Annotated in this window: 54 protein-coding genes and 1 pseudogene (1 of these 55 cut by a window edge); 38 read left to right on the forward strand and 17 right to left on the reverse strand. The window is 58.1% G+C overall.

The genetic code is table 11. The features are described 5' to 3' along the window. Window positions 1-476: 476 nt before the first annotated feature. Window positions 477-2,348, forward strand: coding sequence for an HAD-IIIC family phosphatase (locus tag D1Y85_RS04620; RefSeq protein WP_124149876.1), 1,872 nt, complete (start codon window positions 477-479; stop codon window positions 2,346-2,348). A 340-nt stretch (window positions 2,349-2,688) separates the two neighbouring features. After that, window positions 2,689-3,504 carry a glycosyltransferase family 25 protein gene (locus D1Y85_RS04625; RefSeq protein ID WP_124149877.1) on the forward strand — a complete coding sequence of 272 codons (816 nt, stop codon included), beginning with the start codon at window positions 2,689-2,691 and terminating at the stop codon, window positions 3,502-3,504. Between the two features lie 223 nt (window positions 3,505-3,727). On the opposite strand, the gene D1Y85_RS04630 is transcribed toward D1Y85_RS04625, so the two are convergent. From D1Y85_RS04630 to ubiU, 5 genes are all read right to left on the reverse strand, one after another. After that, entirely contained in the window at window positions 3,728-5,200 is a 1,473-nt protein-coding gene (locus tag D1Y85_RS04630) for a flippase (protein ID WP_185218907.1), read from the reverse strand. 784 nt (window positions 5,201-5,984) lie between these two features. Next, a complete protein-coding gene (locus D1Y85_RS04635; protein ID WP_124150188.1) occupies window positions 5,985-6,425 on the reverse strand; it encodes a putative zinc-binding protein in 441 nt (146 codons plus the stop codon). 64 nt (window positions 6,426-6,489) lie between these two features. Beyond that, on the reverse strand, window positions 6,490-6,945 hold the full coding sequence (ubiT, locus tag D1Y85_RS04640) for a ubiquinone anaerobic biosynthesis accessory factor UbiT (RefSeq protein ID WP_124149879.1): 456 nt from the start codon (window positions 6,943-6,945) through the stop codon (window positions 6,490-6,492). Window positions 6,946-7,111: 166 nt separating this feature from the next. After that, the gene (gene ubiV, locus D1Y85_RS04645; RefSeq protein ID WP_124149880.1) at window positions 7,112-7,999 is read right to left on the reverse strand and encodes a ubiquinone anaerobic biosynthesis protein UbiV; all 888 of its coding nucleotides are present in this window, start codon (window positions 7,997-7,999) and stop codon (window positions 7,112-7,114) included. A 40-nt stretch (window positions 8,000-8,039) separates the two neighbouring features. Next, window positions 8,040-9,074, reverse strand: coding sequence for a ubiquinone anaerobic biosynthesis protein UbiU (gene ubiU, locus D1Y85_RS04650; RefSeq protein ID WP_124150189.1), 1,035 nt, complete (start codon window positions 9,072-9,074; stop codon window positions 8,040-8,042). 966 nt (window positions 9,075-10,040) lie between these two features. On the opposite strand from ubiU, the gene D1Y85_RS04655 reads away from it, so the two are divergent. Continuing rightward, window positions 10,041-10,415, forward strand: coding sequence for an immunity protein Imm33 domain-containing protein (locus D1Y85_RS04655; protein ID WP_124149881.1), 375 nt, complete (start codon window positions 10,041-10,043; stop codon window positions 10,413-10,415). A 76-nt stretch (window positions 10,416-10,491) separates the two neighbouring features. On the opposite strand, the gene D1Y85_RS04660 is transcribed toward D1Y85_RS04655, so the two are convergent. Further along, window positions 10,492-11,574 carry an epoxide hydrolase family protein gene (locus D1Y85_RS04660; protein WP_124149882.1) on the reverse strand — a complete coding sequence of 361 codons (1,083 nt, stop codon included), beginning with the start codon at window positions 11,572-11,574 and terminating at the stop codon, window positions 10,492-10,494. Between the two features lie 62 nt (window positions 11,575-11,636). Between D1Y85_RS04660 and D1Y85_RS04665 the strand changes: the two genes are divergently transcribed. Continuing rightward, a complete protein-coding gene (locus D1Y85_RS04665; RefSeq protein WP_221410268.1) occupies window positions 11,637-12,242 on the forward strand; it encodes a TetR/AcrR family transcriptional regulator in 606 nt (201 codons plus the stop codon). 109 nt (window positions 12,243-12,351) lie between these two features. Here D1Y85_RS04665 and D1Y85_RS04670 read toward each other — a convergent pair whose 3' ends face one another. Continuing rightward, window positions 12,352-12,726 (reverse strand): VOC family protein, encoded by a 375-nt coding sequence (locus tag D1Y85_RS04670; protein WP_124149883.1) that lies wholly within the window; start codon window positions 12,724-12,726, stop codon window positions 12,352-12,354. 32 nt (window positions 12,727-12,758) lie between these two features. Further along, the gene (locus tag D1Y85_RS04675) at window positions 12,759-13,481 is read right to left on the reverse strand and encodes a helix-turn-helix transcriptional regulator (protein ID WP_124149884.1); all 723 of its coding nucleotides are present in this window, start codon (window positions 13,479-13,481) and stop codon (window positions 12,759-12,761) included. A gap of 876 nt (window positions 13,482-14,357) precedes the next feature. Here D1Y85_RS04675 and D1Y85_RS04680 point away from each other — a divergent pair. The 4 genes from D1Y85_RS04680 (at window position 14,358) to D1Y85_RS04690 (ending at window position 18,074) form a co-directional block, all read left to right on the forward strand. Continuing rightward, window positions 14,358-14,591, forward strand: a complete 234-nt coding sequence (locus D1Y85_RS04680; protein ID WP_124149885.1) for a type II toxin-antitoxin system Phd/YefM family antitoxin — start codon at window positions 14,358-14,360, stop codon at window positions 14,589-14,591. Window positions 14,592-15,062: 471 nt separating this feature from the next. After that, window positions 15,063-16,715 carry a methyl-accepting chemotaxis protein gene (locus D1Y85_RS04685; RefSeq protein WP_124149886.1) on the forward strand — a complete coding sequence of 551 codons (1,653 nt, stop codon included), beginning with the start codon at window positions 15,063-15,065 and terminating at the stop codon, window positions 16,713-16,715. A gap of 46 nt (window positions 16,716-16,761) precedes the next feature. Continuing rightward, window positions 16,762-16,884 (forward strand): hypothetical protein, encoded by a 123-nt coding sequence (locus tag D1Y85_RS27875; RefSeq protein WP_281278264.1) that lies wholly within the window; start codon window positions 16,762-16,764, stop codon window positions 16,882-16,884. A gap of 227 nt (window positions 16,885-17,111) precedes the next feature. Beyond that, window positions 17,112-18,074, forward strand: a complete 963-nt coding sequence (locus tag D1Y85_RS04690) for an IS481 family transposase (protein WP_124149887.1) — start codon at window positions 17,112-17,114, stop codon at window positions 18,072-18,074. A 39-nt stretch (window positions 18,075-18,113) separates the two neighbouring features. Here the strand turns inward: D1Y85_RS04690 and D1Y85_RS04695 are convergent, their stop codons facing one another. Beyond that, the gene (locus tag D1Y85_RS04695) at window positions 18,114-18,527 is read right to left on the reverse strand and encodes a winged helix-turn-helix transcriptional regulator (protein WP_124149888.1); all 414 of its coding nucleotides are present in this window, start codon (window positions 18,525-18,527) and stop codon (window positions 18,114-18,116) included. 101 nt (window positions 18,528-18,628) lie between these two features. Between D1Y85_RS04695 and D1Y85_RS04700 the strand changes: the two genes are divergently transcribed. From D1Y85_RS04700 to groL, 3 genes are all read left to right on the forward strand, one after another. Beyond that, complete coding sequence (locus tag D1Y85_RS04700) at window positions 18,629-19,744, forward strand: NADH:flavin oxidoreductase (RefSeq protein ID WP_124149889.1); 1,116 nt, start codon at window positions 18,629-18,631, stop codon at window positions 19,742-19,744. A gap of 751 nt (window positions 19,745-20,495) precedes the next feature. Further along, entirely contained in the window at window positions 20,496-20,786 is a 291-nt protein-coding gene (groES, locus tag D1Y85_RS04705; protein WP_091996917.1) for a co-chaperone GroES, read from the forward strand. 44 nt (window positions 20,787-20,830) lie between these two features. Beyond that, window positions 20,831-22,477: a chaperonin GroEL gene (gene groL, locus D1Y85_RS04710; protein ID WP_124149890.1), complete on the forward strand. Its 1,647-nt coding sequence runs from the start codon at window positions 20,831-20,833 to the stop codon at window positions 22,475-22,477. 148 nt (window positions 22,478-22,625) lie between these two features. On the opposite strand, the gene D1Y85_RS04715 is transcribed toward groL, so the two are convergent. Continuing rightward, window positions 22,626-23,489, reverse strand: coding sequence for a hydroxymethylpyrimidine/phosphomethylpyrimidine kinase (locus tag D1Y85_RS04715; RefSeq protein WP_124149891.1), 864 nt, complete (start codon window positions 23,487-23,489; stop codon window positions 22,626-22,628). Window positions 23,490-23,771: 282 nt separating this feature from the next. Between D1Y85_RS04715 and D1Y85_RS04720 the strand changes: the two genes are divergently transcribed. From D1Y85_RS04720 to D1Y85_RS04755, 8 genes are all read left to right on the forward strand, one after another. After that, window positions 23,772-23,942, forward strand: coding sequence for a rubredoxin (locus D1Y85_RS04720; RefSeq protein WP_025527884.1), 171 nt, complete (start codon window positions 23,772-23,774; stop codon window positions 23,940-23,942). A 262-nt stretch (window positions 23,943-24,204) separates the two neighbouring features. Beyond that, window positions 24,205-25,719, forward strand: a complete 1,515-nt coding sequence (locus D1Y85_RS04725) for a hypothetical protein (protein ID WP_124149892.1) — start codon at window positions 24,205-24,207, stop codon at window positions 25,717-25,719. A gap of 328 nt (window positions 25,720-26,047) precedes the next feature. Next, the gene (locus tag D1Y85_RS04730) at window positions 26,048-26,626 is read left to right on the forward strand and encodes a YqgE/AlgH family protein (protein WP_124149893.1); all 579 of its coding nucleotides are present in this window, start codon (window positions 26,048-26,050) and stop codon (window positions 26,624-26,626) included. After that, window positions 26,623-27,066: a Holliday junction resolvase RuvX gene (ruvX, locus tag D1Y85_RS04735; protein WP_124149894.1), complete on the forward strand. Its 444-nt coding sequence runs from the start codon at window positions 26,623-26,625 to the stop codon at window positions 27,064-27,066. Before D1Y85_RS04730 ends, ruvX begins: the two co-directional genes overlap by 4 nt. After that, window positions 27,063-27,593: a bifunctional pyr operon transcriptional regulator/uracil phosphoribosyltransferase PyrR gene (gene pyrR / locus D1Y85_RS04740; RefSeq protein ID WP_124149895.1), complete on the forward strand. Its 531-nt coding sequence runs from the start codon at window positions 27,063-27,065 to the stop codon at window positions 27,591-27,593. The genes ruvX and pyrR overlap by 4 nt, the downstream gene beginning before the upstream one ends. Window positions 27,594-27,682: 89 nt before the next feature. Further along, the gene (locus D1Y85_RS04745) at window positions 27,683-28,696 is read left to right on the forward strand and encodes an aspartate carbamoyltransferase catalytic subunit (RefSeq protein WP_124149896.1); all 1,014 of its coding nucleotides are present in this window, start codon (window positions 27,683-27,685) and stop codon (window positions 28,694-28,696) included. Window positions 28,697-28,731: 35 nt separating this feature from the next. Next, a complete protein-coding gene (locus D1Y85_RS04750) occupies window positions 28,732-30,009 on the forward strand; it encodes a dihydroorotase (RefSeq protein ID WP_124149897.1) in 1,278 nt (425 codons plus the stop codon). A gap of 57 nt (window positions 30,010-30,066) precedes the next feature. Next, entirely contained in the window at window positions 30,067-30,840 is a 774-nt protein-coding gene (locus D1Y85_RS04755; protein ID WP_124149898.1) for a lysophospholipid acyltransferase family protein, read from the forward strand. A gap of 82 nt (window positions 30,841-30,922) precedes the next feature. Here the strand turns inward: D1Y85_RS04755 and D1Y85_RS04760 are convergent, their stop codons facing one another. Both D1Y85_RS04760 and D1Y85_RS04765 read right to left on the reverse strand, forming a co-directional pair. Then, window positions 30,923-31,774, reverse strand: a complete 852-nt coding sequence (locus tag D1Y85_RS04760) for a symmetrical bis(5'-nucleosyl)-tetraphosphatase (RefSeq protein WP_124149899.1) — start codon at window positions 31,772-31,774, stop codon at window positions 30,923-30,925. 137 nt (window positions 31,775-31,911) lie between these two features. Next, on the reverse strand, window positions 31,912-32,118 hold the full coding sequence (locus D1Y85_RS04765) for a hypothetical protein (RefSeq protein WP_124149900.1): 207 nt from the start codon (window positions 32,116-32,118) through the stop codon (window positions 31,912-31,914). Between D1Y85_RS04765 and rfbB the strand changes: the two genes are divergently transcribed. From rfbB to rfbD, 4 genes are read left to right on the forward strand one after another with little or no spacing between them, the layout of a single operon-like run. Continuing rightward, window positions 32,117-33,178, forward strand: coding sequence for a dTDP-glucose 4,6-dehydratase (gene rfbB, locus D1Y85_RS04770; protein WP_124149901.1), 1,062 nt, complete (start codon window positions 32,117-32,119; stop codon window positions 33,176-33,178). The two genes, D1Y85_RS04765 and rfbB, sit on opposite strands and share 2 nt — an antisense overlap. An 11-nt stretch (window positions 33,179-33,189) precedes the next feature. Further along, complete coding sequence (gene rfbA / locus D1Y85_RS04775; protein WP_124149902.1) at window positions 33,190-34,071, forward strand: glucose-1-phosphate thymidylyltransferase RfbA; 882 nt, start codon at window positions 33,190-33,192, stop codon at window positions 34,069-34,071. Continuing rightward, window positions 34,068-34,619 (forward strand): dTDP-4-dehydrorhamnose 3,5-epimerase, encoded by a 552-nt coding sequence (gene rfbC, locus D1Y85_RS04780; protein ID WP_124149903.1) that lies wholly within the window; start codon window positions 34,068-34,070, stop codon window positions 34,617-34,619. The genes rfbA and rfbC overlap by 4 nt, the downstream gene beginning before the upstream one ends. Before the next feature lie 21 nt (window positions 34,620-34,640). Continuing rightward, window positions 34,641-35,534 carry a dTDP-4-dehydrorhamnose reductase gene (gene rfbD, locus D1Y85_RS04785; RefSeq protein ID WP_124149904.1) on the forward strand — a complete coding sequence of 298 codons (894 nt, stop codon included), beginning with the start codon at window positions 34,641-34,643 and terminating at the stop codon, window positions 35,532-35,534. A gap of 29 nt (window positions 35,535-35,563) precedes the next feature. On the opposite strand, the gene D1Y85_RS04790 is transcribed toward rfbD, so the two are convergent. Then, complete coding sequence (locus tag D1Y85_RS04790; protein ID WP_124149905.1) at window positions 35,564-36,673, reverse strand: glycosyltransferase family 4 protein; 1,110 nt, start codon at window positions 36,671-36,673, stop codon at window positions 35,564-35,566. A gap of 1 nt (window position 36,674) precedes the next feature. Continuing rightward, window positions 36,675-37,424, reverse strand: a complete 750-nt coding sequence (locus tag D1Y85_RS04795) for a glycosyltransferase family 2 protein (RefSeq protein WP_124149906.1) — start codon at window positions 37,422-37,424, stop codon at window positions 36,675-36,677. Between the two features lie 567 nt (window positions 37,425-37,991). On the opposite strand from D1Y85_RS04795, the gene D1Y85_RS04800 reads away from it, so the two are divergent. From D1Y85_RS04800 to D1Y85_RS04865, 14 genes and pseudogenes are all read left to right on the forward strand, one after another. Further along, window positions 37,992-38,933 (forward strand): glycosyltransferase family 2 protein, encoded by a 942-nt coding sequence (locus tag D1Y85_RS04800; protein WP_124149907.1) that lies wholly within the window; start codon window positions 37,992-37,994, stop codon window positions 38,931-38,933. Then, window positions 38,930-39,487, forward strand: a complete 558-nt coding sequence (locus D1Y85_RS04805; protein ID WP_124149908.1) for a class I SAM-dependent methyltransferase — start codon at window positions 38,930-38,932, stop codon at window positions 39,485-39,487. Before D1Y85_RS04800 ends, D1Y85_RS04805 begins: the two co-directional genes overlap by 4 nt. A 108-nt stretch (window positions 39,488-39,595) precedes the next feature. Further along, entirely contained in the window at window positions 39,596-39,919 is a 324-nt protein-coding gene (locus D1Y85_RS28055) for a GtrA family protein (RefSeq protein WP_425466882.1), read from the forward strand. Then, window positions 39,916-40,881 carry an NAD-dependent epimerase/dehydratase family protein gene (locus D1Y85_RS04815; protein WP_124149910.1) on the forward strand — a complete coding sequence of 322 codons (966 nt, stop codon included), beginning with the start codon at window positions 39,916-39,918 and terminating at the stop codon, window positions 40,879-40,881. Before D1Y85_RS28055 ends, D1Y85_RS04815 begins: the two co-directional genes overlap by 4 nt. Then, entirely contained in the window at window positions 40,878-42,182 is a 1,305-nt protein-coding gene (locus D1Y85_RS04820) for a UDP-glucose dehydrogenase family protein (RefSeq protein WP_185218908.1), read from the forward strand. The genes D1Y85_RS04815 and D1Y85_RS04820 overlap by 4 nt, the downstream gene beginning before the upstream one ends. Window position 42,183: 1 nt before the next feature. Further along, window positions 42,184-43,059 carry an SDR family NAD(P)-dependent oxidoreductase gene (locus tag D1Y85_RS04825; RefSeq protein WP_124149912.1) on the forward strand — a complete coding sequence of 292 codons (876 nt, stop codon included), beginning with the start codon at window positions 42,184-42,186 and terminating at the stop codon, window positions 43,057-43,059. Next, the gene (locus tag D1Y85_RS04830; protein ID WP_124149913.1) at window positions 43,056-44,063 is read left to right on the forward strand and encodes a Gfo/Idh/MocA family protein; all 1,008 of its coding nucleotides are present in this window, start codon (window positions 43,056-43,058) and stop codon (window positions 44,061-44,063) included. Before D1Y85_RS04825 ends, D1Y85_RS04830 begins: the two co-directional genes overlap by 4 nt. After that, on the forward strand, window positions 44,047-45,030 hold the full coding sequence (locus D1Y85_RS04835) for a GHMP family kinase ATP-binding protein (RefSeq protein WP_124149914.1): 984 nt from the start codon (window positions 44,047-44,049) through the stop codon (window positions 45,028-45,030). The genes D1Y85_RS04830 and D1Y85_RS04835 overlap by 17 nt, the downstream gene beginning before the upstream one ends. Then, window positions 45,027-45,731, forward strand: coding sequence for a nucleotidyltransferase family protein (locus D1Y85_RS04840; RefSeq protein ID WP_124149915.1), 705 nt, complete (start codon window positions 45,027-45,029; stop codon window positions 45,729-45,731). The genes D1Y85_RS04835 and D1Y85_RS04840 overlap by 4 nt, the downstream gene beginning before the upstream one ends. Next, window positions 45,731-46,339, forward strand: a complete 609-nt coding sequence (locus D1Y85_RS04845; protein WP_124149916.1) for an SIS domain-containing protein — start codon at window positions 45,731-45,733, stop codon at window positions 46,337-46,339. Before D1Y85_RS04840 ends, D1Y85_RS04845 begins: the two co-directional genes overlap by 1 nt. Next, window positions 46,340-46,870 carry a D-glycero-alpha-D-manno-heptose-1,7-bisphosphate 7-phosphatase gene (locus tag D1Y85_RS04850; RefSeq protein WP_124149917.1) on the forward strand — a complete coding sequence of 177 codons (531 nt, stop codon included), beginning with the start codon at window positions 46,340-46,342 and terminating at the stop codon, window positions 46,868-46,870. Continuing rightward, window positions 46,867-47,583, forward strand: coding sequence for a transaldolase (locus D1Y85_RS04855; RefSeq protein WP_124149918.1), 717 nt, complete (start codon window positions 46,867-46,869; stop codon window positions 47,581-47,583). Before D1Y85_RS04850 ends, D1Y85_RS04855 begins: the two co-directional genes overlap by 4 nt. 601 nt (window positions 47,584-48,184) lie before the next feature. Then, the gene (locus tag D1Y85_RS04860) at window positions 48,185-50,149 is read left to right on the forward strand and encodes a hypothetical protein (RefSeq protein ID WP_124149919.1); all 1,965 of its coding nucleotides are present in this window, start codon (window positions 48,185-48,187) and stop codon (window positions 50,147-50,149) included. A gap of 290 nt (window positions 50,150-50,439) precedes the next feature. Further along, a pseudogene (locus tag D1Y85_RS04865) lies at window positions 50,440-51,575 on the forward strand (IS3 family transposase). Window positions 51,576-51,641: 66 nt separating this feature from the next. Here the strand turns inward: D1Y85_RS04865 and D1Y85_RS04870 are convergent. After that, entirely contained in the window at window positions 51,642-53,912 is a 2,271-nt protein-coding gene (locus tag D1Y85_RS04870) for a hypothetical protein (protein WP_124149920.1), read from the reverse strand. Window positions 53,913-54,412: 500 nt separating this feature from the next. Here D1Y85_RS04870 and D1Y85_RS04875 point away from each other — a divergent pair, with 500 nt between their 5' ends. Further along, on the forward strand, window positions 54,413-55,162 hold the full coding sequence (locus tag D1Y85_RS04875; RefSeq protein WP_124149921.1) for a class I SAM-dependent methyltransferase: 750 nt from the start codon (window positions 54,413-54,415) through the stop codon (window positions 55,160-55,162). A 268-nt stretch (window positions 55,163-55,430) separates the two neighbouring features. On the opposite strand, the gene D1Y85_RS04880 is transcribed toward D1Y85_RS04875, so the two are convergent. Continuing rightward, window positions 55,431-56,285, reverse strand: a complete 855-nt coding sequence (locus D1Y85_RS04880) for a glycosyltransferase family 2 protein (RefSeq protein WP_124149922.1) — start codon at window positions 56,283-56,285, stop codon at window positions 55,431-55,433. Further along, on the reverse strand, window positions 56,282-56,551 hold the final stretch of the coding sequence (locus tag D1Y85_RS04885; protein ID WP_246024783.1) for a glycosyltransferase family 4 protein. Its footprint extends 1,380 nt past the window's final position; 270 of the gene's 1,650 nt are visible here — the last part of the coding sequence; its start codon lies beyond the right edge, outside the window; its stop codon occupies window positions 56,282-56,284. Before D1Y85_RS04885 ends, D1Y85_RS04880 begins: the two co-directional genes overlap by 4 nt.

Consider the following 56,551-nt stretch of genomic DNA (forward strand, 5'->3'; position numbering starts at 1 on the left):
CATCGCTTGATGTCTTCTTCCATCTTCACGCTCATCGCCACGTTCCTTCAATTATGACTTGAGCAGGTTTTCACTGGGTCAATACAGTCCTGACTTCCCGATCAGCCTCATACGCGCTTCTTGTCAAACCCCGGGTGTGGGCAAGTTATGTATGTCGGCGCACAGATGGCGGCGTGTCCCAATGTTTTAATCGCAAGGCACATCCCGGCGGTGTGCTGATAACGCGCGCCCGCGTCACAAAAAGTGCGTGCCAGGTCAGCCATGCAATGAGTCAAGCCATAACTGGCTGGAGCGCCGATAGCACGCACAACGTCGACGTTATGCGTGGAAGCGCTGCGATGATCGTCGCATGTCTCCATTACTGTGAGTGGGTGCCGCCTGGCATTCGGGTGTTCGCAGCGTGCGCGTCGCGCAGCGTGTCGGCGTCGAGCACGTGATTGGCTGCGGTTCAGAACGTTTCGAATCCTGGGGCCCAAATGCGTCAATTTTTTCGCGAATTGTTTTACAGTTCCGTCGTCACCCAACAGGCTAAGTCGCCGCCGTCGCTGACGCCGCTCGCGATCGGCTCGCGCAAGCTCAACATACTTCTGCTCGGTACGTGTGCGGTAGACATGATCGCCAGTCGAAGCGTAAATTCCGGGCACAACGTCAGGCATGTATTGATGGGAGCAAGGCGCCACTCGCCTGTCCCGGATGTCGACCCGTCAGATGATGTGGCCGTCGTGAGCCTCACCCTTCGGGATATTCTGAGCGAAGTGACGCAAACGCAACAGCCCGCGGCCGACATGACCTTTTCGAGGATCCAGTCAGGCGACGATGCTCGAGCCTTTCTGGAAAGTGCGGGTGAATATCTCTCCTGGAAGGTGGCGCAGATTGCCGGGGAGATAACGACGGTTCCGGTTTTATTCATGTCGTTTTTCGAGCCAAGCTTCAATTACCTTGGCGACGTCGTTGATCCATTCAGTCCAACATCGCCTGGATATCTCGTTCGTGAAATGAATCGGCTTTTCAACGAGGCGATCAGGAAGACGAATAATTGCTATTTTCTCGAGTCCAACGAGATATTGAATTTCGTCGGACGCCGGCACTTGCAGGATGATGCCCTCGCGAGCAGTTCGCATGCCTCGTTGATCAACGATTGGGATTTCAAGCTTGACGCTGGTCGGCTGAATGCACCGAAAGCGCTCGGGAATATTCTCACCTATGAAGTTGCATCTCGGGAATTCATCCTTGCGCTCCTCTCCCGGATTGAAGCGATACTAAGGATAATCGAGCAGCGAAACCCGGTGAAGCTGATCATCGTTGATCTCGACGACACCCTGTGGCGTGGAGTTGCTGCGGAAGGTGAGAGCCTGAGCGTGCATGATCGCATCGAAGGTTGGCCTATTGGCCTCGCGGAAGCCCTGATGTTCTTCAAAAGACGCGGCGGACTGTTGGCTATCTGTAGTAAGAATGAGGAAGCGCCTACCATCGAAAGGTTCAACGCGATCTGGCGTGGCGCCATCACCCTGGATGATTTTGCTTGTGCGCGCATAAACTGGAACCCCAAGTCGCAGAACATCCGTGAAATCATCAAGGAGGTGAATCTGCTCCCGGGAAACTGTGTCTTCATCGACGACAATGACCGTGAGTTGTCCGAGGTGAAGGCTGCGATCCCCGACATTCGCTGTCTGGGCGGAAACCACTACGACTGGCGGCGAATCATCCTTCGATCGGCTGAAACACAGGTGCCCATCGTTACTGAAGAGTCCTCGCGACGTACAGAGCTCGTGCGCGCAATCTCGCAGCGCGAAGCCGGTTCCGACGTCGCCAGCGGTGTTTCGCGCGAAGAGTGGCTAGCTTCATTGCAGTTACGTCAGTCGTTCTTTTTGATCAAAAGCCCGACGTCCAGGCACTTCGAACGTGCGTTCGAGCTAATCAACAAGACAAATCAATTCAACACGACGGGGAAAAGGTGGGAAAAGTCGGAGTTTGAGAAATTTCTAAGCGTAGGCGGCTACTGTGTCGTCTCGTCTCTGCGAGACAAGCTGATAGATAATGGCATCATCTCGGTCTGCCTGGTCAAATGCGCGAATATCGTGCAAGTTGTTCTCTCGTGCCGCGTATTTGGACTTGGGGCGGAACTGGTCGTCGGTGCCATCGCGACCCGATTGGCGCTTAAATCGCATCCTGAGATTCGCGCGGAACTGATCGATACAGGAAAGAACGCGACCTGTCACGATTATTTCAGGCGGATCGGCTTTTCCCAAACGAAGACAGGTTTGTACTCGAGCGCTGCGAATGAGCCGCCGTCCTACATCAAGATCGAAAATCTGGGCACTACCGAGTTCCCACCTGTCCAGATCTAAAAGGCTCTTCGGGGATTGGCGGGTGTGCCGGTCACGGCGGGTACGCGTGACACAAGCATGTGCCTTCGGAGCGTATGCGGCAGACGACAGGCTCTCTACTTGATCGACGCCTGCTGTCGGCCCCCATCCGACGATTCCGTCTGAGTCAGAACGTTGTTCGCCTCCGCCGCCGTTCACCGATCCGCCCAGCCGCAGTTTGGCGACATGTGCGTTGCGTCCGGAGCTATGCGGTCAACCCCTCATTTGTGGTGCCATTTCATTGGATTTTTCCCGCCAAACTGCAAAAATTCAGAATATATCGGACAAATGTCCATAATGATCTTGTATTTTGAGGTGGTTTATGCGGGCTTTTATTATATCTTTAAAAGATAGTCAGTGTGAAAGTAATAAAGAAATCGCTTCAATTCTTGAGCAGGGGCGATTCGAGGCTAACTTCATCGATGCAGTATATGGACCGGGCCTGAGTGCAAAAGAGTATTTCGTAGCGGTTAGGAAATATTTTAATGCGGGAAATTCGCTGGTCACGCCTTCCGAATTGGGCTGCGCCCTGAGCCACAAGAAGGCGTATGAGGCTTTCCTGCGTACGGGTGACTCGCATGCTCTGATCCTCGAGGATGACGTTATTCTCGAAGCGAATGCTTGCGAAAAAATTCAGCGGATCATGGGGCAATTTGGCAATTTCGAAGGTTACTTGCATCTGGGAGGAATAGAAGGGTTGCTGGAAAGTTTTGGGCGCGTGGGTGGCACGATTTGCTGTGAAGTCCCGCCCGTTTTCAAAGTAAATCGTTCGGACTTGCGGTATCTCTACCGGACAGTCGGGTACGTGATTTCGTCGGCATTCGCGAAGAAAATCGTAAACCTGATGGATCAGGATATGTTCGTGATTGATGATTTTTCGCATATCCGGCAAAGCGTGCAGATTGGCGAATTCTATTTTGCAAATATTGTCAAACATCCTGTCGACCCACGCGCATCCAGCATCCAGAGCGAGAGGGACCTCAAGGGATCGCGCCGCGCGAGCTCAAAACTGGCGGCGCGGATCTACCGCAAACTAGCGATGCGGATCGAGCGTGAAATTGACATCGCATTGCGCAGCAGAGAAAAAATCATTAATCAACTTCGCGCCATTGATGCGGGGAGCCTGCCTCTCGAGTGAGCGTCAGTGGCACATCGCTATCTTGTCGACTGCCAGTCACGGGGCGACATATCACAGTACCCCGGTTTGCCAGAGGGTTTGAATTGCTCCTGGACGGCATGGCCAATCTTTAACTCTGTGTACTGGATCGCGTTCCCACGGGTTCTTGGCGCGTCAACTTTCCGGTCTATGCACTCGATGACCGGCAACAAGTCACATCGTGCCCGTCTATGTTGTGCAGGGATCAGTGACTTTGTACCCAGCGGCTACGCATCGATGCGAACAGGCCGAGCACGCGTGCTGAGAGCAAAGGTTCCGCGTGCGCAGCCCACGCGAGCGCGACGCCAGTGGCGCCAATCCACATCGCGATGCTTGGCCACGTGAGCGGCGTGAGAGTGAGCGTGCCAACATACGCCACGCCGATGATCAGCGTCGGTGCGGCCAGCATACGCAATGGGCGCGTGTCGAGACGTGCAGCATGGAATATCAGCACGCCGTCCACGACGCACCGTGCACTCCACGCCAGAGCGGCACCCAGCACGCCGAAGGTATGCATCGCCCACCACAGAAACGCGAGGAACGGCACAAGCTCGTACACCAGAAGGCGTGCGGGGACGCCAGGCCGGCCTATCGCTTGCAGGTGGCAGCCCGCAATCAACGCGAGACAATTAAACCAGGCGCCTACGAGGATCGTTTCGCCTACCGAGACTGAGCGTGCGGCGAATTCCTGGCCCACCCACAGCGAGAGAAATGGATGCATGAGAAACATGCCGAACACAATCATCGGCGTAAGCACTGCCGCGAAACCTCGTACGGTGATTGCGGAAAGCGATGTGGCATGAGTGGCTTCGAGCGACGAGAGGCGAGGAAACAGCGTGCGCGAGATTACGTTTGGAAGAAGTCGCACGCGCACGGCAAGGTTGAAGGGGACCTGGTAATAAGCGACCGCTTGAGGCCCGAGCGCGTGACCGATCATGATGCGGTCAGCGGTTTCATGTAGCGCAGCCGTAAGGTTTTGGGCGCTCATCCAGGCGCCGTAGGAGAACAACTTGCTAATCAGGTCCGGGCGCGGGCCGCTGGTAAATCGAAGCGGAAAGACACGCCAAACCACTAACGCATACAACAACACTGTGCAAACGCTGGGCACCAGCGTTCCAAACACGACATAGCGCAGGCTTGGCCCGAAGAAAAACGCCGCGGCCAGTGGGGAGAGTTGATACATGAGTGTGATTGGCAACTGCACCAGCGTGAGTACACCGAAGCGCTCACGCCCGGAAAGTGCGCCGGTGAGTACGCCAATGAGATTCGAGAGCGGCATGAGACTGGCCACGTAGGGTAGCGCGGGCAACAATTCGGCCTGGAGCTTCGGCCCGAGGTTGAAGTACGGAAGCAGCAAGTGCATGGCGATGTAAAGCACTATGCCGCAAACCAGACCGAGCGCTATATTTAGAATCAGCGCCGTCCATAGGACTGCCTCGCGCTCGCTGTGTTGCGCATTAGTGAGTTGCGCGATGCGGTTGGCCGTTGCAGCGGACAGCCCCATGTCCAGGAAGCCGAAATAACCCTGAATCATCCAGACGATAGCTAATACACCGTAGCGTGCCGTGCCGATGTAATGGAGGTAGATGGGTGTCGTCACGAGCGCAACGCAAATCGGCAGAATGCTGCTGATAAAGTTCAACGTGGCGTTGCGCGTTAGACTGGGCTTTGCGGTCATGATGTGGTCCGGTGCGTGCATTCGCTGCGCGACTTTGTCTTGTGTAATGCGACCCGTGACGGATTCGTGATTGGTGTGAGCGCATGTGGCACTATCGCTGTTTTCCTCTGTCGGGCACAGGCGAGGATGCGTTCGAACGGGTACCGCTTATTCTGCGCTGAGGCAAGCTCGTACGTTTGTGCGTCGGCGCACGGAGCAGGGAGTGCCTGCGCCTTATCGCGAGGTTAAGTTTCGAGTCCGTCGGCTTTTCGAGCAGGTGTTCACTTCTTTGTTTGTTCGCTCGACAGGAAACGATGCCGAAAGTGCTTGTAAGCAATGGCTGCGTTCAATCATTGAACCATTGCTGCAGCCGGTATCCACTTCAGTGCGCACTCATTTTTTTCATGCCAGAATTCGCCCGCCGTGGCGGGGAAACAGGGCCAGAACTTTCGACGTGCCGCGCCTAAGCCCGTGCGCCAGTTGCCGCAACTTATTGTGTGCGGATTTGCGATTGTGGGCCGGACGTTGCGCTGGTGCGGAAGATTGCTGGAGCGACCGTGCTGGGTCGTGCGCGCACGAGCCTTGCGTGGCCCGTGGTGAAATGGGTTGTGGCGGCTGTGCAGCTGGAGAGTGGGGCGTAGGCCGTGGCGGGTGGGGGGCGGCATGGCGCCGACGAATCGCGCTGCACTGGAAAAACCGTCGCCTCGCCGCGCAGAAGTTCATCCCGCAGTTCCAGAACCGGCGTCACACTAAGTGAGACAGCCGTGTCGGCGAGCTTTTGCTTTCGGCGAGCGGTTGGTGAACTCTACAGACCCGGCTGAACCCTTTCGCCGTAGCCGCGCTCAGACTGTGCCCTCGCGCTTCTTTTTTCCCCGCGCTCAAGACTCGCTGCTGTTTCCTTCGCCATCGCCAGGACCTGCTCGGCCTCGACCGGATCGAAATCCGCATGCAGTCGTTTCTTTACCCCACACTCGGCAAGTTGCATGTGCTTGTCGGGCGTGATGCCGTGCCGTTCGAGCGACCGTTTTGCACAGACGAGCGGGCAACCGTCGATCACCAGAATGGGGCGGCCCGCGCGCGCGACTTTCAACAAAGCAGGAACATCCCCACCCACACCGGCGATGCACGACATTTCCGCCGAGCCCTGACGGTCGAGCCGCACAGCCACGTGGTTGGCGAGCTGAGCCGCGCTCGAGCATCCGGAACAAGCGTAGACAAGCGGCAACGACTTATATTCACTGTTCATTCTGGAACCTCCCACTTTGGCGGCTTTCCTGCGGGCTTATCGAACGGACCGGACCTTGCTTCTCCTATTCACCACGCCGAAACATGCGGGGCGGTTCGAAGCGGTCAAGCGAAAAGACCGAGAAGTCGATGGCGTCGAGCGAATTCTTCACCAGCAAGCCCAGTTCCGTATCGCCCTCCATCGTCAGTCGCCGACTGAAAAACAGCGTATCCGGATCTTCCGCCCGCCGCGCGAGCAAAAAGAAATCATAGGCGTCGGCGCTGATAGTCAGCGCGATTTCGCCCTGATGTCGCGCTGCCGCGAACGTGCCATTGCGGCACACAAAATCGAAAGCGATGCAGGCATCTTTCACTTGAATGCGCAGCGGCCGGCCATTTAGCAGCTCAAGCGCATCGGCGGGCAGATGCCTGGTCAGCGCGAGATTGAGGCCCCGGACGAACAGTACGGACCCCGGCCACGCGGGCAATATCGACAGTGCTTTCCCAACCAGCGAAGGGAGCTTGTACGAAGCGGTGCTCATCGGAAACAACTCCTCAAAAAACCATGCTATGGGAAGTCTGCTATGCCGACTTCCCCGGGGCGCCTGATTCGGTAACCAGGCAGGGTCGAGCGTGTGACGCGTCACAAACAAACGCACCGACGATGCGGATCGCACGCGTCCGTGATTGCCGCGTCGGTCGCCGCCGTTAACCCGCTCGACGCGAAAGACCGGCCATACCGTGCCAGAAGCCATCGCAGTGCGCTTCCGGCATCAGGGAATGCATCTGCGACAGCGCTTGCGCCCCGTCCTGCCGTCCATCGATGACGTCGTCAAAAAGCTTGACGATCTCGGTCATGTGTTGCGACTGCGGGCTCAGGCGCAGCACATCGACCTTCAATGCCTTCAGTGCATCGATTTCGCCGATCAGGTTGTACACGCGCGCCGATTGAGTCGAGATGCCGTTCAGGACCAGAAATGGCTCACCGTCGCGCGTATTGAGCATCAGACCATCGGGATGATCGATGCAAACGTACTGGCAATTGTCGCGCGGAAGGTTCCGGTTACGCGCAGTAAAACATCGCGCGGAAAACGCCAGCGGCATGCGTCCGTACGCAAACACTTCGGTTTGCAGTTGAGGTGGTCGGTCCGCCTGCATTTGCGCGAGCGCGTCTCTTCCCAATTCAAGCGGCATCACCCATCGCTGCGCGCCCAGGCCCGCGAGCATGCCAAGCGTCGGCGCGTTGTAGACGTTCAACCATGGCCCGGCGACAAACGGAGTGTTTTCGACGCAATGCACCGCGCCCATATCGTTGGCTTCGACCATATAGCGGCCATTGCCCGTGACCTGCCGGAGTGTCGTGATGTCTTTGCCCGATTCGAGCAGCACTTGCGTGGACAAGACGACTTCCTTGCCGGCCTGCGCGAGCATATCGGCGATTTCAAGCCAGTCGGGAAGGCGCAATTCGTGACGTCTCGAACAGACCGTCTCGCCCAGATAGACAATGTCCACCGGCGCGTCAGTCATGGCCTCATAGAATTGCATCGTCGCGACGCGCGACCAGTAATACTGAAGGGGACCTAATGCGATTTTCATAGTTGCGGTTCCTGCATGCGGCACGAAGGCGTCGCGCACATCATTTCCATGGCCGGTGGTAGGCGCCCAGCGTGTGCTGCTGCCCCTCGGCAACCTTGTGGAGTTCGTCCATCCACGCGGGTTTGACGGCATACCGCGGCAAATTTGCACGGCACTGGTCGATGGCTTCTCGCCACACTCGCGTGACCTGTGCCACGTACGCGGGGCTGCGCTGCCGTCCTTCGATCTTCACGGCGCGCACGCCGATCTGCATCAGGCGCGGCAGGAGTTCCAGGGTGTTCAGGCTGGTCGGCTCCTCGATCGCATAGTAGTTTTCGCCTTCAACGTCAAAGCGTCCTTTACACAGCGTCGGATAACCCGCGTTTTCATCGTCGGCGTAACGATCGATAAGCACGCCGTTCAGCCGCGACTCCATGCCTTGCGGCGTTTGCTGCCAGCGGACCGACTTCGCCGGGGAACACACCCCATAGGTATTCGGCGACTGGCCGGTGACATAGGACGACAACGCGCAGCGTCCTTCGACCATGACGCACAAGCTGCCGAATCCGAACACCTCGATCTCGATGGGCGTTTTTTCGATGACCTGTTCGACTTGCGTGATCGAAAGCACGCGCGGCAAAACGGCGCGCACCACACCGAAGTGCTCGCGATAGAAATTGAGCGCCTCGTAGTTCGTTGCCGATCCCTGCACGGACAAATGCAGGCGAAGATCCGGATAGCGCTCACTGGCGTACTGAATCAATCCCGCATCGGCGACGATGACGGCATCGACGCCGGACTGAGCCGCGCGGTCGACTGCCTCGCGCCAGGTCTTCCACGCCGTTGGCTGCGGATAGGTATTCAGCGCGAGGAAGACCTTGCGTTTCCTGTCGTGGGCGTACTGAATGCCGGTGCGGATGGCGGCTTCGTCAAAATTGAGGCCGGCGAAATTTCTGGCATTGGTCGCATCGCGAAAGCCGAGATACACGCAATCGGCGCCATTGTCCACCGCAGCCTTGAGCGCAGGCAGACTCCCTGCTGGGCACACCAGCTCCATCTGTGGCGAACCATCGTTTCCTGTACTGCCGTGTGTCATAGAAGATGACCGCTCCAAGAGATTTGAGAGAAATTGCTCGCGTTCAATCGCCAAAGCACCGTGGCAAGTACCGCGACAAACACCCTGATGGGCATCATTGAGAATGTCGGTTTCGAGCCCAATGCAAGCTGCGCGACGCAGATCCGGACAGGAAGGGCGTCAGGGGGAGAGCACCAGGGAAAAGGGGAACATTGCAAGTGACGGAATAGAACGTCTGCGTCTGCGCCGATGTCGATGAGCGGATGCGGAACCCGTCGCCGGCAGTAAAACGCAATTTGCCGTTGATTCCGGCGCGCTCGCCGGCGGTCTTCGACCAACATGCGGTTGAACCATAGCGACGATGGCGGTGAGGCGTGCGCCAAAGTCGACAGTCTGCAACGTCGGCGCATGCTTGACATTAATGTGCATCAATTTTTTAAATTGGTATGCCTGTTCTCAAGGACTAGGCAATCGGGATTATTGCGGGGGGGATCGACCCGGTTTATTGTCTTTGAACGCCGTGTTGCCGCCCATGCATTACCAGCGAATCACCACGAATCCACCAGAACGCGAAATAACCCTCGATGTATGAGGGATTTTGAAAATCTGGCTTGTCCCGCGACGAACACCGTCTTCCGCGAATCGCTTCGCGCCTGGCGCTCAGGCGTGGTCCGATGGACGATCGGAGTGGTTTGCTCAGGGGCGCCGCGAGCAGTGCGGGGCGACTGTCGGGCAGAGCGTTCCGATGCGGAACTGGCGAGGGTTGATGACTTGACACGCGCAGTCGCCAGCACGGTCTTTCACTGATGAGCGACCACGTAAGCGGATGAGCTGTAATTGTCTCGACCGGAGACAGTCCGAATCGGACTTATAAACATATATCACCTCTAAATCAGACCTCGGTAGTCGATGCGAACTCGGCAAACGGGAAAGTATGGCTCTGTGTGGAGCGTCGGTGTCTTTTGACTTTATGAATAGAGTTCAGTGATGAAAAATAAATCAGACACATTGGAAGATCTGCAGAAGGAAACGTGTCGCAAGTATGATCTGTCGGCGATTGCGCCCGAAGGAACGGTGGCGGTTGCGCTCGACACGATCGGCAAATTCCCGATCTATGGTGAGCGCGTGGCGCTAAAGGACGGGGAAGAAGTGAGCTGGTTCTTCCACTGCAAGAGTTTCTTCAGCAAGGTTGATTCTTACAAGTCCGTGCAGACGGAGCAGCTGAAGGATATTCTTCCTGCTGCTTCGAAATTTCTCGGGCTGCCTCACGGCTCCGGTTTTGTTCTGGATGCCGAAGGAAATGAACAGGTTTGGGCGATTCAAAATGGTGCGATGGGGGTGAGGGTGCAATCGCACATCTGAATCACCTCGAGCGACGTGGTGGCCACGCACGCGACGAACGACGCCACGCCAGACGTCTTCGCGAAATTGACGATGCTCACGCGAGCGACCGATGCGCCAGCGCAATCGCCCGGCGCAGGTCTTCCACATACCGCTCCGGCTGCTCCCACGCTGCGAAGTGCCCGCCGTTGTCGTGCTCGATGAATTCCTGAACGTTGACGAACCGCGAAGCGAACCCGCGCGGTGCGAGCTTGATGTCGTGCGCAAACGCGCTGAGTACAGTGGCCGTCTGCACGTACGGCGCCGGCAGCGCGAACTCGACGTACGGTGCGAAGGACGTCCCGATCGTCCCCGTGAACCAGTAGGCGCTAATCCAGGTTAGCAGATCGTCCTCGGAGAATGGAGTGTCCGACCAGCTCCGCAGCTTCTCGACGAGCCACGCGGCAAGACCTGCCGGCGAATCCGCGAGAGCAGGCGCGATGGTATGTGGTTTCGTCGACTGCTGCGCGATGTACGCACCCTCCGTCCGTTGCCAGACCGCTACTGAATCGAGGTAGCGGAGCGCCTCCTGGTCCAGTGTCGACCGGTCCGCGAACACCGCGTGCAATGGTGAGATGTTCGTCAGATGCAGTGCCCCGATCCGGTCCGGATGCATTACAGCGAGCTGTTCTGCGACGTCCGCCCCGAAGTCGCCGGCCGAGACCACGTAACGGTCGTGCCCGAGCGATTGCATCGCGTCGGCGACGAGCGATGCCATGACAACACTCGTCATCCCCGGCTTCGTCAGCTCGTAGGCGAACGGGAACCCAGGCAGAGCCGGTACGACGACATGTACATCATCGAGCCGGGATAGCACGCGCTCAAACCGAAGCACCGAATCGGGCCACCCGTGTAACAGGACCACGACCGGAGCGTCGGCAAGCACCGCGCGTTGATGCACGACGCGAAGCGCACGATCACCGGCGCCAACCGACTCCCACGGCAAGTTGAGGATGCGGGCCTCGTGAGTTCGCCAGTTGTAACGATGACGCCAAAACTCGAGCAGATCGGCGAGAAAGTCAGCATCGGTCCCGCGTTCCCAACCGACACCTCGCGGAAGTCCTGGCCGTCGCGTTGCCGCGAGCCGTCTGTGCAGATCGCCAAGAGCGGCATCGGAAATGGGGCGAAGAGGAAGTGACATGTGTACGACGATACACATAAATCATGTGTACAGCAATACACATTTTTGTATTCGCGTGTACCATGGCCGAAAAAGGCGATATGGCTAGCGTGAAAACGAAAACTGCACGACCGAAGGACGCTGTGCGAACCCGCGAGCGCATTCTTGCTGCGGCACGGCGCGAGTTCGCCCGAGTCGGATTCGCGGGGGCCAAGGTCCGCGACATCGCAGTATCGGCGAATGTGTCACCCAATCTCATCACCCGATATTTCGGCGGCAAGGACGGGCTTTTTGTGGCTGCGGCCGAGGTCCATCTGAAGCTCGAGACGCTGTCCGACGGCCCGCGCGAGTCAATCGGGCGTCGGATGGCAGAGGGCATCGTCACCCGGTGGACGACGATGGAAGGACAAGATCCGCTCCTCGTACTGCTGCGCGCCGCAGGCGAACGCCGCGAAGCTGCTGAGACCCTGGCGAAGTTCCTCGACGAAGAGTCGCTCGAACCGTTCCGGCAGCAGTTGCTCCGCTATGGCATGACGGACAACGAGGCCACTGCTCGTGCTCGTGCCGTCGACATTTTCGTCCTCGGGATTTCCGCGCGGCTTCGTGTGCTCCGCGACGACCTCGGCGACACCGACGCATTGAAGCAGTGGATCGGAGCCACTATCCAGCGGTTGGTGGACGGAACGTAGAGCACGGTCGCCCTGGCCGACATCGTTAAGGGTTATTCGATGTCCGCCCTCATTCACATTGCTATGAGCGTGCAGCGACGCGTGCGGGCAGCCGTGACGGTCGGCTTACTCAACGCTTGGGGCGAGAAAATATGTTGACGAGATTCCCGTCGGGGTCGCGCAGCAAGAGCGAGCGATTGCCCCACGGCATTAACGTCGCCGGCATCACGATGTTTGTCCCGGACGCATTCATCCGTTCGAACACCGCGTCAACGTCCTCCACTTCGAACTCCAGAATCGCCGATTGATTTGCAGCCGCAGTGGCCGCACCGACATTGAAAAGCTCGATCAGACGCTCAGACGAAATCGCAAGCGTCGCTCCTTCGAGCCGCATTTCGGCGAATCCATCGGCCGGACGTACAGCCTCGATACCGAAAAGCCTTTGATAGAACTCCACCAACCCATCGATATCCCGGGTAACAACACGAACCGATGCGAACTTCATTTTGAGCTCCTCGCCAAGAAAGGAAGCTCAGTCTAATGGTCGATGCTGTCAGATTCTGGCAGTATTGTGCGGCTGGCGACGCGATTGAGCCTACGCCACTCACGAAGCAGCGTTGACCGCCTTTTGGGGTAGCGCTCCTCCAACTGCTCGACGTTCGAGATCCGGTCCGAACGGAAATTCCGAAAATCGGCTCGAAGCTCGCACCAACACATCAGGACTCGCGCCTGGTCGAAATACACCAATGCAAAGGGCCAAACGACACGCTGCGAGCGAATACCACTGGCGTCCACGTATGTAATATTGAGCTTCTGCTCTTCTCGGACTGCGGCACGCAGGAGGTCAGGCGAGACTTTGTGGGCAGCTCTCTCCAACGGCGCGCCGACTAGCAGCGAAGACTCCTCCAGTTCGCGCCGCAGTTCAATGGGCAGTATGGCGGCTATCTTCGCAAGCGCGCTCAGCGCACCGGACGATAGCGTCTTGTCGCAGCGATCGGCCACCCAGCGCATGCCAAGAACCAGGGCGTCGAGTTCCTCTGAGCGAAACATCATGGGCGGCAGCATGAAACCCGGTTTCATAACGTAACCAACGCCCGGTTCCCCCTCGATCATTGCTCCTTGCGCCTGCAAACTGGCGATGTCCCGGTATAGCGTGCGGATGCTCACGCCGAGCTCCTCGGCCAGGGCTTGGCCACGCACGGGACGTCGATAACGACGTAACACTTGCAGGAGATGAAGGAGACGTTCGGAGCGCGACATACGTGAATCCTGATATCAACACTGAAGCAAATCGACGACGCTATCGGTTACTTCAAGTCGAATGCAATAGGTCGCGTCCAGAGAGGCATTGCATTGTTGACGATCTATGCGGCTCTGTCGAACGTCTCAATCTGGCCGACAGCGCACCGCGACCGAGCACGACGATCATCCCGGGGTGTGCGCCTCATGCAGAACTTCAAGTCAAAGAGCGCCTGCGCCCTTTCAGTACTGCCACTATGCCTCGCTGCCCACGTTACCTTGAGGCCAGTTCAAAAGGCTGCTCAGGACGGCCGAAGCTGTTCCAGCAGGCCGGCGCGCAGGCTAGTCCGACGAGTGCTTTACGAATGTCGGCTCGATTTCTTACGAACACTGACGCTCGATACTCATGCCGGAAACGGCCGCTCATGTCGGTAGCGGCTATGGTTCCTTTAACGCTAGCGCTACCAATTCGGTGTTGGCTGAATGTTGCCGGGCTTGTATGAGCAGTTTTGCTCCGCGGCAGCGCGATATCCTGCCATTGGCAGCCCGCAGAGGCGTGCCAAAAAAGACTAGGTAAACCCCGCATGGCGGCTTTTTCACCAGCAAATTAACATTTGATAACGTTAAGGTTAACGTTCGTCGGCTGCTTCGAGTTCAAAGTCGCAACAGGGGCAAATACCGACTAGATCAGAGCACCGCGGTGAATGCATGCCGCATCGGCGAATCGCTTGCTAACGACGGTGAAAGCGTCATGTCACCGTCGCTGCAGTGTCTGGACGTGCGAAGTCGAAGACAGCGTAGTTCGACGGTCGATAACGAAGCTCCGGCCGTGAACCGCAAAACGTGTCCGCCCCAAAGAAAAAATAGCCCATTTGAACTGTCTGGGTAACGACCGCAATGCAAAAGAGAGTATCGAAGGCCATTTTCAAGTCCAAAGCATGCGAACTGTTCCGGCAGGTGGAGATGCAGGGAGAGAGCATCGTCGTCACGGACCGGGGGCAGCCCACCATCGAAATCAGGCCTTACCGCCACAAGCAGAAGGACCCGCTTAAGCTGCTGCGTGCTTCGATCGTGCGTTTCGACATGAGGCGCTCGTCTGTTCCGGTGGCGTTGGAGCAGGACTACCGATGATCACACCTGCGCCAGTGTGCTGGTTGAGCAGGCAGAAGGCGTTAGCCGAGGCCGCACGCGATGCGATAGATCGGGAACCCGATGGCGGTGAGGTCCTGATCTCGACGATCGGCGGGTTCGAAATCGCGGTGCTGGTCAATGACGGCGGACTCGCACCGTCTGGACGCGCGGAACCGGGGCTCTCGGCGGTCGTGTCAATGGAGGGCGCACGGATCTCGGTTGGACGCCGCGATCGCGTTTGCGCGCGATCACCCCGTCGCTCGAGCGGACATCGCATCAGAGGATGATCGTCACCACTGTCCGCACCTTTGACTTCACCGATTCGCTTCAATCCACGATCGGGTAGGCACCGTATCCATGCACTGCCGCCGTCACACGAACACGTCACCGAAGCGAGGCGTGAACGACAAACCTCGATGCCTGGAAGAACCACGCGCCGCCAAAGGCTGATTCCGACATTCCGGAGACCCAATGCTTGACAACTTCACCATTCGCGGTGGCCTGACGCTGGTCATCAGCGTTTTCGTTGCGTTTCTGCTGACCGTGATCGGCGTCGGCTACGGTGCGCTCAAGCTCACGAGTAGCGGGCTGGAGGACATCCGGCACCGCGCGTCCATGCTGGAGCAACTGAGGGGCAGCTCTGAACAGCTTCTTCAGGTGCGGCTGGCGCTCAGCAGTTACGAGACGCTCTTCAGCGCCGGCAAGCAGAGCGACGGGCTTCTTCCGGCGGCGCACGCGGTGCTGGAACAATCCACGGCTGCGTTCCGCAGTTACGCAAATGGACCTTTTGCCAGCGACGAGGAAGGGCGGCTTGTTCAGGCCGTAGAGCAGGCACGCGCCGCGCTCGTCGACCGCGCGATCGAGCCGGAATTCAAGGCGCTCAAGGACTACGACTTCAACACCTTCCACACTATCCAGGGCGAAACGGCGAGCACCTACTACGCGGACTACGCCAAGGCGTTCGACGCGCTCAAGCAGTTGCAGACCGTCGAAAGTCAACGCGAGGCCGAAACATCGGAGCAGCGTTTGCGCATCTCGACGCTGCTGTTCGGTGCGATCGGCGCAATTGGCGTCGTGGTCGGGATGATGGCGCGAGTGGGCCTGTCAGCGGCGGTGGTCAATCCAGTGAACCGGACGATCTCCCACTTTCGCAGCATCGCTGCGGGTGACCTGACGATCTCAGTCGGGTCACGCTCGCGCAATGAAATGGGCCAGCTGCTGTCGGCGCTCACGCAGATGCGCGATGGTCTGGTCGATACGGTGTCGAAGGTGCGCGGCAGCACGGACGCGATCACCATTGGCGCGAATGAGATTGCCTCGGGCAATGCCGACCTCTCAAGCCGTACCGAGCAGCAAGCCGCGGCGCTTCAGCAGACGGCGGCGAGTATGGAACAGCTATCCGCGACCGTGAAGCAGAACACCGACAACGCGAAACAGGCGAGCCGCCTCGCGCAGGGCGCGCTGGAGACGGTGACGCGCGGCGGCAACGTCGTGACTCGCGTGACGGAGACGATGGACGGCATCACGGACTCGTCGCGCAAGGTCACGGAGATCATCGGCATGATCGAAGGCATCGCTTTCCAGACCAACATCCTCGCCTTGAACGCCGCGGTCGAGGCGGCCCGTGCGGGTGAGCAGGGGCGCGGCTTCGCGGTGGTCGCATCGGAAGTGCGCAGCCTCGCGCAGCGCTCGGGCGCGGCTGCGAAGGAAATCAAGGAACTGATCGGCGACTCGGCCGCGAAGGTGGAAGAGGGTGCGTCGCTCGTTGGAGAAGCGCGCAGGACGATGCAGGAGGCGATGGAGTCGGTGGGCCGGGTGAGCGGCATCATGAGCGAGATCGAAGCCGCCGCGCTGGAACAAAGCGTCGGCATCGATGAGGTCAACAAGGCGATCACCCAGATCGATGAAGTCACCCAGCACAATGCCGCGCTCGTCGAAGAAGCCGCGATGGCAGCGAAATCGCTGCAAGCGCAGGCGGATGTTCTGCGGGGTGCGGTGGCGGTGTTCCGCATCGATCAGGAGGGTTCATCAACGGACGCAGCGCAAAACGGAAGTTCGGCTGCGGGTGGGACTCAATATGGCCGTCCGAAAGCGGGCGGCCGCCTCGCGCTGGCAATCCGCTAGTTCCGTTCCGTTTTCCACAGCGCGTTCGGTTTCGACCGCGCTGGTCATGCGTGCGCGCATCATGCTGGCGATGGCGGACCAGGAACTCAACAGTTCGATCGCGCGTTATCTGCAGGCGGCGCATGCCAGTGGGCTCGTGGATATCTTCGACTCGGCGCGCATCGAGTGATAACCGGAATGTTGACCTGCGTTTCTACGCAATACAAAGCTTTTGTCTTTCAGGGCCCGGCGTGCCTCGGGTTTCACTGGGACTAGCAGCCGTAAAGCAGGCATCCGCGGGCGGCGGCAATCGGCCGACTTCCGCCCCACGCAATCGGCCGTAGCCGACCCAGTTGCGATATGTATGGTCCCAGTGAGTCATGGTGCATTCTTCAGTCTTGAACAAGAGAACGCACTATGGCAATCCGCATACATGGCAGCGCCCGAACAACGCCGCGCATTCGCGCAGAACTGCAAATAGCCACTGGCTCCAATCGGGCTTTGGCAAAGCGCTACGGAATCAATGTCAAGACAGTCGCCAAATGGCGTAGCCGAAGTTCAGTTCAGGATCAGCCGATGGGGCCACGCGACAGAGGTAGCCGGAATCTGCATCCTGACCAGGAGCGGCAGGTCGTCGAACTGCGCCGGCGGGGCCGCTTACCTTTGGATGACCTGATGGGCCACCTGCTGGAGCAAGCGCCGACGCTCAGCCGCAGTGCGCTGTACCGGTGCCTGCAGCGTCACGGAATCAGTCGTTTGCCGACAACGCAGAATCGCCCCACGCGAGGCAAGTTTGAAGACACGCCAATTGGCTTTGTGCATATCGACAGTGCCGAGATGAAGATCGCAGGCGGCAAACAGCACATGTTTGTCGCCGTCGACCGGGTCGCCAAATTCACCCATGTCGCCTTCTTTGACCGGGCGACCAAAGCCAATGGTGCCCAGTTTATGAGGCAGGTGATTAACGCATTCCCCTACCGGATCCATACCGTGCTCACAGACAACGGCGTGGCCTTCACGGAGCAGGAGCGCTATCGAGGCGGCGTGACCCATGCAGGGATTGGTCACATCTTCGAGCGTGTTTGCTTTGCCAACGGAATCAAGCAAAAACGTACCAAGCCCTACCATGCGTGGACCAATGGCATGGTTGAGCGCATGAATCGCACGATCAAGGACGCAACCATCAAGGCGTACGAATACAGCAGCATGGAGCAACTACGCACACACGTGCTGGCCTTCGTGCAGAGCTACAACTTCGGCAAACATCTGAAGGCATTGCGGTGGAAAACGCCATTCAGAGCTATATGTGACGCGTGGTCGAAAGACCCGAATCGCTTTAAACTTCATCCGCACCATCTCACTGCGGGACTGAACACCTAGATAGGTAACTATCTCGATAGCAATTCGGCGCTCGTCGCTTCACCGATGTATAGCAGAGCGGTACACCCCCTTCGAGTTCGATATGGTCGATTGCGCCAGATCATAGGCGTGTCGAGCATTTTCGACCTCGTTGAGATATTCGACCGTCCAGGCATAGAGCGCTTTGAACGGTCGCTGAAGTTTGCGGCCCAGCGCACTGATCTCATACTCCACCGACACGGGTGAGGTGGGTAGCACATGGCGTGTGAGCAGTCCGTTACGCTCCAGCCGGCGCAGACATTCCGTCAAGGCCTTCTGCGAGACACCTTCCAGCCTCCTCTTGATTTCATTGAAGCGCAGCGGCCCGGAATCGAGAACTGTCAGAACCATCATCGACCATTTGTCCGCAATCTGGTCGAACAGAATCCGGCTCGGGCAATCAACCGCAAATCGTTGTGGTGCGTTCTTGGACATCGTGGTTACCTCCAATATACCTGGTCGATTATAAGTGCGTAATTGAAATTAAGTATAAAAAATATACTATGGTCAGCGTCAACCTAACTGGAAATCTGGTCATGACTCAAATTTCACTTGATGCACTGTTCGAGCCGTTCGAGTTCAAATCCCTGAAACTGAAGGGCCGCGTGGTGATGTCGCCGATGACGCGCTCGTTTTCCCCCGGCGGTGTGCCCGGGTCCGACGTTGCGGCCTACTATCGGCGTCGCGCTGAAAACGGCGTGGGTCTGATTCTTTCAGAGGGTACGGTGATCGATCGTCCGGCGTCCCGCAATGATCAGAACATCCCGCTATTCCATGGCGATGCTGCATTGGCGGGCTGGCAGCGAGTGATTGACGATGTTCATGCGGCGGGTGGTGCAATGGGGCCTCAGCTTTGGCACGTTGGCTCGGTCAAGAGTCCGATGACCCCGTGGGAACCGGCAAGCGGCATCGAGAGTCCGTCCGGCCTGGTCGACGCCAATGAAGCGCGGGGCATCGCCATGAGCGAGGAAGCGATTGCCGATACCATCGAGGCCTTTGCCCGTGCCGCAGCGGACGCCCGCCGGCTGGGTTTCGACGTCATCGAGATTCATGGCGCGCATGGGTATCTGATTGATCAGTTTTTCTGGGCGGCGACCAATCGTCGTTCAGACCAATATGGCGGCGCCACGCTCAAGCAGCGTTCACGCTTTGCGGTGGACGTGATCCGGGCGATCCGGCGCGCTCTCGGTCCCGAGTTCCCGATCATTCTGCGACTCAGCCAGTGGAAGCAGCAGGATTATGCGGTGCGACTGGCCGAGACGCCGGCGGCCATGGCCGACTGGCTGATGCCGCTGGTCGAGGCGGGAGCGGACATCCTGCATTGTTCCCAGCGGCGCTTCTGGGAGCCGGAATTCCCCGAAGTTGATGGTCTGGACGGGCTGAATTTCGCCGGCTGGGCCAAGAAGCTGACCGGCGCGGCCACCATCACGGTGGGATCGGTGGGACTCTCGGGTGATTTCCTGAGCGCATTCGGTGGAGAAGCTTCGCAGTCGGCGAGCCTTGCAAATCTTGTTCAGCGGCTGGAGCGCGAGGAATTCGATCTGGTGGCAGTGGGACGCGCGCTGCTTAGCGATTTCGCCTGGACTGAAAAACTGCGTCGCGGCGAACCGCTTGGAGGATTCAATCCCAGTGATATGGCGGCACTGAACTGAGCTATGACAATCTGACGGACGCTTAGGCATCCGTCAGATTTCTGGCAAAACCTACGGTATCAAAATGTAGCGGCAGGCAGGTCAGACGGAAATCGGCCGAAACGGACGTTGGCCCTCGCTGTTACTCGGACATTCGAATGTCTCCTCCACCTAGTATCTGTGCGGGGCCTTTTCGGCAGCTGCTGCGCGGATCTTGTTCGCAAACGAAAAGACATATGTTGGCCTCGCAGCTGCGAATTTGACGTCGTCAGTTCATGTGGCCTGGGGCGAGAATTGAATAAATAGGGTCTTATGAATGCGCCGCTCGCGCGTCATTTGGGCGCGCCCTGGTCACAGCAGTGGGGGCAGGTCAGGCGCGGAGATTGGGAATTTCCCCAGGCGATTCCAGTATTCATGCCGCTCGGGACAGTTCTCGCATGGTGAGGCAACAGCTTGCGTGCCCATGTCGATCTGTTGTTCGAGACAGCAGCTCAATGCGCCTATCGCATTGTTTTAATTGATAAATTTAAAACCATGCGCCTGCCGTACGCTAGTCGCGAGTTCCAGGTTAAGTGAACAAGGTTCCAACCTAAGTGAACCTCGACACGAACCGCGACACTGGCCCCGTTCTTGTAATTGTCATCCCCCGTCCATATAATTAGCACTCACTGCACGAGAGTGCTAACAATTCGCTGGCGGGCCCGCTTCGGCTTGAGGCCCGCCAGGTTTTCCTGAGTATCTCCAAGTCTCAATCAAGAGAGAGGATCTATCCATGAACCTTCGTCCTTTGCATGATCGCGTGATCGTCAAACGCCTCGATCAAGAAACCAAGACCGCATCGGGCATCGTGATCCCGGACGCAGCGGCAGAAAAGCCGGATCAGGGTGAAGTCCTGGCCATCGGCCCGGGCAAGCGCGATGACAAGGGCGCGCTGATCGCGCTCGACGTGAAGGTCGGCGATCGCGTCCTGTTCGGCAAGTACGCTGGTCAGACCGTCAAGGTCGACGGCCAGGAACTGCTGGTGATGCGTGAAGAAGACATCATGGCCGTGGTGAACAAGTAAGTTCATTCCACCGCTAATTCTTAGAGAATTCAAGGAGTTAAAAGATGGCAGCTAAAGACGTCGTGTTCGGCGATTCCGCCCGTGCCAAGATGGTTGAAGGCGTGAACATTCTCGCCAACGCAGTGAAGGTCACGCTGGGTCCGAAGGGCCGCAACGTGGTCCTCGAGCGCTCGTTCGGCGGCCCGACGGTCACCAAGGACGGTGTCTCGGTCGCGAAGGAAATCGAGCTGAAGGACAAGCTCCAGAACATGGGCGCGCAGATGGTCAAGGAAGTCGCTTCCAAGACCAGCGACAACGCCGGTGACGGCACCACGACCGCTACGGTCCTGGCCCAGTCGATCGTTCGCGAAGGCATGAAGTACGTTGCATCGGGCATGAACCCGATGGACCTGAAGCGCGGTATCGACAAGGCCGTCGCAGCAGCGATCGAAGAACTGCGCAAGATCAGCAAGCCCTGCACGACCAACAAGGAAATCGCGCAAGTCGGCTCGATCTCGGCGAACAGCGATTCGTCGATCGGCGACCGTATTGCTGAAGCGATGGACAAGGTCGGCAAGGAAGGCGTCATCACCGTCGAAGACGGCAAGTCGCTGCAAGACGAGCTGGAAGTCGTCGAAGGTATGCAGTTCGACCGCGGCTACCTCTCGCCGTACTTCATCAACAATCCGGACAAGCAAGTCGCCGTTCTGGAGAGCCCGTTCGTCCTGCTGTTCGACAAGAAGATCTCGAACATCCGTGACCTGCTGCCGGTTCTGGAACAAGTCGCGAAGGCTGGCCGTCCGCTGCTGATCATCGCTGAAGACGTCGAAGGCGAAGCGCTCGCAACGCTGGTCGTCAACAACATCCGCGGCATCCTGAAGACCGTCGCCGTCAAGGCTCCGGGCTTCGGCGACCGTCGCAAGGCGATGCTGGAAGACATCGCGATCCTGACCGGCGGTCAGGTTATCGCGGAAGAAACCGGCCTGACGCTCGAAAAGGCATCGCTGAACGAACTCGGTCAAGCGAAGCGCATCGAAGTGGGCAAGGAAAACACGACGATCATCGACGGTGCTGGCGTTGCCGCGAACATCGAAGCGCGCGTCAAGCAGATCCGCACGCAGATCGAAGAAGCGACCTCGGACTACGACCGTGAAAAGCTGCAAGAGCGCGTGGCCAAGCTGGCCGGCGGCGTTGCAGTGATCAAGGTCGGCGCTGCGACCGAAGTCGAAATGAAGGAAAAGAAGGCACGCGTCGAAGACGCGCTGCACGCAACCCGCGCTGCCGTTGAAGAAGGCATCGTCCCGGGCGGCGGCGTCGCACTGATCCGCGCTCGTGCTGCGGTTACGGGCCTGAAGGGCATCAACGCCGATCAGGACGCCGGTATCAAGATCGTCCTGCGCGCAATGGAAGAGCCGCTGCGCCAGATCGTCACGAACGGCGGCGAAGAAGCCAGCGTGGTCGTGGCAGCTGTTGCGGCTGGTCAGGGCAACTACGGCTACAACGCAGCGACCGGCGAGTACGGCGACCTGGTTGAAGCCGGCGTCGTCGACCCGACGAAGGTCACGCGCACCGCGCTGCAAAATGCAGCTTCGGTTGCTGGCCTGCTGCTGACGACGGATGCAGCCGTTGCTGAAGTGGCGAAGGAAGATGCCCCGATGCCCGGCGGTATGGGTGGCATGGGCGGCATGGGCGGTATGGGCATGGACATGTAACTCCGGTTCGTCCGGCGTTATATCGAAGTGCAGGGAATGCGCCTTGCGGCGCGTTCCCGCCCAAAAGAAAAAACCCGCAGCGATGCGGGTTTTTTTATATGCGCACGGTTTTGCCGGGCTTAGGCGACTCGTGCCTTCGATTACGTCTTCATTGGTGCGCTTCGTCGGACGGCGGTGCGTCACCGGCGCCATCCTGGGACGTCTCGCTGTCGTTGCTCCGTGCCCAGAAAAAACGGTCCGGCAACCAGGCGCCCATTCCGGGCCGAAACGCGCTTTGCACCGCCTGATACAGATATTCCTGCGCTTCGCGCACCGCTTCGGGCGGCTCCTGGCCGTTCGCGAGCAGTGCCGCGATCGCCGCTCCGAGCGTGTCGGTCAGGCCCATCATCGGCTGCGTGGCGCGCTCCCACAGGTCCTGGCGCAGCTGGCCATCCTCGGAAAATAGCGTGTTGACCATGCGATGCGTGCCCGTCTCCATCGAAAGGATGTACTCGCAACCGGTCGACAGCAGATGCGCGATCGCCGCGTCGATGCTCGGCGCTTCCGCGTCGCCATCGGGCTGCGCGAGTGCGAGCAGCGTCGTGGCGTCCGCGATGAGCAGCGTGGTCTGCGGCGCCAGCAGATCGGCGATCGCTTCGCGTAATTCGTCGGCGGCCAGCACGTGTTCGTCGTCGAGTGTGAAGTCGGGCGCGAGGATGAGGGGGATGTCGTCGTAGTCAGCGACTACTTCGGCAATTGCGCTCACCACTTCGGCGCGCGTCGCCGCGCCGACCTTGAAGGCCGCCACGGGCATGTCTTCCAGCAGCATCCGGGCCTGGGTCGCGACGACTTCGGGATCGAGTCCGGTGACTTCGTCGCAGCCCGCCGAATCCCGCACGGTGTAGCCGGTCAGCACGCTGACGCCGTGGCAGCCCATGCTGGCGAGGGTCAGCAGGTCGGCCTGGAGGCCGCTGCCGCCTGTCGGATCGGAAAGGCCGAAAGTGAGGACGATGGGAGGCGTGTCGCTGGGCATGGATGTGGCGAATGTGGGGTGTGGGGCGCAGTTGGCGGCCTGGAGCGGTGCCGCGGCTCCAATTATGCGGCTTATCGGCGCGCCCGGGGACGGATGACGATTGCGGCGCGCGGATTTATGTGCGACGCGGCGCCGCGCCACCGATCTCCTCTGTTCTTCTCGCCGGATCTGATACGGGACGAGTCCATCGTTAGGTTTGCTAGGCACAAAATCGGCAACACGGTACCATCATGGCTCTTGTTTCCCGACTGTTTTTTCTGGACTTTTCGACGCGGTATAAGAATGGAATATAGAAGCTGGATGTGCCTGATCTGCGGCTGGATCTACGACGAGGAAGCCGGTTTGCCAGAGGAAGGCATCGCGCCCGGCACGCGCTGGGAAGATGTTCCGATCAACTGGACCTGTCCTGAGTGCGGCGCACGCAAGGAAGACTTCGAGATGGTCCAGATCTGACGCCGTGTGCAGGCGGGGTGCGCTTTTTGCTCACCGCTTTTTGCCTGCTTAGTGCTTTTCTCATGCGCGGGGTTCGTACGCATGGTTCGCGTTCGCCGAGGCGGCCGCACGCCGGCCTTCGCGATGTCGTGAAATCTGCCTTCATTGGGTTGCGCGCCGTACTGCCTGGCAGTGACGGCGTGCCGAGCCGGAGCGCGGCACACAGGCCGCTTGCGCCGCTGCTTGGCTCCGCAATCGTTTTCGGCGCTGTCTCATCTAACTCATGAGTCTTCGTTCAACGTCCGTCGTCCGTTTCGAAGCGTTGCCCAATCCGCGCGGCGGTCGCGTGCCGCATGCCCGCGACGCGCTCGCCGAGGCGCTGTACGCGCTTGACACGGATGGCGGGCACGTCGCCACGCCGCTGCGCCATGCGGCAAACGCGTTGCGCGAGGCGGGCTGGCTCGGTGCGGCGCGTTTCGCCGACACGCTGCTGCTCGCGTCGCCGTTCGCGCTATCCGTGATCGGGAGTGCGGCCGTGCACAGCGCGCAGCCATCGCGCCACGCGCCTGAGGGTGACAGCGATCAAGCCGTGCGCGCGCTCTTTCGCGACGCGCTCGCCGATCTCGCTGCCGCGCTCGATCGGCACAATCTGCGCGAGCTTTCGTGCTCGCCGGCGCTCTACGCGCGGCAGCATTCGCTGGTTGTTGTGCTCGGGCGCCACATGCCGGGTATTTCGCTGGCCTACGAGGATGTCGCGCTGCAGGGCCGGCCCATCGCGCCCGCGACCCTGCATGCGCTGCCCGCGCACAAACTCGCGCAGATTCGCGCGCGTTACGAGTCGGCGCTGCTGCCCGCGCTCAAGGCGCGACACTCGAGCGGCAGCCGTGCGGCGGCGGCATTGGCGGACGCGGCGTTCGACGAGATGGACGTCTGCCTCGCCGAACTCGCGAGCCCCGACCCTTACGATTACTGGCGCCTTGCGGCGGCGTGCGGCCGCGCGTTGCGGCGCGGTGCGGTGTCGTGGGGCGACGAGGACGTGCGGCGGTTCTACGCCCGCTGTAATCTGCTGCTCGCCGATCACGCGCACGGGCTGCGCGTCGCGCCGCAATCGCTGGTGCGCGCGACGCTCGCGCTGTTGTGGCGCGACTACGCGCTCTTTGGCGCGGCGGCCGAAGATACCGATGACGTCGAACTGCTGCGCGACCACGGCCTGACTGTGGACTGGCACATCGCGGGCACACAGGCGTCCGAGGTGCTCTGGGAGGCGGGGGCCGCGCAGGCGGACGCCACGGCGTCGGGCGTCGCGCCCACGCGCGAACTCGGCGCGCTCGCGGTCAACGCGAATGCGTATGAGGATTTCCTGCAGACCGCCGATGCGTCGATGGCTGCACTCTCAGCGCACGCTGAGGCGTGGTCCGCGCGCACGCAACGCGACGCCGCGCAGGCCGTGCTCGCGGCCGATGCGTCATACGGGCTCGGCGCGGCGGCGTGGGCCATTGGCCTCGGCCACGTCGGGCTGCTCGCCGATGCGCTTGGGCTCGCGTGGCGGCGCACCGCTCATGCCGCGGGGCAGTCCGGGCCGCTCGATCTGCCGCTGGCGGCCAACGTGACTTCCGCCCTGGATGCCGCCGCAGTCGAGCGCGCCGGCGAATCACTGCGCGCGATGCTGCACAAGATCGCGGCAGGCGTCGCGCAGCCCGATGCGGCGAGCGCAGTGCGCGCGCTCGCCGCGTCGATCGCGGGCGCGGCGGCGTTGCCTGAGCGTCCTGACGGCGCGCAGTCCGATTTACTCCGTTAGGACCCGCTGGCGCGTGTGTTCGGGCATCGTGCTTGCGTTCGCTTCGGCATTCGTCCGCGTTTTTCCATACGCAGCTTCGCTGGCCGTGTCATGGCACAACTTTCGACGCCGAGCCAACCGAGTTCGCCGGCCGGCGTCGTTACCGCCTTGTGCATTGCAGAAGAGGCGCGCACGCGTGTTAGAGTGACTCATTCCCGTTTGTAAGCATCGCGGCGAGAGGAAGCCGCGATGCGCGCGCCTTCTTGGCGCGCCGCGGCCCCGAAGACGGCGGCGCCGGCGTACCGGCGCGAAGCCGCCATTCCGCATCGTCTTTGCTAGAATTCAAACCATGTCCAAGAGTAACGATCGCATCAATCTGACCAACCAGTTCCTGATTGCCATGCCCAACATGGCAGACCCCACGTTTTCAGGAACTGTGGTCTACCTTTGCGATCATTCCGAGCGCGGCGCGCTCGGCCTCGTCATCAATCGTCCCACCGACATCGACCTGCAGGCCCTCTTTTCCCGCATCGACCTCAAGCTCGAAATCGAACCGCTCCTGCACGTGCCTGTCTATTTCGGCGGCCCCGTCCAGACCGAGCGGGGCTTCGTATTGCATGCACCTGAAGAGGGCACGAGCTATACATCGTCGATGTCCGTGCCGGGCGGCCTCGACATGACCACGTCGAAGGATGTGCTCGAAGCCGTCGCGAACGGCAAGGGCCCCGAGCGCTTCCTGCTCACGCTCGGTCACGCAGGCTGGGGTGCGGGCCAGCTCGAAGACGAAATCTCGCGCAACGGCTGGCTCACGGTCGAAGCCGATCCGAAGATCGTCTTCGACGTGCCCGCCGAAGAGCGCTTCGAAGCGGCGCTCGCGCTGCTCGGCATCTCGTCGTCGATGCTTTCGGGCGAAGCGGGCCACGCATGAGCGTGGCGCCCGGGCGGGGCGCGAGCGAGGCCACCCTGCTTGCGTTCGACTACGGCGAAAAGCGCATCGGCGTTGCGCTCGGCAACGTGCTCACGCGCAGCGCCCGCCCGCTTACCGTGATCCAGAACCGCAGTACCGGCTATCGTTTTGAAGCCATCGGCGTACTGCTGCGCGAGTGGCAGCCCGATCTGCTCGTGGTCGGCCTGCCGACGCACCCGGACGGCACGCCGCACATCATGACGCAGTTGGCGAAGCGCTTCGGCAACCAGCTTAACGGGCGCTTCAATGTACCGGTGGTATGGGTGGACGAGCGCTACTCGTCCGTCGATGCAGAAGCGCGCATGCGCGAACGCGGCGACGACATGGATCAGCTCGACGCCGAAGCGGCCTGCGTGATCCTCCAGCAATACCTCGACGAACGCTCCGCGCCCACGCCATGAGTCCCAGCGACACGCTCGACGCCGAGGCGCTGTATTGCGCCGTCCTCGATCAGATCCGCGCTGCGTATTCCGTCGATGCGTTTAGCGCGCCCGATGGCGTCGCGATCGCCGGCATTTACAGCGGCGGCGCATGGATTGCCGCGCGGCTCGCACACGATCTCGGCGCGAGTGGATGGGGCGTCATCAATGTCGCGCTCCATCGCGACGATTACGCGAAAAAAGGCCTGCACAGCGAAGCGAGTCCGACCTCGTTGCCGTTCGACGTGCAGGGCCGCCGCATCGTGCTGGTCGACGACGTGCTGTACACGGGCCGCACGGTGCGCGCGGCCATCAATGAGTTGTACGACTTTGGCCGCCCTGCGTCGGTGGAACTGGCGGTGCTCGTCGACCGCGGCGGCCGTGAGCTGCCGGTGGCGGCGCGTTTTGCCGGCGGTACCGCGGCCGTGGCCGCCGACGCATCGCTCGTGCTCGAACGCAATGCCGACGGACGTTTCGCGTTTCACGTCGAGCCGCGCGGCGGCAACTGACTGACCCGCATGCAACGTGTGCCTCGCGACAGAACCGGCTTCATGCGCGCTCTGTTCAAACCTGGCCCTGCGTGCAAAGGAACCTTGCAATGAACACACAGCCCACCGCAGCACCCGCCGATAACGGACGCTTTCGTTACGGCTTCCTGAAGGGCAATCCGCAACTCACGAAGAACGGCGAACTCAAGCACCTGCTGACGATCGAGGGCCTGCCGCGTGCGATCGTCACGCACATTCTCGACACCGCTGCGCAATTCGTGAGCGTGACCGACCGCGACGTGAAGAAGGTGCCGCTCCTGCGCGGCAAGTCGGTATTCAATCTGTTCTTCGAGAACTCGACGCGCACGCGCACGACCTTCGAAATCGCGGCCAAGCGTCTTTCGGCGGACGTGCTCAACCTGAACATCAACGCGTCCTCGACGAGCAAAGGCGAAACGCTCCTCGACACGATCGGCAATCTGTCCGCGATGCACGCCGACATGTTCGTCGTGCGCCACGCGTCGAGTGGCGCGCCGTATCTGATCGCCGAGCATTGCGCGCCGCACGTCCACGTGATCAACGCGGGCGACGGACGTCACGCGCATCCCACGCAGGGTCTGCTCGACATGTACACGATCCGCCACTACAAGCGCGATTTCACGAATCTGCGCGTAGCGATCGTCGGCGATATTCTGCACTCACGCGTCGCGCGCTCGGACATTCACGCGCTCACCACGCTCGGCGTGCCCGAAGTACGCGCGATCGGGCCGCGCACGCTTCTGCCAGGCGGGCTCGAACAGATGGGCGTGCGCGTCTTCCACAACCTCGACGAAGGCTTGAAGGACGTTGACGTCATTATCATGCTGCGTCTGCAGAACGAGCGCATGAGCGGCGCGCTGCTGCCTTCGGCGCAGGAATACTTCAAGAGCTGGGGCCTCACGCCCGAGCGCCTCGCGCTCGCACAATCCGATGCGATCGTGATGCATCCGGGGCCGATGAACCGTGGCGTCGAAATCGACTCGCAGGTCGCGGACGGCCCGCAGTCGGTGATTCTCAACCAGGTGAGTTTCGGCATCGCGGTGCGCATGGCTGTGATGGGCATCGTCGCGGGAAATAACGAGTGAACCCGAGGAAATCCGAGGGAACAACAGGGCAGCGCATGAAGATTCATATTCAAGGCGGCACGCTGATCGACCCGGCGGCCGGCATCGAACAGCAGCAGGATGTGTACATCGCGGGCGGCACGATCGTCGCGCTGGGTGCGGCGCCTGCCGGCTTCCAGGCAGATAAAACGATCGACGCGAAGGGGCTTTGCGTGGCGCCCGGACTCGTCGACCTGAGCGCGCGGCTGCGCGAGCCGGGCTATGAGCATAAGGCCACGCTCGATTCGGAAATGGCCGCGGCACTCGCCGGCGGTGTGACGAGCCTCGTGTGCCCGCCCGACACCGATCCCGTGCTCGATGAAGCGGGCCTGATCGAGATGCTCAAGTACCGCGTCAGCAAACTCGATCGCGCGCGCGTCTATCCGCTCGGCGCGCTCACGGTGGGCCTGAAGGGCGAGGTGATCACGGAGATGGTGTCGCTTACGGAAGCCGGCTGCATCGGCTTCACACAGGTGGATAAGCCCATCGCCGATACTCAGGTTCTGCTGCGTGCGCTGCAGTACGCGAGCACGTATGGCTATGCCGCGTGGCTGCGTCCCCAGGATGCGTTCCTTTCGAAGGGCGGCGTGGCGGCGAGCGGCGCGGTGGCGTCGCGGCTCGGCTTGTCTGGCGTGCCGGTGAGCGCGGAGACGATCGCGCTGCATACGCTCTTCGAACTGATGCGCGTAACGGGTGCGCGTGTGCATGTGATGCATCTTTCGTCGGCTGCGGGCGTTGCGCTCGTGCGCGCGGCAAAGGCCGAAGGATTGCCGGTGACGTGCGACGTGAGCGCGAACCATGTGCATCTGATCGACATGGACATCGGCTATTTCGATGCGCAGTTCCGACTCGATCCGCCGCTGCGCCAGCAGCGCGATCGCGACGCGATTCGCGCAGGTCTCACGGACGGCACGATCGACGCGATCTGTTCGGACCACACGCCCGTGGACGACGACGAAAAGCTCTTGCCGTTCGCCGAGGCGAGCCCGGGCTCGACCGGGCTCGAACTCCTTCTTTCGCTCACGTTGAAGTGGGCAGAGGAGGTGGGCGTGCCGCTCGTCAAGGCGCTAGCACGTGTCACGTCGGCGCCGGCTGGCATCGTGAAGCTCGACGCAGGCCGCATTGCGGTCGGCGCGAATGCGGATCTCTGCGTGTTCGACGCGCACGCGCACTGGCGCGTGGAGCCGCGCGCGCTGAAGAGCCAGGGGCACAACACACCGTTTCTCGGCTATGAATTGCCTGGCGTCGTGCGCGCGACGCTCGTCGCGGGGCGCGTCGGCTTCGAGCGCGGTTGAGTCTGCCCGCACGACAGCCGCATTGCATCGATCGCTATCGTTTTCGACTGGTTCGCCATGAGTCTCTTTGTTCGCAAGACCCGTTTGCTTATCCACCTGTTGCGCGGTGCGCTGACCGTTGCGTTGCGCTTTCCGCGCGCGAGCGCCGATCAGCGCCACGCCATGAACCGTGCGTGGTCGCTCAAGATGCTCGAACTGTGCGGCATGAAGCTCGTCGTCCATAACGACGCGGCTCGTCTCGATGCCCGCGCGCTCGTCGTCTGCAACCACATCTCGTGGATCGACATTTATGTGATCAACGCGTGGCGGCCGACGCCGTTCGTGTCGAAGGCCGAGATCCGGAGCTGGCCGCTGATCGGCTGGTTCGCGCAGAATCTCGATACGGTGTTCGTCGAGCGCGAAAAGCGCAGCGACGCGAAGCGCATCATGCACGAACTGGCGGCGCGGCTGGACCGTGGCGAGCTGATGTGCGTGTTCCCCGAGGGCACGACGACGGACGGGCGCGCGCTCAAGACGTTTCATACGAACATGTTTCAGGCGGCTGTCGAGGCAGGCTGTCCCGTGCAGCCGCTGTGCATCCTCTACGAGGACGCAGAGGGGCGGCAGTCCATGGCGCCCGCTTATATCGACGATGTTTCGCTCAAGCAGTCGCTCGATGCGATGCTCAAGGCGGGGCCGTTGACCGCACACGTCTACGTGGGTGAGCCGATCCAGGCCGAGGGCGACCGGCGCAAGCTGGCGGCGCAGGCTGAGGCCGCGGTGGGCGCGGCGCTCGATGAGATGCGGGGGGTGCCACTGCCAGGCAGTGAGGGCGTGATGCAGGCGTCCTGACGGGGGCACCCTCCCGGTCACGCGGCGCGTTGCGGCGGCTCGCGTGTGCCCGCCCGGGCGGGTGTCACGCAGGTATCAAGAATCAGGCACTGATGGCGCGGCAGTCCGTGCACTCGACCTGCGTGAGTGTGCGGCGCGCGGGATCGGCTTCGAGACGCACCGCCGAAAGCTGGTTGCCCCAGACGCAGCCGGAATCGAGCCCGATTACGTTATCGCGCAGCGTGAGCCCGAGCGCCGCCCAATGGCCGAACACCACGATGTCGTCGGCTGTCCTGCGTCCGGGAACGTCGAACCAGGGCATATATCCCGCGGGCGCCGAGGCGAGCCCGCCACTCGAACTGAAATCCATCGCGCCGTCACCGTTGCAGAAACGCATGCGGGTGAGTGCGCTGCACGTAATGCGCAGACGCTCGATGCCCTTCAGATCCTTCGACCAGCGGCTCGGCTCATTTCCGTAGAGGCCCGCCAGGGTCTCCTTCCAGTTGTCGCGGCGCAGGGCCTGTTCGAGTTCGTGCGCGAGTTCGAGCGTGAGATCGACATCCCACTGCGGCAGCACGCCCGCATGCACCATCAACATGCCGTTCTCATAGTGCGCGATGGGGCGATGGCGGACCCAGTGCAGCAGATCGGCAGCGTCCTTCGCGTTCAGGATATCGTCGATCGTGTCGCCATTCTTCGCCCTGCGAATCCCCGCCGAGACGGACAGCAAATGCAGGTCGTGGTTACCGAGAACGGCCACGCCGCGATCGCCGAGCGCGATCACGTCGCGCAGTGTCGCGAGCGAATCGGGGCCACGATTGATCAGATCGCCTGCAAACCACAGTGGTGTTTCGGCGGTGGGCGCGGCCTTGGCAAGGAGTTCGCGGAACGAATTGCGGCACCCCTGAAGGTCGCCGAAGGCGAGAGGGGCCGGGTGCGGCTTGAACGTAGTCATCGAAACAGAAACGGTGGCGGGCGTTGCATGGATGAGCGCAGACGGTAACACAGGAAGCCGACTCTAGTATCGCAATGAAATCGCAGACCGGAAATTGCGCGGGTCGCCTTTGCGAAGCCCCGCCGTGCACGGACGGATTATGTCAGGTTGATTAATAATGGCGATGCTGCAGTTGCCCTGGCGGCAGTCTTATAATCAGGGCCGCGACGTCGTCCGCCGACCTTGCGGCCCGGAAAATCCGGGCCAATTGCCTGAATTGAAACCTTTTTTTTCAGCAGTCTTTCGAATCGCCGTGGTTCGTCATACGGCAGACTTCTGCTGTAATGATTGCAAGGGATTTCCATGATTCTCGTGACGGGCGGTGCCGGATTTATCGGTGCTAACTTTGTGCTGGACTGGTTCCGTCAATCGGACGAGCCTGTCGTCAACGTCGACAAGCTGACCTACGCGGGCAACTACGGCACGCTGAAGCCGCTGCACGACAACCCCAGGCATGTTTTCGCGCGCGTCGACATCTGCGACCGCACAGCACTCGATACGCTCTTCGCCGAACATCGGCCGCGCGCTGTGCTGCATTTTGCAGCGGAGAGCCACGTCGACCGCTCCATACATGGTCCCGCGGACTTTGTTCAGACCAATGTGATTGGCACGTTCACGTTGCTCGAGGCGGCTCGGCAGCATTGGAGCACCCTGGATGCCGCTGGCCAGGCCGCGTTTCGCTTCCTGCACGTCTCCACAGATGAAGTGTTCGGCTCGCTCTCGGCCGCAGACCAGCCTTTTTCAGAGACCACGCCGTACGCGCCGAACAGTCCTTATTCGGCGAGCAAAGCCGGTTCCGATCACCTGGTGCGCGCCTGGCATCACACCTATGGCATGCCGACGCTCACGACAAATTGCTCGAATAACTACGGCCCATATCAGTTCCCCGAAAAGCTCATCCCGCTGATGATCGCGAATGCGCTCGCCGGCGAGCCGCTTCCGGTGTACGGCGATGGGCAAAACGTGCGTGACTGGTTGTATGTGGGCGACCATTGCAGCGCGATCCGCGAAGTACTCGCGCGCGGGCGGGTCGGCGAGACGTACAACGTCGGCGGCTGGAACGAGAAAAAGAACCTCGAAGTCGTGCATACGTTGTGCGACCTGCTGGACCAGTCGCGGCCAAAGGCGGCGGGCTCTTACCGCGACCAGATCACCTATGTGAAGGACCGCCCCGGCCACGACCGGCGTTATGCCATCGACGCACGCAAGCTGGAGCGCGAACTGGGCTGGAAGCCCGCGGAAACGTTCGAGACGGGTCTTGCGAAGACGGTGCGCTGGTATCTCGACAACCAGCACTGGGTTGACGAAGTCGCTTCGGGCGACTATCGCAAATGGGTTGAAACGAATTACGCGCGGCGCGCGTAAGGGCAAAATCGATGGCACGCAAAGGCATCATCCTCGCAGGCGGTTCGGGCACGCGGCTCTATCCGATCACCCATGTGGTGTCGAAACAGCTACTACCCGTCTACGACAAGCCGATGATCTATTACCCGCTGTCGACGCTGATGGTGGCGGGCATTCGGGATGTGATGATCATCTCCACTCCACAGGACACGCCGCGTTTTGAAGCGATGCTCGGCGACGGCAGCCAGTGGGGCATGAATATCCAGTACGCGGTCCAGCCTTCGCCGGATGGACTCGCCCAGGCGTTCATCATCGGGCGCGATTTTGTCGCCAATGATCCCTCCGCGTTGATTCTCGGCGACAACATTTTCTACGGGCACGATTTCGCGAAACAGCTCGCGCGCGCTAACCAGCAAACGCAAGGCGCGACCGTTTTTGCGTACCACGTTCAAGATCCCGAGCGCTATGGCGTCGTGGAGTTCGACAAGCAATACCGCGCCCTGTCGATCGAAGAAAAGCCTGCCGTGCCGCGTTCGAACTACGCCGTGACCGGTCTGTATTTCTACGACAACCAGGTGTGCGATATCGCGGCCGATATAAAGCCTTCGGCTCGCGGCGAACTTGAGATCACGGATGTCAATTCGCGCTATCTCGCCAGCGGCGAGCTGGATGTGGAAATACTGGGGCGTGGATACGCGTGGCTGGATACGGGCACACACGATTCGCTCATCGATGCCGCCACGTTCATCGCAACATTGCAGAAGCGCCAAGGTCTCGTCGTGGCCTGCCCTGAGGAGATTGCATACCGCTTGAACTGGATCGATGCCGGACAACTCGAGCGTTTAGCGTTGCCGCTCGCGAAGAATGGTTATGGCAAATACCTCCTCAAGATACTCTCGGACCCCGTCGCGTGAAAATCACTGTCATTCCGACGTCACTACCAGAAGTGAAGATCGTCGAACCTAAAGTTTTTGCCGATTCGCGCGGTTTCTTCTTTGAGAGTTTCAACGCGACGGAATTCGCCGAGGCGGTAGGCGAGCCCGTGGAGTTTGTACAAGACAATCACTCGCTTTCGTCGAAAGGTGTGCTGCGTGGGCTGCACTACCAGATCGAACATGCGCAGGGCAAGTTGGTGCGTGTCATCGCGGGCGAAGTGTTCGACGTTGCAGTGGACATCCGGGCGAGTTCGCCGAACTTCGGGAAGTGGACTGGTGTGCGGCTGAGCGCTGAGAACAAGCGGCAGTTGTGGATTCCGGGCGGTTTCGCACACGGGTTTGTGGTGCTGTCCGAGACGGCGGAATTCCTGTACAAGACGACCGACTACTGGTTTCCGCAGCACGAGCGAACGCTTTTGTGGAACGACCCGGCAATCGGAATTCAATGGCCGATCGACGCCGAGCCGAGCCTGGCCGAAAAAGACGCCGCGGGAAAAAGGCTGGCAGAAGCCGAGACATTCGCGTGAGGAAGCCAATTGAGTAATGCCATGCAGCCGAAGATTCTTGTTTCCGGCAAGAACGGGCAAGTTGGTTTCGAACTGGAACGAGCGCTTCAGGGTCTCGGGACTATTGTTGCGCTTGACCGTGTTGCCCTCGATCTCGCGGATTTCGATCAGATCCGGCAAGTCTTAAGGGAAATCAAGCCCGCACTCATTGTCAATCCAGCGGCCTATACCGCGGTTGACAGGGCAGAGACTGAACCCGATCTGGCGCAGCGTATCAATGGTGATGCGCCGGGTGTGCTTGCAGAGGAAGCCCGGCGGCTAGGCGTCCCGCTCATTCACTATTCGACCGACTATGTGTTCGATGGAACGAAAGAGGGCGCCTACGACGAGACCGACAAAGCGAATCCGCAAAGTGCCTATGGTCTCAGCAAGCTCGCCGGTGAACGTGCTATTGCCGAGGTCGACTGCGCGCACGTGATACTGCGGACGAGTTGGGTCTATGGTCAGCGAGGCAAGAATTTCCTGCTGACAATGTTGCGTCTGGCGGCGGAGCGGCCGGAGTTGCGAATCGTCGAGGACCAGCGCGGGGCGCCGACCTGGGCAGCGACAATCGCGGCGATGACTTCACACATCGTGGCTCAGGGCCTGGTGACAAACACAGACGGTGCGGATTGGTGGCGCCAGAAGTCAGGCGTTTATCACCTGACTGCATCAGGCTCGACCACATGGTTCGACTTCGCTAACGCGATTTTCGAATTGTCCTCACTGGAGAACAAGCCGGTGGTGACGCCCATTGCATCGTCCGAATATCCCCTGCCTGCAAAGCGCCCAGGGAACTCGTGCTTATCCAATGAAAAGCTGGCTGCGAGCTTTGGCCTGCGTGCACCTGACTGGCGCGACGCGCTGCGGCTTTGCCTTGCGGGTCTGAGTGCTTGATCTCTTCGTTTCGCGCAGAAGTGGGAGTCTCAGGGTTTTGAAGCGATGCGCCGATACAGGTCGGCGTACGCGTCTGCCATTTTGTCAGCGGTAAAGAGCTTCGTGAATCGCTCCCGGGCACCTGCGCCTAGCTCTGACGCCAACTGATCATCGTTCCAGATGCGATCGATCGCACTACGAAGGGATAGCGCATCGCTGGGCGGCACCACCAGTCCGGTCTTGCCCGCGATATTCACGTAGCTTGTCCCCGTACCGATCTCACATGAGATGAGCGGCTTTCCGTACATGGCACCTTCCAGCAACGAAATGCCGAAGGCCTCCGAGCGCAGGTGTGATGGAAACACCAGTCCGCGGCAAAGTGTTAGAAGTGCTACTTTATCTTCGTCCGGGAGAGCCCCTACGAAGTGTACGTGACGCAACCCAAGGCTATCCGCTTGTGCTTTCAGTTCACCCTCCAGCGGACCGCCGCCCAGAATCACTACGTCATAGTCCGTGCCCTTGAGCGCGTCGAGCAGGACGTGGAGCCCTTTATAGTACCGGAGCATTCCAACAAAAAGCAGGAAGCGCGGCCCAATCCGCGCGCGCCATTCCGCAATCTTTGCATCGGTGGCCCGAGGGTAGGCGTGCTCGTTCAATCCAATCGGGATGACTTCGACTTTGCTCGCAAAGCGACGGAGCACGGGGCTTGTCTGCGCATAATTCGGCGACGTCGCGACGATCTTCGTTACGCTGCCGAGAAAGGCCAGCATTAATGGCCGATACAACTGCAGAAGCGCTTTTTGTCTGATGATATCCGAGTGGTAGGTCACCACCGTTGGCTTGTTCAGTCGGGTAAGAAAATGCGCCACGTCCATGAATGGCCATGGGAAGTGGTAGTGAATGACGTCGGCCGTTTTCGCAAGTTCCTTAAGCCGTACCAACGACGATAGCGAGAAATAGGACGACGCGAGCTTGAAGTCGAGTCGCGCACGATAGTGCTTGTGGTCACCGAGGTCGACGGTCGACGTATCTTTGCTGAGGGTCAGTACGTCACTGGGTATCCCGCGGCTTGCCGCCCCGCTGCAGATCTCACCAATCAGTTGTTCGACCCCGCCCATCGAATCGGGCTTGTACGTTTTGTAAAAGTGGAGAACGCGCATGCTATCGAATCAGGGTCTTCCACCAAACCGCATATGGTTGGGCAAGCCACCATTTTAGAGGGACGTGGCCGTGATGGCGTCGTACCGTTTCCATTGCCTCCTTGTAGTGGAGGCGGCGGTGAATGCGTGTTTTGGTGGCGTCGTGGTTGCGGTTGATGGCGATATCCTCGTCGACGAAACCGAGTGGGCCGCCATGACGATAGAGCCTCCACCATAGGTCGTAGTCCAGGGCCATCTTGAGATTCGGATCGAGACCGCCAACAGCAGTCCATGCACTGCGGCGAATCAGCGACGCGGGTTGTGTTATGACGCAGCGCGTTGCCATGCGTCGCACGTTAAACGGTTCGACCCATGCAGGCGTACGGCGACCGCTTGCGTCGTCGAGATGCCAGGCTTTGCCATAGGCGGCTGGCCAGGCAGAATGTCGCTCCATGGCATTCACGAGTTTGTCGAGGCCGCCCGGTAAAAGCAGGTCATCGCTATTAAGCCAACAGACGTACGGGGCAGTTCCGCGGGCGATTCCCTCGTTGATCGCCGCCGCCTGGCCGTCGTCCTTGTGGCTGCGCCAGCCTGCCAGTTTTGATTGCCAGTTCTGGATGATCGAAACCGATTCATCGGTCGAGCCGCCGTCCATGACGAAGATTTCGGTTGAGACCGTCTGAGCGGCGATCGAACGCAGCGCTTCGTCGAGATATCGTCCTTGGTTGTACGATGGCACGACCACCGTAACGACGGGCTTGCGATCATTCATACAGTCATGGCATTTCGCAGTTGAATTAGCTTCGGTAAGCAGGAGGATGCCTTCCGCGAGCGTAATTTTTAATTTGTCAGAGCAACCGCATGGACTTTTCACCGGACCGGGGCAAGTTTGCCATTATCCGGAAAGCATCGAACGACGGCACAGATTGTAGCATCTGCGAATTGCCTTAAATGCTCCAGAAATTACCGACACAATCACGTGGCCTAAAATTTGCTAAAGGTGACATTTACTTACAAATTGTTGCTGATTGGTTACATTGATTTATGTGTCCTGCTAAGGGATCAGGGTATTCACGAAACAATTGTCTGGCTTGGGCGCCAACTGCTTAGCGTGGTGGGCCACAGAGATACACTTGTACTGTCACATCAAAGTTGTATGATTTGGCTGCCATAACGAGTGATTGTAAGAAAACATGGTGTTCGAGCTGATGCCATTTAGTATGGCAAATCGAGGCTCCGTCTAGCGACGTGGCGTACTTGCGAGATTAAAGTCTGATCGTGGTAGTGATCAGACTGCAATCGCTTCTACAATCAACCATTCCTTACGGCAGGAGTCCCGGTGCCAGAAATATCTATAATCGTCCCGGTCTATAAGGAAGAAGCCAATATCCGCCCTTTCCTGATGCGCGCAGAGGCCGTGTGTGAGCGGATGGGCAAGAGCTATGAGATTGTTTTCGCGCTTGATCCGTCGCCGGACAGGACCGAAGAGGTCATTCTCGACGAGATCAATCGCAACGCATCAATCAAGTTGCTCGTCTTTTCGCGCCGGTTCGGACAACCTGCGGCGACCATGGCCGGAATTCTGTCCTGCACCGGAGACACGTGCGTCGTCATCGATGTGGACCTGCAGGACCAGCCTGAACTGATCGAGCAACTCTATTCAAAACTCGCAGACGGTTACGAAGTAGTTTATGCCAAGCGGATTTCCCGCAAAGGAGAAACGCTGGTCAAGCGCGTGATCTCTCACGTCGGTTACTCGGTGATAAACAGGTTCAGTGACGTGGACATCCCGCGGAATACGGGCGACTTCCGGATCATGACGCGACGCGTTGTCGAGGAACTGCGCCGCCTCAATGAAAGCCATGGATTCCTGCGCGGTCTGGTCGCGTACGTCGGCTTCAAGCAGGCCTTCATCGAATATGAGCGCGATGAGCGGTTCGCCGGAAAAGGTAATTACAATCGTCTTACCGGTTCGCTAAAGATTGGTTTGAACGGACTAATCAGCTTCAGTTCGCGTCCGCTTTCCATGATGTCGGTCGTGGGCTTCTTCCTCGCGGGCCTGTCGTTCCTCCTGGCAGCGTGGTACGTGTTTCAAAAGCTGATAGGCGTCAATCTGACGCCAGGGCTTTCCACGAACGTTCTGCTCATCTGCTTCTTCGCTGGGGTGCAACTTCTGGGTCTTGGGCTGATCGGCGAGTACGTAGGGCGTATCTACGATGAGGTGAAACGCCGACCGATGTATATCGTTGACCGGAAGATCAATTTCGGAGAGCAAGAGTGACATTGCCGTTTTCGTTACCGGCTCCGCAGGGCTCTTCATCGGCACCCGAATGGGATGGGATGAGCTTTCGGGTGGGAGATGTTCATACACCCGTGCTCGAGTACCGCGAGAATTTCGCTGGCTGGTCGGACGATTTAACGGCACTTTACGAAGTGGCGGCGGGGGAAAACCATCCGATCGATATCGCGTCCCGTCGCAATGCGATTCAGGAACTGGGAAAATCCATGCGCAGCGGCGACGCGGTCATCACGGAGATCGGATGTTCGTCGGGCTTCCTGATTCGCGATCTCGTTGCCGAATTCCCCTCGGCCCGTGTCATTGGCGCAAACGTCGTGAACGACCCGTTATACCGGCTCGCGACGCGTCTGCCCGGAGTCCCCTTGATACGTTTTGATCTCCTGCAATGTCCGTTACCAGATCAAAGTGTCGACGTGCTAATCATGCTCAATGTCCTCGAGCATATTGAGGACGACGTTGTTGCTCTGCAGCGCGCGTTCAATCCACTGAAGCCGGGCGGAATTCGCGCCTTGGCGACCGCACAGCGCCCACGATAGGCCGTCGGAAATATGCAACGTCTCAACACTCTCGTGTCAGCTCATTTTTTCACGCTTACGAAATTCGGCATTGTTGGAGCAATTACGGCCGGGATCTATTTTCTCGTGATGTGGATCGCGAATTCGCTGATCGGATTGCACTACATCGTCTCGGTCACGGCGGCATACTTGATCTCGACGACGTTTCATTTCCTTGCCAATCGTCACTTCACGTTTGGCGCCGTCGATGAGTCGCACGCAAACCAGTTACTCCGCTATCTGGTCATGTGGGTTGTGAACTATGCAATCACGATAATCATAGTCAGCCGTTGTGTGAAGGACTTCGGACTATCGCCTTATATGGGAGCTTTCATTTCTATTGTCGCGACAGTCATAACAGGCTATCTATTCTCAAGGTTCTGGATTTTCAGGGGTAGGGGGATTAGAACATGAGTCGATATGTGGTAACTGGATGCGCTGGTTTCATCGGGAGTAATCTCGTCGATCGACTGTTGGCAGATGGTCATTCTGTCTTCGGTATCGACAATTTCAGTACTGGCCAGCGCCGGTTCCTCGACTTGGCACTTAAGAACCCCAGTTTCAAGCTGTTCGAAATCGATATTCTGGATCTTGACGTTTTGAGGCAGGCATTTGCCGGCGCGGAAGCCGTATTTCATCTGGCGGCCAACGCTGACGTCCGCTTCGGGACCGAGCATCCGCGCAAAGACCTCGAGCAGAACACGATCGCTACGTACAACGTGCTGGAGGCGATGCGTCACAGCGGAATCAGGAAGATTGCATTTTCGTCGACGGGCTCGGTGTACGGTGAAGCTCAAGTTGTGCCGACGCCAGAAGATGGACCGTTTCCGGTGCAGACTTCATTGTATGGCGCGTCCAAAGCGGCGGGCGAAGGGCTGATTTCCGCGTATTGCGAGGGTTTCGGATTTCAGGCTTGCATCTTCCGCTTCGTGTCGATACTGGGCGAGCGGTACACGCATGGTCACGTCTTTGATTTCTATCGCAAACTCAAGGACGATCCGTCGCGCTTGCCCGTATTGGGCAACGGCAAGCAACGCAAGTCGTATCTTTACGTTCAGGACTGTATCGATGCTATTTTGCTCGCGATGAACAAGGCACCGGATAAGGTGAACATATTCAATCTCGGCGTGGATGGATACTGCGAGGTGAACGACTCCATCGGGTGGATCTGCGAACAGCTCAACGTCAAGCCTCGACTCGAGTACGCGGGTGGTGATCGGGGCTGGATCGGAGACAATCCGTTCATCTTTCTCGACACGAAGAGAATTCAGTCGCTGGGATGGAGACCCAAATACGGGATTCGCGAGGGCGTGATCAAAACGGTCGAATATCTTCGCGCCAATGAATGGGTCTTCGAGATGAGAGACCGATCATGAAAATTTGCGTGCAAGGACTTTGGCACCTTGGGTCCGTAACTGCGGCGTGCTGCGCATCTGTCGGGCATGACGTGGTCGGTCTCGACGCAGATGAACAGACCATCAATGATCTCCGCTCGGGAAAGGCGCCACTTTTCGAGCCGGGATTGGATGCACTACTGAGCGACGGATTGAACTCCGGTCGGCTACGTTTTACGACAGACATCGAAAGCGCCGTAGGGGATATCGATGTTCTGTGGGTCGCGTTTGATACTCCCGTGGACGACAACGATAAGGCGGATGTCGATTTTGTCCTCGAACAGATCAAGAGCGTGTTGCCCGCCTTGCGCTCAAAAGCTGTCGTGCTGGTGTCGTCGCAAATGCCTGTGGGTTCGATGCGCATCCTGGAGCAGTTTGCCACCGAAACGCAGCACGACAAGCAGTTTGCGTTTGCTTACTCGCCCGAGAACCTGCGCCTTGGCAAGGCAATCGATGTGTTCCTGAAGCCGGATCGCATCGTTGTCGGAACGAACGTTTCCGAGGCACGTGTCGTATTGGAGGGGCTCGTCGCGCCAATTACGGACAAGGTGGAGTGGATGTCCATTGCGTCGGCCGAGATGACCAAGCATGCGATCAACGCATTCCTCGCCATATCGGTGACCTTTGCGAATGAGATCGCATCCATATGCGAAGCGGTGGGCGCGGATGCGACGGAGGTCGCACGTGGGTTGAAGACCGAGGCACGGATCGGCCCCAAGGCGTACGTTTCTCCGGGCGGACCGTTCGCGGGTGGAACACTGGCGCGTGACATCGAGTTTCTCGGTCTGGCTAGCAAGGCATCTGGACTAACGACACCTCTTCTATCGTCGGTGCGCGCAAGCAACGACGAACATAAGAATTGGGTACGGCGAAAATTGCTTGGCCGGTTTCCGAGTCTGGAAGGCATTACCGTTGCCATTTGGGGCCTCACCTATAAGCCGGGCACCGACACGCTGCGTCGCTCACTTGCGGTGGAACTTTGTGACTGGTTGATTGCTCAAGGTGCGGTGGTGCATGTACATGATCCAGTCGTTCGAGAACTGCCGGCCCGCTGGGAAGGCCGCGTCAGCAGTTTCGCCAACGCCGGGGATGCCGTAAAACGTGTCGATGCTCTCGTGGTGGGCACCGAATGGCCAATGTTTCGTGAGGCAGGAGCGAAGCTTCAGGCTTACGCGAAGCCCGAACTGCTCGTGATCGATGCCAACCGACATCTGGAGTCTTCGTTGACGAGTTTAACCACAGTCGAATATGTAGCGGTGGGGACGTCTTCACACGGGCACTGACATGGAAAAAGTACTGTCGGGCAGGATCGCGCTGGTCACGGGCGCAAGCCAGGGATTCGGCCTCGAAGTCGCACGGTCATTTTTGTCGGCGGGTGCCGATTTGATGCTGTGTGCCCGGGATATGGAATTGCTGGAAAGTGCGCGCGCCGAACTGGCAAGTTCGGCTGAAGCGGGGCAACGAATTCTTGCCATGGCGGCCGATGTTTCGAATGCGCAACAGGTTCGAACTCTGGTCGATGCGACCATCAACGAACTCGGTGGCTTGCACATTCTCGTGAATAACGCTGGCATCTACGGTCCGAAAGGTCAGATCGAAGATGTAGACTGGCATTCCTGGACCCAGGCGATCGAGATCAACGTGTACGGCTCGATCTTGATGTGCAAGGCAGCATTGCCGCATCTCAAGGCTCAGGCGTACGGAAAGATTATTCAGTTGTCCGGCGGTGGTGCGACAAGCCCGATGCCTCGCATCAGCGCGTATGCGGTATCGAAGGCCGCGATTGTGAGGTTTGCCGAGACTCTCGCGGAGGAAGTACGAGGCACCGGCATCGATGTCAACTCGATTGCGCCAGGGGCCTTGAATACCCGGATGCTTGACGAAGTGCTTGAAGCGGGACCCGCGAGAGTCGGGAGGGACTTCTATGAACGCGCCATCAAGCAGAAGGACACGGGGGGCGTGCCATTGCACCGTGGCGCTGAACTCGCCGTCTTTCTGGCGTCTGGTGCGAGCGATGGAATTACGGGCAAGCTCATTAGCGCCGTGTGGGATAACTGGGAGCATTGGCCCGACCATCTGGAAAAGCTATCGAGTAGCGATGTCTACACGCTTCGGCGCATCGTCGGGCGCGACCGCGGATTTGAGGTGGGTGACAAATGAGTGCCAACACCACATTCGGTATCGGAATCATTGGTTGCGGTCTAATCGGGCAGAAGCGGGCGAAGGCGCTTGGCCCCAACGGCAAACTGGTTGCCTGTGCCGACGTTGACCTTGCCAGGGCGGAGGGTCTTGCAAAAAGTGCCAATGCGCAGGCCTTTTCCAACTGGCGCGAACTGCTCGCGTCGCGTGATGTTCAGATCGTCGTGATAGCGACTCTTCATGATTCGCTTGCGGAACTGACTTGTGCGGCGATTCAGGCGGGTAAGCACGTGCTTGTCGAAAAGCCAGCTGCGAGATCGTCGATAGAACTCGAACCCGTATTGCACGCCGCGAAGAATAGCGGCGTGAAAGTTCGCGTCGGCTTCAATCATCGCTACCATCGGGCTCTGCTCAAGGCCAGGGAAATTGTCGACTCCGGTGTATTGGGCGACCTCATGTTCATCCGGGCACGGTACGGTCACGGCGCACGGATCGGTTACGACAGGGAATGGCGCGCAGATCCCCGGCTTTCCGGCGGAGGCGAACTGATTGACCAGGGGCCTCACCTCATCGACCTCTCGCGCTGGTTCCTCGGCGACTTCAACGAGGTTCAGGGTTTCGCGCATACGTACTACTGGGACATGCCGGTGGACGACAACGGATTCATGATTCTCAAGACGCCTGCGAAGCAGGTTGCGTTCTTGCACGCCTCGTGTACGGAATGGAAGAATCTGTTTTCGATGGAGATATATGGAAAAGGGGGCAAGCTCGACATTTCCGGCCTCGGTGGAAGCTATGGAGTCGAGCGGCTGACCCACTACAAAATGCTTCCAGAAATGGGGCCGCCCGAGACAACGTCCTGGGAATATCCAATGGCGGACAATTCCTGGCTCGTGGAGATGACGGAGTTTTACGAGGACATTCGCGTTGGCCGTCAGCCGGCAGCGGGGCTCGGCGATGCGCATGCAGCGTTAGAAATCATCGAACGGATCTATAGGGAGTCGGGATATGATCATCGCGCGTAGTCCATTGCGTATATCGTTGGGCGGTGGAGGCACCGACCTTCCGTCGTACTATCGCGAACACGAGGGGTTCCTGGTATCGGCGGCGATCGACAAGTACGTGTACGTGACTGTTATGCGCCCGTTCGCTGAAGGGATCTATCTTAAGTATTCACAGCTCGAGCAAGTCGAGAAGATCGCGGATGTCAAGCATCCCATCATTCGCGAAGCGCTTCAGATCCTGGACTTCAAGACTCCTCAGGTTGAAATCACCACGCTCGCGGATATTCCGGCCGGCACGGGTCTGGGTTCGTCCGGCAGTTTTACGACGGCTTTGCTCAAGGCGCTGTACACCCATCGCAAACGTTGCCTGCATCAGGAAGAGTTGGCCGCGCTCGCGTGCCACATCGAGATTGATCGGCTCGCGCAGCCGATTGGCAAGCAGGATCAATACATTGCCGCGGTTGGCGGCGTTACATGTTTTACCTTTCATCAGGACGACAGAGTTACCGCGACGCCTCTGAAGCTAAGACCCGACTCGATGTTTGATCTCGAGGACAATCTACTGCTGTTCTTCACGGGCTATTCACGAAGCGCTAGCGGCATATTGAAGGATCAGCAGGTTCGCTCGGAAAAAAACGACGCGGAAATGCTCAACAACCTGCACTACGTAAAGGAACTCGGGTATCGCAGCAAGGAGGCGCTGGAGACCGGAAACATGATCCAGTTCGGGGAGTTGATGCATGAGCACTGGGAGCACAAAAAGAAGCGCTCCGGTGGCATGAGCAATCCGAAGATCGACGAATGGTACGACCTTGCGATCAGGAACGGTGCGGTCGGCGGTAAACTCGTCGGCGCTGGAGGTGGCGGATTCCTGATGTTCCTCGCGCATGACCGCAACAAGCTGCGACGTACTATGGCAGCCTCCGGGCTTGAGGAAGTGCGCTTCCGTTTTGATTTCGAGGGCACGAAAGTCGTGCTTTCGTCATGACATTGCCCGTAGCCATTCTCGCCGGCGGTCTTGCGACAAGACTCCGGCCGATTACGGAGAAGATACCCAAGGCGCTGGTCGACGTCGCCGGCGAACCTTTCGTGTTTCGGCAACTGCGGTACTTGCGTGACCAAGGAATCCGTCGCGTGGTGCTGTGTGTCGGTTTCCTCGGGGAATTGGTCCAGGACGCGGTAGGAGACGGCTCGCAGTTTGACATTGACGTTGCGTATTCCACTGATGGGGACATCCTGCTCGGCACGGGCGGTGCGCTGAAACGCGCGCTTCCGTTGCTAGGAGAACACTTCTTCGTTCTTTACGGAGACTCGTTTCTTCCTGTGGATTTCGCCCCCATAGAGATCGCTTTCATGGCCAGTGGAAAGAAGGCGCTCATGACCGTTCTGAAAAATGAAGATCGGTGGGATAAAAGTAATGTTCTGTTTCGCGATGGGAACCTTGTTGAATACAACAAGCGCGATCCGCGGCTCGAGATGGAGTACATTGACTACGGACTAGGCGCTCTGGATGGCGGAGCGCTCGACACCTACCCGGACGATAAGCCGTTCGACCTTGCCGATGTTTATCACACGCTGTCGCTCGAACATCAGTTGGCCGGATACGAAGTACATCAACGTTTCTATGAGATCGGTTCGCACTCTGGTCTTAAGGAGGCCGAAATGTTTTTCTCAAGGAGGGTCGGGTAATGGGCTACGCGCAGCAACACCTGAACGAAGCAATTGAGATCATCCAGAAGATGGATGTGCCGGCAATCGAGAACATGGCGGAACTGCTAGCTACCGTGAAGAAAGATGGCGGACGTATTTTCTTCCTGGGTGTGGGCGGTAGCGCGGGAAATTGCTCTCACGCCGTGAACGATTTCCGGAAGATCGTTGGTATCGAGTCGTACGCTCCGACGGACAACGTATCGGAACTGACCGCACGCACGAATGACGAAGGATGGTCGACGATTTTCGTCGAATGGCTCAAGACGAGTAAGCTGCTTGCGAAAGACGCCGTCTTTATCTTTTCGGTCGGCGGAGGCAATCTCGAGAAGAACATCAGCCCCAACCTCGTCGAAGCCTTGAAGTTCGCGAAGACGGTCGGCGCGAGGATCACTGGCGTGGTTGGGCGCGACGGCGGGTATACGGCGCAGGTAGCGGACGCATGCGTGATCGTTCCGACGGTCAACTCGGAGACGATCACGCCTCACGCCGAAGCGTTTCAGGCTGTTGTGTGGCACCTGCTTGTGTCTCACCCGGCACTCAAGGCCAATCAGACGAAGTGGGAATCCGCTACCGCTGCGGTCAAGTAAATGAGGCGCGCGATCTTTCTGGATCGGGACGGTGTCATCAATCGCTCGGTCGTGCGTGACGGCAAACCGTATCCACCGTCTTCGGTGGCCGAGGTCGTCATTCTGCCGGGTGTTGCGGAGGCACTTGCGGCCCTCCACGACGCAGGTTACCTGTTGATCGTGGTGACGAACCAACCCGATGTGGCGCGTGGCACGACGTCCAAGGCTGCGGTCGAAGCGATCAACCATCATCTGAATGCGCATTTGACACTCGACGAGTTTCGGACCTGCTATCACGACAGCACTGACGGGTGCGACTGCCGAAAACCACAGCCCGGATCGCTGCTGTCGGCCGCTTCGCAGTATTCGATCGATCTGAGTCGAAGCTATATGGTTGGCGACAGGTGGCGAGACATCGAAGCGGGAACTCGCGCCGGCTGCAAAACGATATTCATCGACTACGGCTACGACGAGAAGCGGCCGGAAGCGCCAGATTTCATCGTGACGTCTCTGCTGGAGGCGTCAAAAATTATCTTGAGGGAGACGTTATGAATACGGCTAGCGATCTGAAAATCAAGATCTTCGCAGACGGTGCGGACAAGGGCGGCATGCTTGAGATGTACGCAAAGTCGTTCGTCAAGGGCTTGACCACGAATCCGACGCTGATGAAAAAAGCGGGCATTACTGATTACAGGGCTTTCTGCAAAGACATTCTCGTTTCCATCAAGGACAAGCCACTGTCGTTCGAAGTCTTCTCGGACGATTTCGCGGAAATGGAGCGCCAGGCGTTGGAGATCGCGAGCTGGGGCGACAACGTGTACGTCAAGATTCCGGTGACCAATACCAAGCGCGAAACCTGCTATTCACTTGTCACGAAACTCGCGGCGCAGCAGGTCAAGCTGAACGTGACCGCGTTGATGACGCTGACTCAGGTTCGTGATGTAGCGGCTTCGCTCGACCCGAATGTGCCAAGCTACGTGTCCGTATTTGCAGGCCGTATTGCCGATACTGGGCGCGATCCTGTGCCGTTGATGGCGGCAGCCGTGGAGCAACTGAAGGTGGCACCGGCGGCCGAACTTATCTGGGCTAGTCCGCGGGAACTGATGAATATTTTCCAGGCAGACGCGATTGGTTGTCAGATCATTACGGTTACGAACGACATTCTGAAGAAGTTGTCGTTGGTTGGTTATGATTTGGACGAGTACTCGCTTGATACGGTGAAGATGTTCTATAACGACGCCGTTGCGGCTGGATTCAAGTTGTAGGCGCTAGTAGATTGGTGGAGATACCGGCGTGGCGCCTGCACAAATTATCCCTTCTCCACAATCACTTGCTGATCTGTGGCTAGACGAAAGTCGCACGCTGACGAGTCACTTCGGCGTGCGACGTAGTTTGCGAGGGTACGAGTCGTTGACACAACAAAGGAGGCGCAACGGGCTATCCTTGTAGCATAAGTTTCTGCTGGATTGAGCGTTGTCGCATTACTCCGAAGCGCGAATAAGCGACGAGGCGCCGGATTCGGCAATAGCGGATAGCGAAAATTTAAGAAGTCTAACGCTCCTGAATCGGGCGATACTCACTACAAAGGGCGGCGACGAACACGCAACACCCAGGATGGTCCCGCCTACCCAGAAATTGTTCAACCAACTCGAAATTTGGCGAAAGAAAATCACGAGTAATTCGCTCTTCGTGATGAATATTGAGGATGGGTTAAAGGAACTTAATATTAGTTCTGAGAATTCGCAAATATGAAGGCGGAATGAAGGAACCCCTGTCGGTGATGCTGGTAAATCGAGACGCATCCGCAGTGGAACAGAATGAAATAAGTCTCTAACTTGTTATCTACACAAATGCGATGAGGTTGTGGTGATCGAGTTACTCGTTGGACTTACTTTTCTACTCATGCTTTGGGTATTGGGCCGTAGTCTGATTATTGCTTGCAATGCAAATGGCTACGATTGGCTCGATATGCCAATCGGACTTGGCCTCGCGGGTTTGATTGGCAATTTTTTATATTTTGGAATCGGGCTGGCAGTTCATTGGATTCAACTGTTGTTTTTGTGCGCTTTGTTCCCGTGTTTGGTGACGATTTTCCGCCGTGGCGTTCGACGCAGCGAATGGATGCGCTTGTTGGCCGTGTGTGGGGTCTTTTTTTTGCTCGCCGCTCCCGCATATATAGGGGGTGAGCAATATTATGTATTTCGCGGAAATCACTGGGATCATTTTAACTATATTGACCAGGCGCTCACTTTTAGAGATAACCGGTACATCGTGTATCGGGACGTGCCGGTAGATAAATTCTTGGCTAAAGATGTTTGGGTGCATGGGCTGCGATTAATTAACATGCGACCCGCCGTTGGGTTGATATTTTCCCTGACGTTGCCGGAAAATCGGGGAAATCTTCATTTGCTCGCATTTCTGTATGTCACCGCGCTCTGGGCTCTGGCTTTTCCGGCGGTTTGCTTCGCATGGGAACGCATTCTGACAGCATATAAAATCAGCGAGCACCGGCTCCTACTTTCAATAGTTTTTCCGCTTGCCTATGTTGTCGGTTTTTGGGGGCAGTATATTTTTGACATAAACGCCTGGTCACAAATGGCATCTCTGTCGTTGCAGCTTGCGTTCGTCTTTGCGTACCTTGGATTGCTGCGAAAATTGGCCGATCCGCCTACGCACCACGATCGATCTCTTACTTCCGATTATATTGTGACAGGTCTACTGGCCGCAGGCGCGTTTCTATATTATCCGGAAAATGCGGTGATGCAGGCTGTGTTGCTGTTAGCTTCAACAATCCTGTGGTTCGCAATTACCCGTAAAACTCCGCCCGTCAGGGCTGTCGCATCGTTCGCATTCGTTTTTTCAACACTGTTGCTGATCGCAGTTCTTCCTAACTGGCAGGCTACGGCGGGGTTTGTGATCGGACAGATAAAATTCGGATCCGCTCCGGCTCCCGCGAACTGGGCGACATATTTCGACAGTTATTGGTTGGGCTTGTACGGATCGACAGGTTACTATACTAAAGTAATCAACTTCATTCTCGCATGGGGTGGGATGTTTTTTGCGTGTCCAAACTACTCCGCGCCTCTTTGGCTGAGGGGCGGCTGGATCGCAATTTCTACAGGCGTGGCAGCGTTATTACTTTATAATTTGATAATTTGTCTGCTTGTTCGGTTTAAAGAAAACCGAGAGGCTATGTTTTTGAAAGGGTTTGTGATTTTTGGTGTTGCTATTCTTTTTTATATCGGCATTAGTGGCGCTATATGGTCGATGGGGAGGGCGCTTTCGTACTTGTCGCCATATATATTTTTGGTGATTTGCCTGGGTTGGATTGAGGTTAATAACAAATTGAAAATTACCTCGTCCAGGAAAGATATTTTTAATGGCGTCGCCAGAAGATTGTTTGTGGGATTCTTTGTAATCTCACAGATTGTGTTCGGTGCCAATCGACTATGGGCCGCCCGTGATCGCAATGGCATAGGCTACGATAACGCGACCTATCCATCCATCCAGGATATCTCGTTGAAAATTGAATACCTTTGGACTGTTGGATCTGGCCGGTATTCGGCGTGCAAGGGCGTCCATTTGCTTAACTATCCGGGGGCGATTTATTTTGAATATTTTAAACAGAAGATGACTTATTTAGGTGTTCCCTATTTTTCATCTTTGCCCGTCTTCACAGATATTGGAGGTAGAAAGGAAGTGGGTCGCCAGCAGTCGATTTTTACCGACTGCGACGTCGTGTTTAGGAGAACATCTTCAGGTAAATGGGGCGTGGAATCTACCGAGCCCGCAATCGACGGCGTTATTAAGTTTACTAACCGTTCTCCGTAAGTTGGATTCGAGCGGCTTGCTGAGTCTGAGGCATCGGGGAGTTGGAATAACGGAGAGGCCGATCGGATAATGCTTCCTGAGTTCCTGTGACCTGCCCTGCGATTTTCTGACCAGTTGGAACTTGAGCGAAAGGCTTCCTACGAAAAGAAGGAAGTCGTGGAGAAGAGCCGGTTTACGGACGAGCAGATGGTCACGATGCTGCGAGAGGTGGCCGCGCAAATTCGGACAGCCGGACAAGTGGTTTGACCGGGGCCCGAGCCAGCGATAATGCTGGCAAAGGAACCGAGGAAATGACGAAGAGAACCCGACGGACGCACTCAGCGGCGTTCAAAGCGAAAGTGGCACTGGCGGCGGTCAAGGGCGAGCGGACGCTGGCCGAACTGGCGCAGCAGTTTCATGTGCACCCGAACCAGATCACGGAATGGAAGCGGCAACTGCAGGAGCGCGCGGTGGACGTGTTTGGCGCGGCCAGCGCGCCGTCGAGCGAGCCGCCGGTGGATGTGAAGACGCTGCACGCGAAGATCGGGCAGTTGACGCTGGAGAATGATTTTGTAAGCGTCGCGCTCACCAAGTCGCGATTGCTGAGCGCAAAGCGATGATCGACCGAACGCATGCGCTACCCGTTTCGCAATAGGCGCGGCTGGTTGGCATCGCAAGATCGAGCGCGTATTACCGGCCGCAGCCGGTCAGCAAGGCCGATCAGTTGCTGATGCGACGAATCGACGAACTGCACATGGAGTTTCCGTTTGCCGGAGCACGGATGCTGGCGCGGCTGTTGCGCCGGGAAGGCCATGAAGTGGGTAGTCGTCGCGTGCGCACGCTGATGAAGCGCATGGGCGTGGAGGCGCTGTACTGCAAGCCGAACACGAGCCGCCGCAACGCACAGCACAGGATCTGGCCGTATCTGCTGCGCGGCCTGAAGATCGAGCGGGCCAACCAGGCGTGGGCACTCGACACTACGTACATTACGATGGCGCGCGGTTTCGCGTACCTGACGGCAGTGGTGGACTGGGCGAGCCGCAAGATACTCGCGCACCGGGTCGCCATCACCCTGGAAGCTGTGCACGCCGTCGAGGCGCTGGAAGAAACGTTCGCCCGCTACGGGCTGCCGGACATCGTGAACACCGATCAGGGTAGCCAGTTCACGGCAGGCGCGTTCACCGAGGCCGTGCAGGGCCGGGGCGTCCGGCTGTCGATGGACGGCAAGGGAAGCTGGTGCGACAAAGTGTTCGTTGAACGGGTATGGCGCAGCATCAAGTACGAGGAGGTCTACCTGAGAGCGTACGAGCCGGTCAGCCATGCCCGACCCTCCATTGGCGACTACATTGAGCTGTATAACCGCAAACGGCCCCATTCGAACCTGGCGGATCAGACGCCGGATGAGGCATACTTCAGGACGCTGTCTGCGATCAAATCGGCAGCATGATTGCCCCGGGCGTTCCACTTAAAAATCTCAGAACACTGTCTGAACGAGCGAGGCCACCTCTCAGCTTTACTTTTCTAACGGCGTCTTTGTTACGGAAAGATTGGTAAATCCAACGCCCAGTTCACGCGTGTCTCCGCTCGATGGATCGAGGGACATGGGTGATGTAGCGTTCGGAAGTTGCAACTCAACTAGGAGCTGTCGATTCTCATAGCCCGAAAGATCGCTTTTCCGAAATGGGATGCTGACCCACTGCGGCCCGCGGACAATCATGTTCGACCTTTCTCCTTGCCCCCAAACGGCCGTCACGTTCTGAATTCCCGAGTTAGCCGCAGGATATGGCTGGACATGTAAATTTAAGTACCGCACGCCGTCCGTAGACGCAATTTCATCATCCATTAGCAGTCCAATTTTCAGGCGCTTGCCGTCGCTCCAACGTCCCCACGGTTCAATTCCACTCATGCCGGCGTTGATATAGAGCGCAGGAACATTCTTTTTGAAGGAATAGTCGGCGCCTAATTTCAAGCTTGGGGCGCGGAAGTACAGACAGCCGACGCCTGCAATGCTGACTGAGTCCGCATCCGCTGGGCAGGTGTCGCCTTCAATAAACAACGGAGTGGCCGGAGTGATCTTTTCCGGCGAGAGTGCTTCCTGAGGGTAGTAGCTATGACTTAGCAGATGAAGCGTTTTGGAATGGACAAAATAGACCGGAAAAAACGTAGAAGACATGGTTAACATATCAACGTACAACTCGTTGGTGTTCCCTATCATGTCGAGCGCTCGAAGGTTTGCGTAGCTCGCTGGAAACTCATCCAAAGCACGTTCGGTGCGGTAGTGATACGCGACATTTAATCCCAGCAGCAATAATCCGACGCTGACGGAGATGAAGGGTACACGACGGGCCACGCCACTATTTGCCGCAGCTATGCCCGCTACCGATGCGAGAGCGAACGGTGCGAGAAATAGCGGAATGTATGATGCAAGCTTCCACTGCTGATACGAAGGCCCGGTCCGGAAGAAGTATGCAAAATACAGGAGGAACGAAAAGGCAGACAGCAGCAGGAAGACGTGACGGCTGCCAGATCTCTGTTTGGTGCGTGCTGAAAAGAAGAGGACGGTTGCAAAAAGTACGGTCAGCGCGATTACATTAAGGACCTGCGAGTGACGGGCATGAATTTCGAGGCCGGTCGGCAATCCGAAGATCGCCGCAGGTCCAATAAAATCGAGCGGCCAACCGAACGTGTACTTGTCTGAAATGAAGAAAAGGAGCGTGAACATGTCGCGGGCGTGCCATGGATCGAGAATCATCGGAACGACCGACGACACCACGATGGCAGCCATCCATTTGCTTGCGTCCCTGACTTTCAATAGCAGCGAAGCGCTTATATCCTGTTTATCAACAGAAAAGAGGGAAAGCAGGACAAACACGCCTTGCAGCCCTGTGCCGATTACATAAAGCGGAGGATATGTAAAGAAGAGAAGCAAATGGTATGGCGCGAAGCTGCAGACCACGCTGTTCCATTTACGTTGCTTGTTGTCGAAGAGTAGCTCTGCTGTTTTTCCTAGCAGTAAGATGACAAAGAGTTCAGCAATAATGGTGGAAAGAAAATAATTTCCGACGATGTATCGAAGGAAAGGCCCGCTGACGAACAAAACGCCCACGGCGGCAGCCAACGATCGCGGAATTTCGAAATTTCTCCAGATTACCCAAGTGATAGCGCAGCCTGCGAGCGCTGCCATCGCGATAATTGCAGGCATGGCGGCACGCATGGTCTCGGCATTAAAGAATATCGAGAAGCCGTTGATAATATAAAATGCCGCGGGTGTGAAAGCTACCATCGGAGACAGCGGTTGGGTGAGCGAAAATCCAGCGATGTGAGATTGACCAAGCTTCTGTAAGTATTGTGCTATATTGATGTAATTAAAAATATCATTATTAAAAATTCTGGCTATTGGTAGCCGATCAGGGGTGGCCGGGGGTAAGGTAAAAATATAGTTTGTGATATAGAAAAATACATACAGGCCAACCCAGAACAGCGAGTCGCTATTGATAATATTCTTTAAATTGATGGCAATTGCCTTGCGTCTGCAAATGAGCAGAATAATAGTAAGGAAAACTAAACCAATGGCCGCCGCGGATGCCGGGATCTGAAGCCTGAGGCTATACCAGAACCAAAGGACCGCAAGCGACGCTCCTATCGCCGTTCCGTGAGGAACGGAATAGACAGCCCCTTTCGTCTTGGGCGGGGTTGCGGCAATGCACAGGACGTACAGCCATGCGATTAAAATCAATCCGGCGCCGGCACCAGTTATTATGTTCCAAATGTGCGCTAGTATCATCTGCGATTTATTTTCCGGTTAATGCGATCACGAAATCCACGTTATTGTTCTCGTTGTGGTTCGCTGGCGTTCGGATAATTTTGGAGCAAAGAATAAATGGTCTCCGGTGTAATTCTCAATGGCTTGTGATTCCGGTTTGATGCTGGCGTAAGCCTTGAGAATTGCCTCCAGCGCAATATGCCATATTGCAGTTACTGTAAAACTATACCACGGCTATCCTAAGCGTGGTCCGATCCTCCTAAGTGGTCAGCGCTGAATAATGCGTTTTGTACATTGTCGGCGTCAGGCGACGGGAATGAACAACGCGAGACGACCCAGGATGCCAAAAATCCACTGTTTACCGAGTGGCATCCAGATCAGTGAGCGCTTTCCCGATCTGATAGCATAGTAAGCCCGCTCTGAACGAGCTGCGGAGCTTTGAACCGCAGGGCTTTCCGCGGAAATGGTGTTGTTGATATTTTCGACCTAGACTGCAGACGATCCCAAAAGGAGAGTGCTACATGATCTATAGCGACGACGAAGTTCAGACGTTTCTTCAGGAACCTTTTTCGGCGGGTCGCGCAGTCGGCAGGTTGTTGTTCGATTTTGGCGTCATGGCCTCTGCCATGAAGCGAGATGTGCTGGGATACCCGATACTTGATTTCGGCTCGGGAACGGCGTGGATCTCGGAGTTCTGTGCCCGAATGGGATTTGAGACGGTGTCGTTCGACATTCACGGCGACCTGAAGGCCTGCGTCGAAGGAAGAATTGCATGCGATAAGCGCGTTGATGGGAGGTTGCTGAGCTTCGTTCACGGTGATGGACACGAGATGCCGTTCGAATCGAACAAGTTTGGGCATTTGCTCTGCTACGACACGCTCCACCACATGCATACCTATCCAAGAGTGTTCTCGGAATATTTCCGCGTGTTATGTCCTGGCGGTAGAGCTGTATTCGTTGAACCCGGGGCGAGGCATAGCCGTTCACCGGAAACGATCGCGTTCGTCGAGGAGATGAAAAAGCACGATCCAACATGGATCGAGCGAGACGTGGTGCTTGAAGAGATCGACCAAATCGCGCGGGAGACTGGTTTCACGGCAGGCCTCACGATCATTCCGATGCCGCACCCACTTGCGTTCCAGACCTACAATCTCGCAGAATGGACTGCCTTCCGTAAGGGCGACAAGTTGCAGCGCCTCCGCTTAACCGATCAACTGGCGGAATTGAATTATTGGGACCGCGTTATTTTCTACGTCGACAAGCCTGCCTGAGTGGCGTTGGTGCCCCGCACGACCCACAATTGTTTCATGCGAGAGATCCCGCATGATGTCCTCGACGTCGTTGGAACGTTTCCTGAAGGGATTATCCCGACGCGACGCAGCGCGCCCTTCTCTGTGAACAGGCCGCTGATCTCGGCGTAGGCGCTGCATTCAACCTTAACGATGGCATGTTGTTGAGTGGCTTCACACCATAAGCAGCCGTTGGCCATGGCCGCATAGTTTCAAATTTCGAGCGTACGCTAACCCGGCGTACGCTCGACTACCTTAGAATCCAGCGATAAATCGATTTAGCCATTTCCTGTGAAATGCGGCGATTCCACTTCAACGCCGCCGATATCGAATTGACACCCAACCGGAGAATAAAGGACTTCTTGTTCCTTTCCTTGGAGTAGCGCTGCTCGACCACGACGTGCGCGTAGTTAAAAAGCCATCGATCTGGCACTTTGCCGAATAGCTGCTTGAACATGTCATTTATTTCGGCGTGCACCTTTACGCGTGACCCTAGCGTTTTGTTGTCCGCGTAGAGCCGGGAGCCTGCAAGCTTCTCGGGAAGCAAAGCGAAGCGAACACCTGCCTTGCCCAACCTCAACCAGTACGCGTAGTCCATGCAATAGTGCAGGGCTTCATCAAGTAGGCCATGCTGATCGATAACACGTCGCCGGAAAAACAGCGCAGGTTGGCAGATGAAGCAAGTCTGCTTAAGACGCTCGAAATTCCAGGGTTCCGTCGGGTACTCCTCAAACGGGCGATCGTCGAGATCGATATGGTCGGCAAGGCCATAGACCACATCAACCTCGGGATTTTGTTCAAAAAACGCCACCACTCGCGCAATTGCACCGGGGTAGTAGATGTCATCGGAGTTCAACCAGCCGATGATCTCTCCGTTGGTAGCGCGGATACCCTGATTAACCGCGTCCGTTTGACCGTTGTCTTTCTTTGACACCCACCGTACTTCTGGCGTGAAGTGCTCGAGGACAGCGACGGTATTATCGGAACTGCCTCCATCGAACACTACATGTTCAATTTCCGCGCCGCCTTGTGAGGCAACGCTTTGCAGCGTCCGCTCGATAAATTGTCCCTGGTTATAGGACGGCGTAACGATGCTCACTTTCATGCCATTGCCTTTTGCGGATACAGCTCGATGCGCGTTGAGTCGCCAGACAGGATGCTGCAACGCTCCAGCATTACGGTGAGTTCACGTTGATCGCCTCCCAGTCCACAACTCTGCGGAACAAAGGTTGGGGTAAGCCTGAGTTCGAAGTGGTCGCCATCGTGCTTGATTGGCCAAGAGATTACAGTCTCGGAGCCACGTTTGAACTTTATGGGAGCACCGTTTGGCTTCCCTTCCCGGAATGCCTGTACCGTCAGCGTTCGTTGCGG

The sequence above is a fragment of the Paraburkholderia dinghuensis genome (assembly GCF_003837865.1).
GTDB lineage: Bacteria > Pseudomonadota > Gammaproteobacteria > Burkholderiales > Burkholderiaceae > Paraburkholderia > Paraburkholderia dinghuensis.

Bases quoted from the DNA above. Each gene is read 5' to 3' on its own strand.
- D1Y85_RS04820 (WP_185218908.1), top strand. From the start codon at position 40,878: ATGAAAATTTGCGTGCAAGGACTTTGGCACCTTGGGTCCGTAACTGCG.
- D1Y85_RS04630 (WP_185218907.1), bottom strand. From the start codon at position 5,200: ATGACCGCAAAGCCCAGTCTAACGCGCAACGCCACGTTGAACTTTATC.
- ubiU (WP_124150189.1), bottom strand. From the start codon at position 9,074: ATGACACACGGCAGTACAGGAAACGATGGTTCGCCACAGATGGAGCTG.
- D1Y85_RS04830 (WP_124149913.1), top strand. From the start codon at position 43,056: ATGAGTGCCAACACCACATTCGGTATCGGAATCATTGGTTGCGGTCTA.
- D1Y85_RS04880 (WP_124149922.1), bottom strand. From the start codon at position 56,285: ATGAAAGTGAGCATCGTTACGCCGTCCTATAACCAGGGACAATTTATC.
- D1Y85_RS04715 (WP_124149891.1), bottom strand. From the start codon at position 23,489: ATGCCCAGCGACACGCCTCCCATCGTCCTCACTTTCGGCCTTTCCGAT.
- D1Y85_RS04665 (WP_221410268.1), top strand. From the start codon at position 11,637: ATGGCCGAAAAAGGCGATATGGCTAGCGTGAAAACGAAAACTGCACGA.
- D1Y85_RS04755 (WP_124149898.1), top strand. From the start codon at position 30,067: ATGAGTCTCTTTGTTCGCAAGACCCGTTTGCTTATCCACCTGTTGCGC.
- D1Y85_RS04825 (WP_124149912.1), top strand. From the start codon at position 42,184: ATGGAAAAAGTACTGTCGGGCAGGATCGCGCTGGTCACGGGCGCAAGC.
- ubiV (WP_124149880.1), bottom strand. From the start codon at position 7,999: ATGAAAATCGCATTAGGTCCCCTTCAGTATTACTGGTCGCGCGTCGCG.
- D1Y85_RS04720 (WP_025527884.1), top strand. From the start codon at position 23,772: ATGGAATATAGAAGCTGGATGTGCCTGATCTGCGGCTGGATCTACGAC.
- D1Y85_RS04620 (WP_124149876.1), top strand. From the start codon at position 477: ATGCGTCAATTTTTTCGCGAATTGTTTTACAGTTCCGTCGTCACCCAA.
- D1Y85_RS04790 (WP_124149905.1), bottom strand. From the start codon at position 36,673: ATGCGCGTTCTCCACTTTTACAAAACGTACAAGCCCGATTCGATGGGC.
- D1Y85_RS04765 (WP_124149900.1), bottom strand. From the start codon at position 32,118: ATGGAAATCCCTTGCAATCATTACAGCAGAAGTCTGCCGTATGACGAA.
- D1Y85_RS04725 (WP_124149892.1), top strand. From the start codon at position 24,205: ATGAGTCTTCGTTCAACGTCCGTCGTCCGTTTCGAAGCGTTGCCCAAT.
- D1Y85_RS04815 (WP_124149910.1), top strand. From the start codon at position 39,916: ATGAGTCGATATGTGGTAACTGGATGCGCTGGTTTCATCGGGAGTAAT.
- D1Y85_RS04690 (WP_124149887.1), top strand. From the start codon at position 17,112: ATGGCAATCCGCATACATGGCAGCGCCCGAACAACGCCGCGCATTCGC.
- rfbB (WP_124149901.1), top strand. From the start codon at position 32,117: ATGATTCTCGTGACGGGCGGTGCCGGATTTATCGGTGCTAACTTTGTG.
- D1Y85_RS04875 (WP_124149921.1), top strand. From the start codon at position 54,413: ATGATCTATAGCGACGACGAAGTTCAGACGTTTCTTCAGGAACCTTTT.
- D1Y85_RS04625 (WP_124149877.1), top strand. From the start codon at position 2,689: ATGCGGGCTTTTATTATATCTTTAAAAGATAGTCAGTGTGAAAGTAAT.
- D1Y85_RS04700 (WP_124149889.1), top strand. From the start codon at position 18,629: ATGACTCAAATTTCACTTGATGCACTGTTCGAGCCGTTCGAGTTCAAA.
- D1Y85_RS04850 (WP_124149917.1), top strand. From the start codon at position 46,340: ATGAGGCGCGCGATCTTTCTGGATCGGGACGGTGTCATCAATCGCTCG.
- D1Y85_RS04635 (WP_124150188.1), bottom strand. From the start codon at position 6,425: ATGAACAGTGAATATAAGTCGTTGCCGCTTGTCTACGCTTGTTCCGGA.
- D1Y85_RS04730 (WP_124149893.1), top strand. From the start codon at position 26,048: ATGTCCAAGAGTAACGATCGCATCAATCTGACCAACCAGTTCCTGATT.
- D1Y85_RS04680 (WP_124149885.1), top strand. From the start codon at position 14,358: ATGCAAAAGAGAGTATCGAAGGCCATTTTCAAGTCCAAAGCATGCGAA.
- D1Y85_RS04695 (WP_124149888.1), bottom strand. From the start codon at position 18,527: ATGTCCAAGAACGCACCACAACGATTTGCGGTTGATTGCCCGAGCCGG.
- D1Y85_RS04835 (WP_124149914.1), top strand. From the start codon at position 44,047: ATGATCATCGCGCGTAGTCCATTGCGTATATCGTTGGGCGGTGGAGGC.
- D1Y85_RS04655 (WP_124149881.1), top strand. From the start codon at position 10,041: ATGAAAAATAAATCAGACACATTGGAAGATCTGCAGAAGGAAACGTGT.
- D1Y85_RS04840 (WP_124149915.1), top strand. From the start codon at position 45,027: ATGACATTGCCCGTAGCCATTCTCGCCGGCGGTCTTGCGACAAGACTC.
- D1Y85_RS04750 (WP_124149897.1), top strand. From the start codon at position 28,732: ATGAAGATTCATATTCAAGGCGGCACGCTGATCGACCCGGCGGCCGGC.
- D1Y85_RS04670 (WP_124149883.1), bottom strand. From the start codon at position 12,726: ATGAAGTTCGCATCGGTTCGTGTTGTTACCCGGGATATCGATGGGTTG.
- groL (WP_124149890.1), top strand. From the start codon at position 20,831: ATGGCAGCTAAAGACGTCGTGTTCGGCGATTCCGCCCGTGCCAAGATG.
- D1Y85_RS04845 (WP_124149916.1), top strand. From the start codon at position 45,731: ATGGGCTACGCGCAGCAACACCTGAACGAAGCAATTGAGATCATCCAG.
- ubiT (WP_124149879.1), bottom strand. From the start codon at position 6,945: ATGAGCACCGCTTCGTACAAGCTCCCTTCGCTGGTTGGGAAAGCACTG.
- rfbD (WP_124149904.1), top strand. From the start codon at position 34,641: ATGCAGCCGAAGATTCTTGTTTCCGGCAAGAACGGGCAAGTTGGTTTC.
- D1Y85_RS04870 (WP_124149920.1), bottom strand. From the start codon at position 53,912: ATGATACTAGCGCACATTTGGAACATAATAACTGGTGCCGGCGCCGGA.
- D1Y85_RS04760 (WP_124149899.1), bottom strand. From the start codon at position 31,774: ATGACTACGTTCAAGCCGCACCCGGCCCCTCTCGCCTTCGGCGACCTT.
- D1Y85_RS04745 (WP_124149896.1), top strand. From the start codon at position 27,683: ATGAACACACAGCCCACCGCAGCACCCGCCGATAACGGACGCTTTCGT.
- D1Y85_RS04660 (WP_124149882.1), bottom strand. From the start codon at position 11,574: ATGTCACTTCCTCTTCGCCCCATTTCCGATGCCGCTCTTGGCGATCTG.
- D1Y85_RS27875 (WP_281278264.1), top strand. From the start codon at position 16,762: ATGCGTGCGCGCATCATGCTGGCGATGGCGGACCAGGAACTCAACAGT.
- ruvX (WP_124149894.1), top strand. From the start codon at position 26,623: ATGAGCGTGGCGCCCGGGCGGGGCGCGAGCGAGGCCACCCTGCTTGCG.
- D1Y85_RS04795 (WP_124149906.1), bottom strand. From the start codon at position 37,424: ATGAATGATCGCAAGCCCGTCGTTACGGTGGTCGTGCCATCGTACAAC.
- D1Y85_RS28055 (WP_425466882.1), top strand. From the start codon at position 39,596: ATGTGGATCGCGAATTCGCTGATCGGATTGCACTACATCGTCTCGGTC.
- rfbA (WP_124149902.1), top strand. From the start codon at position 33,190: ATGGCACGCAAAGGCATCATCCTCGCAGGCGGTTCGGGCACGCGGCTC.
- D1Y85_RS04685 (WP_124149886.1), top strand. From the start codon at position 15,063: ATGCTTGACAACTTCACCATTCGCGGTGGCCTGACGCTGGTCATCAGC.
- D1Y85_RS04675 (WP_124149884.1), bottom strand. From the start codon at position 13,481: ATGTCGCGCTCCGAACGTCTCCTTCATCTCCTGCAAGTGTTACGTCGT.
- pyrR (WP_124149895.1), top strand. From the start codon at position 27,063: ATGAGTCCCAGCGACACGCTCGACGCCGAGGCGCTGTATTGCGCCGTC.
- D1Y85_RS04855 (WP_124149918.1), top strand. From the start codon at position 46,867: ATGAATACGGCTAGCGATCTGAAAATCAAGATCTTCGCAGACGGTGCG.
- groES (WP_091996917.1), top strand. From the start codon at position 20,496: ATGAACCTTCGTCCTTTGCATGATCGCGTGATCGTCAAACGCCTCGAT.